Genomic DNA, 57,060 nt, shown 5'->3' on the forward strand with positions numbered 1-57,060 from the left:
GTGGGTCAGAAACTTGTCGAGTGTCAGCGGATAATCCTGCATCGAACCGTGAATCATGGACAATCGGCGCCCTTCGTCAGGACCGGCGAGACGATTCCGGTGTTCCAGTTCCACGGCTGGTTGCCTGCGGCGCGGCGGCGGCACATCGCCGCCTCGTGCAGCGCGAACATGCCGGGCATCAATCGCGCCCCCACGCGCGGCACGTCGGCGAACGCCATAAAGGCCGCATCCTTGCCATAGGGTCGCCATGCCGCCTGCCCATCAGCGACCGGCTGACCGGTTTTGGCGAAAGACACCCAATAGTCGCCCATCGCCGCCGCCAGACGCCGCTCGGGCAGGCTGTCAGGAATTTTCGGCCAATAGGGCGGCGTCTCGCTCGCTGTGCCGAACACATAGGGAATCTCTGCCGCATGAAAGCCGTGCAGCCCGTTTTCGTCGGCTGCGGGGTAGCCATGGTCGAACCGATAGAAATAGGCAGGCTGCCCGATCGCACGCTGCTTGAGCGCGAGGCGTTCGGCGGTCCAGCCGTAGAGCGCGTCGCGCGGGGTCGCGAGGATCGCCTCCCCCAGATCGCGCGCCGGATACAGCTTCAGCCATGCCTCGGCGAGATCGCCATAGCGTTCGCGGATCGTCGCCTCATAGACGCTGGCATTCGCCGGAACCGGCGGCGCCAGGATACGCAGCGAGCGGATTTCGCCGATATTGAAGCCTGCGATCATCGGCACCGGCGCCTGCTCGCCGCGATCGAAGGTATCGACCAGCTGGCGCGGCAATATCTTGCCGTCGACCGTGCCCCATGGCCCATACCCTGCTTTAAGCGCGCCATCGGACAGTGTCGTCGCGTCGATCGCGCGCAACGCCGCGACATCCTTCGCGCCCAGCGTGGCCGCGACTTTCAAACCCGTTGCTTCGGCGGCCGGCTCTCCGTGGCGGGCGTCCTTCAGCGAGGGGGTCGAGATCATATAGGCGCTCTGCGCGATCGCCTTGTGGAACAGCCCGCGCGCCTTCGGCGACGCCATCAGATACATCACGCTGAGCGCGCCCGCGGACTCGCCCGCGATCGTGACATTGCCGGCATCGCCGCCGAACGCGCCGATGTTCGCCTTCACCCATTCGAGCGCCGCGATCTGGTCGAGCAGGCCATAATTGCCCGAGACGCCGTCGGGCGATTCCGCACTCAGCCCCGGATGCGCCATATAGCCGAGCACGCCCAGCCGGTAGTTGATCGACACGACGATGGCGCCGCGCGCCGCGAGCTTCGTGCCATCGTACATCGCCTCATGGCTATAACCGTTCAGCAAGGCGCCGCCGTGGATCCACACGATCACGGGCGCGTCCTTCGCCTTTTCGGGCGCCCAGATGTTGAGTGTCAGGCAGTCCTCGGACATTTTCGCGGGCGGATTGGTATAGATGCTGATGCCGGCCAGGCGTGGCTGGATGCAGGCGGGGCCGAAGCTCTGCGCCTTGCGGACGCCCTCCTGCTTCGGGAGGGCTACCGGCGGCTTCCAGCGCAACTCGCCAACCGGCGGCTGCGCATAGGGGATTCCCTTGAATATCGCGACTCCCCGCACGCTCTTCCCCTCGACCGAGCCCGCCGGCGCATCGACCACCTGCGCTGCGGCCGTACCGACGCAGGCGAGCGACGCCGCGAGAGCGAAAATCGAGCGCATCATGCGGCCTCCTCGTTACGGATTACGCGCGCGAGGCCAAGAAACAGCCCGATCGCGACGATATAGAATGGCGTGAGCGTATAGAGCGCCGATTGCAGCCCATGCGCATCGCCGCCTGCCTGGAACCAGTCGCTGGCAAAACCGACCCACGTCGGCCCCAGTCCCAGCCCGATGAAATTCATGACGAGCAGCAGCAGGGCACCCGCAAGGACCCGCTGGTTGGGTTTCACCTCTTCCTGCACCAGCGCGACCGAGGCCGAGAGGTAGAAATAGTTGAACACCATCACGACCGAGAGCAACGCGAGCGCCAGCGGCCAGCCCGGCGCCGACACGAAGGCGAGGTAAAAGGGCATCGCGACCGCGAGCGAGAGCGCCGGCGCGATGGCATAGCCGGTGCGCGATTTGCGGGTCATCCGGTCGATAACGCGGCCCGAGACGATCATTCCGCCACCCATACCGATCAGCAGAACCAGCGCGTACCAGATCGCCACTTCGCCGAGCACCATCCCCTTTTCCCGCATCAGGAACAGCACCGCGAAATTGCCGAGGCCATAGGTTACGAACTGCGTCGCACCGCCGCCCAGCGCCGCGAGCATCAGGACGCGGTTCGACACGAACATCCGGACCGTGGGCCAGAAAGCGGCCTTCTCGACCGTGTCTGCCGGACCATCGGCATCGGTTGCGCCGCGCTTTGGTTCGCGCACCATCAGCCACACGACCAATGCGGTGACGATGCCGATCGCACCCACGGCGATAAAGGGAATGCGCCAGCCGAAACGCTCGGCGATCGCGGCACCGAAGGCGACGCCCGCTGCCGCGCCGATCGCCGGGCCGAGATTGAAGATGCCGAGCGCCGCGGCGCGTTTGCCCGGCGGATAGGTATCGGTGATGATCGCATAGGAGGGCGGCACGCCGCCCGCCTCGCCGAAACCGACGACCATGCGCGCGATGACCAGCTGCGTATAGTTCGCTGCCATTCCGCAGGCGACGGTCGCGCCGCTCCAGATCGCGCAGGCAAGCGACAGCACCCCGACGCGGCTCGTCCGGTCGGCTAACCAGCCGACGGGAATCGCGATGAAGCAATAGAACATCGCGAAATACAGCCCGCTAATCAGCCCGAGCTGGCCATCGCTGATCTGCAGCGCATCCTGGATGGGCTTGGCCAGGATCGACAGCAGCTGCCGGTCGAGGAAGTTCAGCACATAGACGAAACAGAGCATCCCAAGGACGAACGGGGGATTATTCCCCGGCCGGGTGGACGCTCCGGCCGGGGAAAAGGTGGCATCCGTGCCCGCCACCGATCAGAGCCCGTAACCGAGGCGGATGCCGAAGGTCCGCGGCCGCATCGTGCCGAAACGGCTGTTCAGAAAGGCTTCGGGATGGATGTAGGTGATCGAATGGTCGTCGAAGAGATTCTCGACATAGAATTGCGCCGACAACTCGCCCTTCTTGAGACCGAGGCTGAGGTTGACGTTGCTATAGGCGTCGGTCTTGCCGAAGGTCGACAGCGGCACGGTCGGGCGTCCCGGTGTGTTCGGGAAGCTGCTGTTATATGCGCCGATATGCTGGGCATTGACCGCGAGCATCGCGTCGATGTCGCTCGCAAGCTTGAAGCTGTACGACATATAGGCCGATCCCTGGATGCGCGGCGCCGACAGGCGATGGCCGAGCACCGCGCCCGAGATCGCGGCCTCGGTCGCGGTGAGCTTGGTGATTTTGGAGTCGTTATAGGCGCCGTTGACGCCGATCGCCCATCCCGTCGCGGGGATCACGCCGATCTCGAACTCGAAGCCCTGGCTGCGCGCCGCGCCAATGTTGGTCGCGAACTGCACCGAGTCCGATACGCGGTTCGCCTGCGCCTGGATGTTGCTCCAGTCGATCAGGTAGAAAGCGGTGTTGATCGACACGCGGCCGCCGAGCCAGCGCCCCTTTGCGCCGACCTCATAGCTTTTGAGACTATCGGACGTCGCGCCGAACGGAATGACGATGTCGTTGGCATCGACAACGCTCGGTCGTCCCGCAAATGCGTTCACGATCGGTGCGCGAAAACCGGTCGAGAAGGTCGCATAGGTCGTGATGCTCTCGCTCGGCTTGAACGTCGCGCTGGCCTTCCACGACGGCTTCGACCCCTTCGCTTTCAAGCCTTCGACCGCAGCGTAGGGCGTCAGCGTGGTGAACGCGACATTCGAAAATCCGCCCAGTGCCACCTGCAGATAGTTCAGGTTGAAGAACCCCGGCGCCGTCGCGAGATAACCCCCCGCCTCGGTAAAGCCCTGCGCCGACGTCTCGCCATAGCGCATGCCGCCCGTAAGCCAGAATTTGTCCGAGAAGCGATAGGTCAGTTCGCCGAAGCCCGCGAGTTCCTCGCTAATCGAGTGGGTATATTGCTTCTGATAATATTTGTCGGGCAACCCCGTATAGTTTCGAGCCGCGAGGAAGGCGGGGTTCGAACGATAGAAATAATCGACGTCGCGGCGACGGTCCAGATAGAAGCCGCCCAGCACGAAGTGGAAGGGGCCATCGAGCGTCGAGGCCAGCCGCGTTTCCTGCACGAACACCTTGTCATAGCCATCGGCGTCCAGCCCGAAGGCGATCGGCGCGCCCGGGAACGAACCCGGCGGAAAGGTGCCGGCCAGATCGACATAAAAGCGCTGGTCGAAATCCGAATAGGTCGACGAACTCGTCAGCTTCGCGAAGTCGAACTCGTAGTCGATCGTCGCATTGGCGATCATCTGCTTGCCCGTGAAGCGGTCGGGCTCGTCCGAAATGCGTTTGTTGCGCCCCAGAGACGGGCTGGTCAGCGAGCTGTCCTTCGGATTGCTATATTCATAGGAGCCGAGCAGTTTGATCGACAACCGGTCGGTCGGCTGCCACTTCAGCGTGACGCGCCCGCCATAATCGACCAGCGTATTCGAATTGTGGACCCCGGTCCCGACGTTGTCGAGATAGCCTTCCTCGTGCCGGTAGAAGCCGACCGCGCGCACCGCGAGGCGGTCGTTGACGAGCGGCACGTTGATCATCGCATTATAGCGCTGACGTACCGAATCCGACCCGGTCAGGCCGAAGTCGACGAGCCCCGATGCATCGAAATCATTGAGGTCGGGGCTTTTCTGCAGGATGCGCATCGCACCCGACAGCGACCCCGATCCGAACAGCGTCCCCTGCGGCCCGCGCAGGAACTCGACGCGCTCGACGTCGAACAAATTGGGATCGACGACGGTCGTGTTGCCGATCGTCGAAACCGGAAGTTCGTCGATATAGATGGCGACCGAGCTTTGCAGGTTGGCGTTATAGCCGTTGGTCGCGATGCCGCGCGCGGTAAAATTGTTGAAGTTGGCGGTCGGCTTGTTGAGTACGACGCCCGGCGTCTCGCGCCCGATGCCTTCGTAACCGACGATGCCCTTCTCGGTCAGCTCTTCCTGCGAAAAGGCCGAGATGCTGAGCGGGACGTCCTGGATGCGCTCTTCACGGCGCGTCGCGGTGACGATGATATCGCTGCCGTGCGGCTCCTCGCTGCGCTGCGTGGTATCGGCGGCCTCCTGTGCGGCGGCGTCCGCCGGCATCGCGACCACCGCGCCCGCGCAAACGGACGCCAACAAAAATGCCCTCATCATGCCTCTCCCATATCGGCCGATCGTGCGTCGGCATGCAGCACAGGTGACAGCAATTTCTGCACGAGTCAACATTCACTCTCACGTGTGTGAATAAGTTTCGGATGACCGTACCGAGCCTCGGCGACCGGCGCTGGCCCAAGAGCGGCAAGCCGAACGAACATTGCGACGCTTTGCGCGGTGAAAGCCAAACTAGGCTTGACGATGCCATCTCAACCAATCAAGTTGAATTACCGGCCTGATCCCGACCGGCGTCATTCGGGATTCGCGGCTTTTGACCGGGAAGCAGCTTGCTCCGCGTAAACAACGGCTAAAGCGCGCGATGCTCAGGCGACAGCGCCAGGCGTCGTGTTCCCCTCAGATGATGAGGTGAGACGATGCACATTACCCCGCCGAGATAGACCCAAATCCTGACGGCGAGCCACTTCCAACGGGGGCGTTCGCCGATATCCCTTCTCTGGCAGCCCGGCTGCCGGCCCCGGCATCGCTTCCCTGCGATCGCCGATCCCTTTCGTGCGCCGCATCGGCGCGCGCCCATTCGACACCCCATTCGACACAAGGATTTCCGCCATGACCGTCCAGACGCTCGAACACAGCAACGCCACCGCGCTTTTCGACATCACGCCGCTTCAGCCGAGCCTCGGTGCGTTGATCAGCGGCATCGACCTTGCGCAGCCGCTCGACCGGCCCACCTATGATGCGCTTCGCGCGACCCTGCTGGAATATCGCGTCATCTTTTTCCGCGACCAGAATCTGACCCGCGAACAGCATATCGCCCTCGGCGCCGCTTTCGGTGACCTGGAGGAGCATCCGGTCTTTTCGCTCCCGGACTATCCCCAGATCCTGCCGCTGATTTCGGAAGAGCTGAAGGAGCGCCTGCCCGGCGGCTATCGCCAGACGAGCGATGGCAACTGGCACGCCGACACCACCTTCCGCGCAGACCCGTCGGCTGCGTCTATCCTGATCCAGCGCGTGTCGCCCTCGCTCGGTGGCGACACCGTGTTCGCCAATGCCGTCGCCGCCTATGAAACCCTCGATGACGAGACCAAGGCAAAGATCGACGGGCTGACCGCGATCCACGACACGCGCACCTTCCTGCAATTCCTCGATACCGACGAAAAGCGCGAGGCCCTGCAAAAGACCTTCCCGCCGGTCGAGCATCCGGTGGTGCGGATCCATCCCGAAACCGGCGAGAAGGTACTCTATGTCAACTCGGTCTTCACGCGCCGGATCGTCGGCCTTCCCGAGGCCGAGAGCGACGCGCTGCTCGCCAGGCTGTTCAATCAGGTGAAGCGCCCCGAATTCCACGTACGCTGGAGCTGGAAGCCCGGCTCTATCGCCTTCTGGGACAATCGCGCGACCCAGCACTACGCCGTCCCTGACTATAGCGAAGCGCGCCATATGGAGCGTGTGACGATCGTCGGCGACCGCCCCGTCGGCCCCAAGGCCTGATCCTGCGAACCGAACAGGGCAAAAGACATGAAACTCCCCCTCGTCGCGCTCCGCACGCTTGTTGCCGGTGCGCTCCTTTCGCTCGCAGCTTGTGGCGGCGCAGGCAGCGGTGCCGACGGCACCACGCTCAAGATCGGCGACCAGCTTCATGCGCTCAAATCCTCGCTCGACGTGGCAGGCGAAGGCACACCCTCCGATTACAAGATCGAGTGGGCCAACTTCGTCGGCGGGCCGCCGATCATCGCGGCGCAGACGGGCGGCTCGCTCGATGTCGGCTGGATGGCCGAGACCCCGCTGATCTTCGCCCAGGCCGCCGGCAGTCCGGTCAAGGTCGTCGCGGTCAGCAAGACCATCGACGGCGGCGGATCGCCCTATGCGCTGGTGGTAAAACCCGACTCCCCGATCCGCAGTATTGCCGACCTCAAGGGCAAGTCGGTGTCCTTCATGAAGGGGACCGTCCTCCACTATTTCGTGGCGCGGCTGCTCGAGGAACAGCGCCTGTCGCTGAAGGACATCAAACAGGTTCAGGCGACCGGTTTCGGCACCGGCCTGCTCGACAAGGGCTCGGCCGACGCGATCACGATCGGTGAGCCCTATCTGACGCAGGCGCTCGATGCCGGAAAAGTGCGCGTTCTCGCGAGCGGGACGCCGCCGAATACGCCCGGCTTCTTCTATCTCGTCGCCTCCGACGCAGCGCTCGCCGATCCGGCGAAGGCCAGGGCGATCGGCGATCTGGTCCAGCGGGCCGCGCGCGCAACGCGCTGGCAGCGCGAGCATCCCGCCGAGGCGGCCCCGGCACTGGCCAAACGCTATAACGTCGACGGCAAGACGGCCGAGAAAATCCTGAAGCGGGCGCCCGCCGCCTATGCCCCGATCAGCGACGCGATTATCGCGGCGCATCAGGACGAGGCCGACCTGTTCTTCCGCGAGGGGCTGATCCGCAAGAAGCTCGACGCGCGGCAGATTTTCGACACGCGCTATGACAGTCTCATCGCGGCGCAGGAAGCGACGAAGGCGGCGGCGAAGTGACCGCGCCCGTTGCCCTTCCCCGCCGCGCCGATCCGGGCCGCCTCGTACAGCCGGTCGTGCGGCAGACGGCCAAGAACCAGGAACGCCTCTCCTTTCTCCGCCGTGCCACCGGGCCTCTGATCCTCGTTGCCGCCTGGGCAATCGCGACCAGCGCCGGGTGGATCGATCCGTCGATCCTCCCCTCGCCCTCAGGCCTCGTTCAGGGGTGGCAACAGCTCTGGACCGAACAGGCGCTCGCGCAGCAAGTCGCGACATCGCTCACCCGCGCGCTCGTCGGCGGCGCGGTAGGGATCATCTTCGGGCTCGTGCTCGGAACGATCGCGGGGCTGTCGAAACTCGGCGAGGAATTGTTCGACGCGCTGCTCCAGATGCTGCGCACCATCCCCTTCCTCGCCCTCGTACCGTTGTTCATCGTCTGGTTCGGGATCGGCGAGGCGCCCAAACTGCTGCTGATCGCGCTTGCGACGATGTTTCCGATGTATCTCAACACTTATGCCGGCGTGCGCAATGTCGACCGCAAGGTGATCGAGGCGATGCGCAGCTTCGGCCTGTCGGGGCGGCGGCTGATCACCGAGGTCGTCCTGCCGCTCGCGCTGCCGCAGATATTCACGGGGCTGCGGTTCGCGCTCGGTGTGTCGGTGCTGGTGCTCATCGCGGCCGAGCAGATCAATACCTCGGCAGGGCTCGGCTATCTGCTCAACAGCGCGCAAATGTATCAGCAGGTCGACGTGATCCTGATCTGCATCGGCATCTACGCCGTTCTCGGCCTTGCTGCCGACCTGATCGTCCGCCGTCTCGAGAAAATCTTCATGCCGTGGCGCGCCAGCGTCGCCGTCCGATAGGAGGCCACCCATGTCCGTCATTTCCTATAATTTCGCTGCGGTGCAGGAGACCCCGGAACCCGATTTCTCGCACCATCCTGTCGCGGTCGAAGTTGCCGGAGTCACGCGCGGCTTCACCGGCAATATCGTACTCGATGCGCTCGATCTGACCATCCGCGCAGGCGAGTTCGTCGCGCTGCTCGGCGCTTCGGGCAGCGGCAAGACGACGCTGCTGCGCATCCTCGCCGGCCTTGACGCGCCCGACGGGGGTGAGGCCTGGGTGCCGGCGGCGCGCACCGTCGTCTTTCAGGAACCGCGGCTCGTCCAGTCGAAGAAGGTGTGGAAGAATGTCGTCATCGGCTTGGGCGGCGCGGCGGCGTCGCGATCGCGCGCCGAGGCAGCGCTGGCCGAGGTCAATCTTGCGCACCGTGCCGATGCATGGCCCGCGACGCTGTCGGGCGGCGAGGCGCAGCGCGCTGCGCTCGCGCGGGCCCTGGTGCGCGAGCCGAAATTGCTGCTCCTCGACGAACCCTTTGCGGCGCTCGACGCGCTGACCCGGCTCAAGATGCAGCGGCTGATCGGCGACCTTTGTCAGGCGCACGGTCCCGCGACCCTGCTGGTGACGCACGATGTCGAGGAAGCGATCCTGCTCGCCGACCGCATCCTCGTGTTGAAGGAGGGACGCATCGCCTTTGACCGCCGCGTTCGCCTGCCGCACCCACGCCGTGCCGGCGGCAGCGAGTTCGGCGCGCTGCGCGATACGCTACTCACCGAACTGGGCGTGCCGCAGGACGAGTGAGCAGCGCGCCGATTACGGGGTCGGGATACCGGCTTCTTCGGGCGGAAGCGGACGGCGCTTTGCGGCCGACACCGCACTGCCGCCCGCTGCAAGCATGATGAGCAGGATCGCCAGCGCCTGCACCGCAGTCAGCCGTTCGCCGAGCAGCACGAATCCGATGACCGCGCCGATCGCTGGCGAAGCACTGAGCAGCAAGCTGAACACATGCGCGGGCAGCCGCCGCATCGCCGCCATCTCGAGCGTGTAAGGTATTGCACTCGATAGCAGCGCAATGCCCAGCCCTGCCGCGAGGATCCACGGCGTGAAGAGCAATGTTCCCGCCGACGCAAAGCCGACCGGCAGTGCGATTGCCGCCCCGATCACGAGGCCCAGCGCGACCGCATCCTGCCCCAGCGCCGCCGACACATGCTTTCCGCAGAGGATATAAAGCGCCCAGCAGACTGCGGCGCCCAGCGCGAACAGCACGCCTACCGGATCGATGGGACTATCCGAATGGATCGGCAGCAACAGTACAAGCCCCGCAGCCGCCACGCCAAGAAAGAGGAAATCGCGGCGCGTCCGCGACCCCATCACCGCGACCGCGAGCGGCCCCAGGACTTCGATCCCGATCGCAATCCCGATCGGAATGCGCGCGATCGCCTGATAAAAGCTGATGTTCATCACGCCCAGCACCGCACCATAGCCGAGAAGCACAGGCAGCAATTCGCGCGGTACCCGGCGCTGCCAAGGCCGGACGACGGCGCACAGGATGGCGGCGGCGATCGCAACGCGCAGCGCGGTAATCCCATAGGCTCCGATCACCGGAAACAGCAGCTTGGAGAGGCCCGCGCCCGAGTTCATCGAGATGAGCGAGCCCCATGCGGCGGCCGCACCGCGCAGCGTATCGTTGGTCCGGGAGAATGTCTGAGCCTGTATCATGTCCGGCGATATAGGCCGGACCTGCCGGGTTTTGCGCTCGAAGAATGCGTCCTTCGTGCGTTTTTTCCTCGCGGACCGGCGATCAGGGGACGATTACACTCGTATCAGCCTTCACCCGGTCGAGCGCGAGCAGCGAACGGAAGCTTTCGACCCGGTCGTTATCGACGAACAACCGGCGGGTCAGCACTTCATAGGCCGGCATGTCGGAGGTGACGATCACCAGCACGAAGCTGATCCCGCCGGTGACATAATAGCATTGCTGGATTTCGGGCGTGTCCAGAAACAGCGCCTTCGCCGCGGCCACGGTCGCGGCATGTTCGTCGGTCAGACGCACCTCGACCACCGACGTGATCGTCAGCGCCAGCGCGGCGGGATCGACGAGCGCCACTTGCCCGCGGATGATTCCGGCCTCCTCCATCGCGGCGATCCGCCGCTGCACCGCCGCCGCCGAAAGGTTCACCGCCTCGGCGATTTGGCGCTGCGGCAGCCCCGCGTCGCGCTGCACGATGCGCAGGATCGCCTTGTCGAAGGAATCGAGCGAACGACGGGAGCTGGTGGCGGGACGCGACATGGCGCGACTATTCGCCGCGTCGGCCGAAGGGATCAAGCGCCCTTCGCATCGGTAGTGCCCGCGATAGCCGCCCAGTCGAGATCGAAGCGCGCGAGATATTTGCGCAACCGGTCGGCATCGTTGGTCGATTTCCTGACTTCGCGCGACGCCGCGAACAAGGTCCGCCCGGCGGCCGACAGGCTGCCGCTGCGGCGACAGACATCGACCACATAAGCGAGTTGTATGCGGTCGAAGGGATCGACGCTTGCCAGCATATCGGCCGCGAGCAGACCATCGAGGATATCGCCGCCCCTCGACCCGCCCGACCAGAGAGAACGGAGCCGCGACGCTTCAAACGCAACCGCATCGCTGTCGATACGGCCGGCGGGGCTCAAGGTCGCCATGCGCGTCACGCTGGCGGCGAGATCGCGGAAATTACCGCGCCATTCGGCGTCAGGACTTTCGGCGAAGCGCAGATAGCGTTCGCGCGCTTCCTTGTTGAAGGTCACGCGCGTTCCTTCGCGCTCGGCAAAACGCTCAAGCTCGAAATCGAGATTGGGGGCAATGTCCTCGCGGCGCTGAGCGAGGCCCGGCAGGCTGAAGGTCCAGAGATTGAGGCGAGCGAAGAGATCCTCACGAAACCGCCCTGCCGCGACCTCGCCCATCAGATCGCGGTTGGTACCGGCGATGAGTTGGAAGTCGCTCGCCGCCTCCTTGTCGGCACCGACCGGCAGGAAGCGCCCATCCTCGATCGCGCGCAGGATCATCGCCTGCTCGTCCAGCCCGAGTTCGCCGATCTCGTCGAGAAACAGCAGCCCCTTGTCGGCGGCACGGAGCAGGCCGGGACGATCCTGAATCGCGCCGGTGAACGCCCCCTTGTGGTGACCGAACAGCGCCGACATCGCGCTGTCGCCCTTCAGCGTCGCGCAGTTCACCTCGACAAAGGCGCCGCCGATCTGGTGGCGCAGCTTTTTGAGCTCATAGATCTTGCGAGCAAGCTGGCTCTTGCCCGCCCCCGTCGGCCCCATCAGCAGGATCGGCGCGCGGCTGCGCACCGCCACCTGCTCGATCTCGTCGATCATCCGGTTGAAGGCGGCGTTGCGCGTTTCGATCCCGCTTTTCAGGAAGCTGGCGCTCTCGGCACTCGCCTCGGCAAAGCGCGTCGCGATGCTGTCGTAGCGCGAGAGGTCGAGGTCGATGGCATTCCACGTCCCCACCGGCTGCGGCGCGCCGCGCTGCGGCTGTGTCTGAAGCAGGCGGCCGGGCAGATAGCGCGCCTCGGTCAGCAGGAAGAGGCAGATCTGCGCGACATGCGTCCCGGTGGTGATGTGGACGAGATAATCCTGCGCATCGGGATCGAACGGAAAGTCGCGCGCGAAGTCGAGCAGCTTCCCGTAGACTTCCTCGAAGTCCCATGCGTCGTCGAAATCGAGGACATGCGGCACGACTTCGGTCTCGGGCGAGACGTCACGGATATCGTCCATGACATATTCGGCGAGGCGACGGTGATAGCTGCCGTGGAGAAGGATGAAGCGGTCGACGCGCAGATCCTCCTGCATGCAGATACTGACCGTCGGGCGCCACTTGTTCCAGCGCGACGGGCCGAATTTCGACGCATCCAGCGTCGAGCCGAGGAATCCTATGACTGTGAGAGGCTTCATGGCGAAGTTTATAAAATTTTATAATCTACGCTACAACAGGATATAATTTTTTCACCGAGGAGAGCCGAGACCCGGACTTCTCGAAGATTTTTTCCGTTTTAAATCATTTATATACTAGAAATCCAGCCGACTGATCGCCAGTTGGCACGCCTCCTGCTTTGCTATGGGTGTCGGGTATCACGTCACCCGGCATGCGGGACGGAGGGGCGACCGGACTCGGCCGGTCGCCCCAAAGGTCCGCGCACGAGATATTCGGGAAGCTCGCCATTGCGGCGCACTTGCCGCAAGGAAGCGAAGGGAGGTCCGCCATGACCCAGACGACCTATGAAGTGATGAATGTCGAGGGCGGACGCCCGGTCAAAATGTGGACGCGCGGCGTCCCCGTCGAGGATATGGCGCGCGCGCAGCTGACCAAGGCGGCGAAAATGCCGTTCGTGTTCAAGCATGTCGCCGCGATGCCCGACGTCCATGTCGGCATCGGCGCCACGGTCGGATCGGTGATCCCGACCAAGGGCGCGGTAATCCCCGCGGCGGTCGGCGTCGACATCGGCTGCGGCATGATGGCGGCGCGCACGACGCTGATGGCGCACGACCTGCCCGACACGCTGGAGGGTATCCGCAGCGCGATCGAGGCAGCGGTTCCGCACGGCCGGTCGGTCGGGCGCGGCCAGCGCGACCATGGTTCGTGGGGCGATCCCCCGCAGGCCATCGTCGATGCCTGGGCGACGCTCGCCGAGCGTTTCGGACGCATCGTCGCCAAACATCCGCGGCTGAAGAACACCAATAACCTGACGCATCTGGGGACGCTCGGAACGGGAAACCATTTCATCGAGCTGTGCCTCGATACCGAGGCGCGGGTGTGGGTAATGCTGCATTCGGGATCGCGCGGGGTCGGCAATGCGATCGGCACCTACTTCATCGAACTGGCGAAGAAGGACATGCGCAAATACTTCATCAACCTGCCCGATGAAGACCTCGCCTATTTCCCGGAAGGGACCGACCATTTCGACGATTATGTCGAGGCGGTGGGCTGGGCGCAGGACTTTGCCGCGCTGAACCGGCGCATGATGATGACGAACGTCATCGCCGCGCTCCGCCTCCAGATCGCCAAGCCCTTCGAGGCCGAAGCCGAAGCTGTGAATTGCCATCACAATTATGTGACGCGCGAGAATCACTTCGGCGAGAATGTGCTCGTTACCCGCAAGGGGGCGGTGCGCGCGGCGAAAGGAACGATGGGGATCATCCCGGGTTCGATGGGCGCGAAATCGTTCATCGTGCGCGGGCTGGGCAACACCGAGTCTTTCGATAGCTGCAGCCATGGCGCGGGCCGCGTCATGAGCCGCACCGCGGCGAAAAAGCTCGTCACCCTCGACGAGCATATCGCCGACACCGCGGGCGTCGAATGCCGCAAGGACGAAGGCGTCATCGACGAAACGCCGAAGGCGTACAAGCCGATCGAGGCGGTGATGGCGGCGCAAGCCGACCTCGTCGAGATCGTCCATACGCTGAAGCAGGTGGTGTGCGTGAAGGGATGACCCCCTTCACGCCGCCATCGGGGGGACAGGATGGACGAGCGGGTCGCAGAATGGCGGCAGGAAGGCCGGATTTTCGTCTGGCGCTATCCGAAACGCAACAAGCACGCGGGCGAATGGCATTTCACCGGTAATCCGGCGGGGTGCCGTTCGATATGCGACCTCATCGACCGGATGGCGGGCGGCAAGGTTTGTCATAGGACGATGCGGCTCGGGCAGGTGACCCCGGCGATCTCCTCGGTTCCCAACTATGGAGAACCCAAGTCGGATCGCTTCACGACGATACGGATCGCCTTCGAGCCTGACGCCGGCGAACTGACGATGGAGGAGGACGGCGAGCGGCTGATCCTGACCTTCGGGAACAAGCGGCTTCGCAGCCTGCTAGCGGCTTTTGCAGAAGTGGAAGTCGGGATCGGCGATTTCGGCATAGCAACGTCCGACGATCGCAAGGAAAAGGGCTGGTGGTTCTGGTGGATGCCTTGGTCCGCCGGACATTATGAACAGTAGTTGGAAAAAGATGAGCATCGCACCCGCCGTTCGGCAAGAAATCGAAACCCGTCTGTCCGCCGTCGAGGCGGATGATGGCGTGCGCCTGCTGCTCGCGATCGAATCGGGGTCGCGCGCGTGGGGATTCCCCTCCCCCGACAGCGATTATGACGTGCGCTTCCTCTATGCCCGGCCGCGCCGCGACTATCTGGCGCTGAGCCCGGTGCGTGATGTGATCGAGCGCCCGATCGTCGACGAGATCGATCTGAACGGCTGGGATATCCATAAGGCGCTCGAACTGATGCTGCGCAACAATTCGGTGCTGTCCGAGTGGATCGAATCGCCGATCCACTATCGCGGCGCCGACCCGGTGATCGCGCGGATGGCCGAACTCATCGATCGCCATTTCGACCCCAACGGCTTTGCGCTGCACTATGCGAAGCTCGGGCGCACGTCGGTAGCGCGCTGGCTGCAGGACGAAAGCAATGTCGCGGTGAAGCGCTATTTCTATGCGCTGCGCCCGGCGCTGGCGATCCGCGTGTTGCGGCTCGATCCGTCACGCCGGCCACCGATGCAATTGCAGCAGTTGATGGTGGAGGCGGCGCTGGCGCCATCGGTCCGCGAAGAAATCGAACGGCTGGTGGCGATGAAGGCGGAAACGCGTGAAGCGGGACCGATTGCACGTGTTCCCGAAATCGACGCGCTGATCGCCGATGAACTGGCGCGTGCGGGCGAGGTGCCGGCGCGTTCATCGAGCGAGGCGTTTGCCGCCGAGGCGAATGACCTGTTTCTGGAATTGGTAGAAGACGAACAATGATCATCATCGACGGATCCGAAGGCGAAGGCGGCGGACAGGTGCTGCGCTATGCGTGTGCGCTGGCGCTGCTGACCGGTCAGCCTTTCAAGATCGAGAATATCCGCGGCGGTCGCGAGAAGCCGGGGCTCATGCGCCAGCATGTGACCGCGATCGAGGCCGCGTGCGTGATCGGGGGCGCCGAATGCAGCGGGCTGGCGGTCGGGTCGAACAGCATATCGTTCCGCCCCGGCCGGATCACGCCCGGCAGCTATCATTTCGCAGTCGGCACCGCGGGCAGCACGGGGCTGGTCCTCCAGACGGTTCTCGTGCCGCTGATGATGGCCGACGCCCCGTCGCATCTGGTGATCGAGGGCGGCACGCACGCGATGGCAGCGCCGCCGTTCGAATTTATCGAGCGCACGCTGCTGCCCGTCATCAACCGGATGGGGCCGACCGTATCGGCGCGGCTGGTCCGCCACGGCTTTTATCCGCGCGGCGGCGGGCGGATCGAGATCGATATCGTGCCGGCGCCGCTGCGTCCTGTCGAGTGCATCGAGCGCGGCGCGGCGGGACCGGTGCAGGCGACCGCGATCGTCGCGGGCGTGCCGTTCGACATTGCGGACCGCGAACTGACGGCGGCACGGAAGGTTCTTGTCGACTGGCCGGCTGAGGCGTTCGCGCCGCGCCAGCTTCCCGCCGATCAGGGACCGGGCAACGCATTGCTGATCGAGGCGCGCTTCGACCATGTGACCGAGGTCATGTCGGCGTTCGGCAAGCTCGGCGTTCCCGCCGAACGTCTGGCGACGACCGCCGCAAAGCGTCTGGCAGGCTATGTGGCGTCGGGCGCCTTTGCCGGCCCCTATCTGCAGGACCAGTTGCTGTTGCCGTTGGCGCTGGCACGCGGTGGCGTCTTTACCGCGGTCAAGATCAGCGAGCATAGCCGGACGGCGATGAGCCTGATCGAGCGGTTCACGGGCACCCGGTTCCGCACGTCGACGAATGGCGACAGCAATCTGGTCGAGGTGATCGCCTAGAGTCTTGACCCTAGTCGTCGCCCTTATGGCCGGTACGGGATCGCATCGGGCGCGACGACACCGACGTCGCGCGCGTAGCGATCCCACGCCGCCGCGAAGGCATCGCGGCGCGCCGGCTCGGCGAGCGACAGGTCGCGCGTTTCGCCGGGGTCGCTTGCGAGGTTGAACAGGCGCCAGACGCCATCGCCGATGTCGGTCAGCTTCCAGTCGCCCTGGCGCCAGGCGCGCGAGCCGAACAGTTCGCCGCCGACGCCGTCCTCCGCGCCATAGACGCGGGCGGCGGGATCGCGCAGCCACGACGCCCACGACCGGCCGGTGACCGGCCGCACCGCCCTGCCCCCCACCTCGGTCGCCCGCACATTGCCGCCGCCAAGCTCGACGAGCGTCGGCGCGATATCGGCGACCGAGAGGAACTGGCGCTCGGCGCTGGCGCGGCGCGGAATGCCCGCGCCGCTGATGAAGGCGACGGTGCGCGTGCCCCCCTCGCTCTGATAGCCCTTGGTCAGCCACGACGGCGCCGTCGCCGCCTGCGCCCAGCCGGCGCCATAGGTGACATAGGACGACGCCGTGCCGCGATTTGCGAAGCTGTTATCGGCATCCTTCAGATAACGGCCGAGCATCTCGGCGCCCGTCGTCTCGGCATCGAGCGCCTCGGCGCCATTGTCGGCGAGGAAGATGATCACCGTATTGTCGAGCTCGCCCGATGCGCGCAGCGCCTCGACCACGCGGCCGACATTCTGGTCAAGCCGGTCGACCATCGCGGCATAGATTTCCATGTTGCGCGCGGCGGTCCGCTGTTGCTCCGCCGTCAGCGAATCCCAGCTGCCGTCGCGATTGCGCGGCGTGTGCGGGGCGGCATCGGCGGACAGGATGCCCAGCTCGCGCTGACGGGCGAGGCGTTGCTGGCGTAGCACCTCGAAACCCGCGTCATAGCGCCCCTTGTACCGCGCGATATCATCGGCATGCGCCTGCAACGGCCAGTGCGGCGCGGTGAAAGCGAGATAGGCGAAGAAGGGCTGGCTCGCCCGCTTCCCCGGCCGCTCGCCAAGGAAGGCGATCAACCGGCTCGCGAAATAGTCGCTCGAATAGAAACCGGCCGGGAGTTTCGTCAGTGCTTTGCCCTGTTCGGTGTAGGTCGCGGTGGTGCCGACGTCGGTGCCGAAATGATTATGCCCGCCCTGAAGCAATGCGAAGCTGCGCTGGAAACCCCGCGCGTGCGGGTCTTGTTCGGGAGTCAGGCCGAGGTGCCATTTGCCCGAGAACAATGTGCGATAGCCACCGTCCGACAGGCGCTCGGCCAGCGTCGCGACATCGCGGCGCAAGTAGCCTTCATAACCGGGCTGGCCCTTCTGGTTGGGACGGATCAGCTCGGCCATCGTGCCGAGCCCGGCAAGGTGATTGTCGGTTCCCGACATCAGCATCGAGCGCGTCGGCGAGCAGGTCGGCGCGGTGTGGAAGCCCGCGAGCCGGATGCCGGCGAGCGCGAGGCGGTCGAGATTGGGAGTGCGGATCTCGCCACCGAAAGCGCCGAGATCCGAATAGCCCAGATCGTCCGCCACGATGACCAGAAAATTCGGGCGGCGCTCCTTCGCCTGCACCGGCGCGGCAACAACGACAAGAGCGAGCAACAGTGACGCGAGGCGTTTCATCCGGATACCCCTGAACAAGGAAGGGCGGCGCGCCGCGGGCGAATGAAACCCGGGCACGCCGCAGTCTGGACCGGCGCAGTCGCAGAAGGGAGGAGAGTCGGTAACGCCGGCCTGTTTCGATCAGGCGGGCTCGTACTGAACCGCCTTTTCCTGTCGCACGGTGCGGCTCTGACGTCCGTCGATCGCGACCGGCACCTCGCCGTGGATCGTCGCGCGGCGCAGCGTGCGGCGCTGGAGCCCGAAGTCGGCGGTTGCGCGGTGCTGGGTGGCCTGATTGTCCCAGATCGCGACGTCACCTTGCTTCCAGCGCCAGCGCACGACATTTTCGGGCTTGGTGATATGCTCCTGCAGCGTCTGGAACAGCCGCGCGCTGTCGACCTGGTTCAGCCCGACGAACTGCTTGACGAAATGGCCGAGGAGCAGGCTGCGCTGACCGCTCACCGGATGGACGCGGACGACTGGATGCTCGGTCTCGTACACGGTCGAGGCAAAGACATTGCGATGCTCCCTGATCCGCTTCGCCGCGCTTTCGGCGTCGGGCGCGGACTGCAGGATCGACGCATAGTCATAGAGATTCGTGTGCGTGGCCCAGAGGGTGTTGACGAGCTGGCGGAGCGCCTCGGGCAGGCCCTCATAGGCGGTTTCGCCATTCGCCCACTGCGTATCGCCGCCGGCTTCGGGAATGGTGATCGCGCGCAGGATCGATGCCTTGGGATAGGCATCGACGAAGGTGACGTCGGTATGCCAGCTCGACGCAGCATAGCCTTCCTTGCTGTCGAGCTCGAGCAGGTAGCGCGAGCCTTCGGCGACCGGCACCGTCGGATGCGCGACCGGATCGCCGAGCAGCGCGGCGAAATCCTCATGCTCGGCGTCGGCCAGATGCTGCTGGTCGCGGAAGAAGAGCACCTTGTGCCGGACCAGCGCGGCCTGGATCGCCTGTACCGTTGCCGCGGGCAGATCGCCCGAAAGCTGAACGCCGTTCACGATGGCGCCGATCGTGCCGGTCACCGGGGTGACGTCGAGGTCGATGCTCTTGTCACGGGCGTTGGCGTAGCTGTTGTGAAGATCCGTCATTGTCAGTCTCCTAAAGGGGTTGGACGGCGGGGGTATCCGGCGGCAGCCCGATCCGGCTGGCGGCGAATTTCGGGAATTTCGGCAGGCATCACAATTTGGTCCTGAGGGTCAGGCCGACGGTTCGCGGTTCACCGATCAGCGCCGTGACGAGGCCGGTCACACCGGGCGACAATGTCTGGAAATAATTCTTGTCGAACAGGTTGCGCGCCCAGACCGACAGGTCGAGCAGGCCATCGTCGGTCCGGAACCCGATACGCGCGTTCGCGATGCTGTAAGCGGGAACGTCGGCATAGGCGCTGTCGCTCGACGAGGTATTGAAGGTCGAGCGATGCGAATAATCGGCGTGAAGATATGCCGACAGGTCGCGGCCACCGAGATTGCCGAGCGGGGCCGAAACGTCGCCGCCGAGCGTGTAGGTGAATTTCGGAACGCCGGGGAGCTGCTTGCCGGTCAGATCCTGGATCGAACCGAGGTTGAGCCGCTCGGGCGCCTGCGGCGCATTCGGATAGTCGCTGTAGGTCGTGTCGGCATAGGCAACCGAGGCATAGAAACTTGCGCGGCTGCTCGGCGCGAAGCTGAGGTCGCCTTCGACACCGCGCGAGCGCACGCCGGGGATGTTCGCGATATACTGGCGGACATTGACCGTGTTCGGCACCTGTTCGGTGATCGCGGTCTGATAGTCGCTGATCTCGGTCCAGTAGCCCGCAACATTCAGCGTGACCTTGCGGTCGAACCACTGCGACTTGATGCCCAGTTCGTAGCTGTCGACCTTTTCGGGCGCGACATTGGGATCGATCCCGGCTGGCAGGTTCGTGAGGTTGAGGCCGCCCGACTTGTTGCCGCGCGAGTAGGTCGCATAGGCAAGCGCGTCATCCGAAAATTGCCACGAGAGCGTCGCAAGCCCGGAAAGGCTGTTGTCGGTGAAGGCCGTCGAATAGCTGACCAGCGGGTTGAACTGGTTGCGGATCGCCAGTGCGGCCGCCGCGGTCGCCGCCGGGAGCGTCGACAGGTCGATACCCGCGACATGATATTGGTTGAACGAGCCGTCCTTCTTCTCGTGCGTGAAGCGGAGGCCCGCCGTCAGCGTCAGCCGGTCGGCGAATTTCCAGTCGAGCTGGCCGAACAGGGCGTAGCTGCGCGTCCGCGGATCGGAGGTCGAATTGGCCTCGAACCCGTTGAGCGCGGCATTGCTGACGGCAGCCGGAACGGTCGGCAGATTCCACAGGCCCGCCGCAGGACCATAGGCCGTGGCGCCATAACCGCGAATAATCTGCCAGAAATAATAGGCGCCGACGACATAGTCGATCGGCCCCTCGGTATCCGAGGCGAGCCGCAATTCCTGGCTGAACTGGCGCTGGCGGTTCGCCTGCTGTGCCTTGGTGATGACCGGTAGTGATGTGGAATCGCCGTCGTTCGCGGGATTCCAGTCCCACCAGCGGTAGGCGGTGATCGAGGTCAGCTTTGCCGGGCCGACGTCCCAGTCGACTTGCCCCGACACGCCATAGCCGTCCATGTTCGACTGATAATGGCCGTCGGCCTCACCCAGCCGGGCGAAAGGGTTGATCGTCGGAAAGGTGTAGCCCGGGAAGCGCGCGGCGCGCTGGGCGAAGTTGTTCGCGATCGTCGCGCCATTGTCATAGGTGCCGAAATAGTTGGCAAAGACGTTGAGGACATGGTTCTGCTTCTGGCGCGAAAAGTCGCCGATGATCCTGACCTCGAGATCGGCGCCCGGCGTGAACAGCAGTTGCCCGCGCACGCTCCAGTTCGAATAATCCTGTGCGCGCTCGTTCTGGGTGGTGTTGTAGAGAAAACCCCGCCGCTCGGTCACCGAGCCGCTGAGGCGCACGGCGAGCAGATTGTCGATCAGGCCGCCCGATGCCGAACCGCGAAGCTGGTAATAGCCATAGTCACCGACGCTCGCCTCGCCCGAAAACTCGGGGTCGAAGCTGGGTCTGCGCGACGTAATGTTGATCGCACCGGAGGTGGTGTTCTTTCCGAACAATGTCCCCTGCGGTCCGCGCAGCACCTCGATCTGTTGCAGGTCGACAAGGTCGAACTGGGTCTGGCCGACACGGCCGTAGTAGACATTGTCGATATAGAAGCCGACGCCGTTCTCGAGCCCGTCGTTGGTCAGCGCGACATTGCTGCCGAGCCCGCGGATGTTGATATTGGTGTTGCGCGGATTGAAGCTGAACACCTGCAGGCTCGGGACAATCTGCTGGATCTGGGTCAGCGTGTAATTGCCGGTCTTTTCGAGCGTTTCGGCACCCACGACCGACAGTGCGATCGGCACGTCCTGTGCGCTTTCATCGCGGCGCCGCGCCGATACGATGATTTCGGAGCCGTCATATTCGGCCGCGGCATCGACCGCCGCCTCGGCAGCGCCGGCATCAGCCGTCGCTGCCTCGGCCGCAAAGGCGGGCGCCGCCGGGACAAGCAGCGCCGCACCGAGCAGGAACTTCAAACGCTGTTCGGGAGAGAATTTTGCGGTCATTACGATATTTCCCCGGGCGGCAGTCCCGCCCCCTTTTTGATGTGATGAATGGTGGCGCGGGGCGCCGCGCCGGATCGGGCGGCCGCCAGCTCCGCCCCCCACAGCGCACGGGCGGCGCTGCGCAGGGACGCAGGATAGCGGGCCAGATCCGACAGGTCGGATTGGGTCAGCAAGGGCATGAATCACCTGTCGCCGGCGCACGCATGCGCCGGACGCAAAGCCGCACGGCGTCCTAACGAAAGGGAGGCGCGGCCACGATGAAAGGATTTGCCGAGGCCGGGTCCGGGCGCGGTCGGTCCGCTACCCGAAGCACGGCGTCATCGGCGCTCGTCTAGAAACTGGTGCTACACATATGCATCGCAATACCCCTTCTGGGGGGAACGCAATGCCTGGCGCTGTCGCCCGAGCATCACGCGCTTTAGCCGTTGGTTACGCGGAGCAAGCTGCTTCCCGGTCAAAAGCCGCGGGTCGGAAAAAGGAGCGGGAGAGCCCGTCACCCGTCCCGACCAGTTCCGGATGACAATCTCAACTTAAAAGATAGATATTGCCTTCGTCAATGCGAAGGCTGGCTTTTTGCGATGAAGAATTTCTTTCAGGCGCCGAGCCGAAGCTGCCGATCGGGTCGGCGATGACGCGAAACCGTCCCTGTCATCCGATCCTGCTTTTCGCCCCGATGCGAATTCCCTATAAAGTCAAAGCCTCCAGCCGGAGTGCCGCGCACAAGCATGGAATGGGACGCATGTCGATCGGACGCTGGCGGCTCGCCGCCCTTTTCGGATTGTTCGCGCTGGCGCCCCTTGCCGCACGCGCCGAACCCGGCCCCGCTACCGCAAAGCCCGAGATTGTCGTCACGGCCGCGCCCAAACCGCAGAAGCGCAGCGGCTGGAAACAGGCCGAAACAGAGCATGTCGTGGTGCAGAGCAACGGCAGCGAGCCCGAGCTGGTTCGCGTGACCGAGACTCTGGAGCGACTGCACGCGCTGATGACGCGCCTCTATGGCTCCACCGAGCCCGCATCGGGCGTCCCGAAATTGCACGTCCTCTTGCTCGACGACGATACGGCTCTGCGCGGGCTGAAACCCCGGTTCGGCGAAGGTCCCTTTGCCGACGCGTTCGCCGATCAGCGCTATTATGATCCCCGCGCCGACGGCACGATGCTGGCGGTCGTCCGCCGCGACCAGATCATCGACCTCGACACCGCGATTGCGCGCAACCGCTTTTGCGATGAGCTCGCCGCCGACGACAAATTCTGCATGGGAAAGACCGATCCCAACGCCGTCCCGATCGGCCGGTCGTGGGAGGCGGTGCTCTATTCGGCCTTTGCGCAGCATTTCATCCTCGCGAATGTCCCCGCCGCCTATCCGCGCTGGTATCTCGACGGCGTCGGCGCGCTCTTCTCGACGATCAAGGTGCGCAAGAATGGCGCGCTCGACTATGCGCAGCCGCCGGACCGCTACAAGCTGGTGTTCCGGTCCTTCGGCGACATCAATGCGCGCGCGGTGCTGACGGGAACCTACCTCGACGCGCCGTCGCGCACGATGCGCTGGACGCCCTATCACGCTTGGCTGATTACCCACTATTTCGTATTTTCCGATGCTCGCCCTGCGGTTCGCGACTCGTTCGACCGCTATATGGCGGCGATTGGCCGGGGCGCCACACAGGCCGAAGCGGCTCAAGCTTTCGGCGATCTCGGCCGGCTGAACCGCGACATTGCCGGCTATGCATCGCGGAAGATCTATTTCGCTCGTGCCGATATCCCCGAAGCGATCCCCGCGCCGCCAGTCGTGACGCTGCTGTCACCCGCCGGCGAGGCGGTGATCGAGGCGCAACTGCGTCTGGGCGATTTGCCGCCAGTGCTGGCGAATGCGGGCGAGACCATCCCCGCACCATGGATCGACGGGCTCCGCAGCAGGCTGGCCGGCCTGCCCTTCGACGCCGACGCGGCGCTGGTTGCGGTCGAGGCCGAATGCCGCAGTGCGGAGCCCGACGCATGCCTCGCCGACGCGAGCCGGGTTCTGGAGCAGGTGCCGCAAAATGCGCGGGCGCTCGCATGGCAAGGCGTCGCTTTGGTCGGAAAGGCACTGGCCGGTCCGCCGGGCGAGCGCGCAGCAGCGCTTGGCAAGGCACGTCAGACGCTGACGCGCGCGATCGAGGGGGATCCGGACGATGCGGTTGCCGTCACCGGATATTTCCAGAGCTTCGTACGGGCAGGCGAACCGGCGCCGGAAACCGCGATGGCCGGGCTGGCCCGGATCGCCGCGCGCGCCCCGGCGGCGCCCGGGCCGCGGCTGCTGATGGGCGGCGAATTGCTTCGGGAAGGCAAAGCCGACCTTGCGCAGCGGCTTTTGCGACCGGTGCTTTACGGCGCCTATGATTCACCCGAGAAGACGGCTGCCCGCGCCCTGTTTCCGGCGAGCCCTTTGCCAGCGACGCCGCAGGCGGGGCAATAGGCGGTCAGGCGAGCTGGGCGGTCTTCGCCGTCGCGGCAGCGTAGGCGTGCTTCATCCGGGCGAAGGTCATCACCTGTCCGGTCATGATATCGAGCTGCGACGCAATGCCCAGATCGGTCAACACGCCGTCGGGATCGAACAGCGTCTGGCTGCTGTTCGCGGTGATCGCCATCGGGGTCGGCCAGCCGCGCAGCGCATGGGTGATCGAGCGCAGCGTCGCGAGCGTGCTGCCCGCGGCCTGCCATCCCCCCGCGACCGCGATCAGCCCGACGGCGCGGCCATCGAAATAGGGCTGCGCGTCGGTGACAAGATCCTGCGCATAATCGAGGACATTCTTGACCACGCCGGACACGGTGCCGTGATAGGCGGGCGAGGCGATGATGATGCCGTCCGCCGCGCGGAGCGCCGACGTCAGCGCTTCGGCGCGCGGATCGCGTTCGCTGCGATGCGGTGCGTACATCGGCAGGTCGATCGCTTCGCCCGCGAACAACCGCGTTTCGGCGCCATCGGTTTCGCAGCGCGCGAGCGTTTCGCGGAGCAGCCGCTCGGCCGAACCACCCGGTGTCGCATTACCGCCGATGGCGACGATCAGGGGACGCTTGCCGCTCATTGCCATGCTCCTCAGTTGAAGGTGACCTGACTGCCGCCGCGCAGGAAGGCGATCGCGTTGCGGCGCAGATGATTGGTGCCGGGATTGAGGATCGGCTCGGGCGAATATTGCGCGAGATAGACGCGGCGCATGTTCGGGGTCGAATTCGATCCGGTGGCATGGAGCGCAAGGCTGGAGAAAGCCACGATGCTGCCCGCCGGAACCTCGAGCGTCACGCCTTCGCTGTCGCCGGTGTAGCCGACGAGGTCGTTGCTGCCGGGCTGGCGGATGTGCGGAACGATGCCGTTCCGTGTTTCGGGTGCTTGCGAGAAAGGCAGGATGCGGACGGTGCCGTTGGCGACCGTGGTATCGTCGAGCGTGCACCAGCAGGTCAGGTACGGCTTGTGATCGGCGGGTCCGCCGTTGCCGACGACATAGCCCGAATCCTGATGCCAGCTGAACGGCATGCCTTCGCTCGCGCCCTTCACGACATATTGGTCATAGAAGAAATAGGCATCGTCGCCCAGCGTCGCGCGGCAGACATCGGCCATCGTCTCGCTGAACAGCATATCACGCAGATCGGGCTGACGGCGCTGGCATTCGCCGGCGAAATAGCGCTTGCCCTTGTGGCTGATGCCGTCGACCTCGACGCCGAGGCTGTCGAGACGGGCGTCCTCGCGTTCGATGACGCGGCCGCATTCTTCGCGAAGCAGGTCGAGCAGCGGGCCTTCGAGAATGCGTTCGAACACCGCATAGCCTTCGGTCGCGAATTGGTCGCGCTGCGCCGAATAATCCATTTCACTCTCCCGTATCTTTTCGATGGCCAAGCCTATCGCAAAGATCATCCATCGCATCCAATCGAATTGCATCCTTCGATCATACATCTATACTATGGATGATGCGGATGAGACAGGTCGAGGCGTTTCGCGCCGTCATGATGAGCGGGGGCATCACGGCCGCCGCGTCGATGCTCAACATCAGCCAGCCGTCGGTGAGCCGGCTGATCGCCGACATGGAGCGCGCGGTGGGCTTTCGCCTGTTCGACCGGCGCGGCGCGCGCGTGCATCCGACCGCGCAGGCCCAGGCGCTGTATGAAGCTGTGCGGCGAAGCTATGCGGGTCTCGACCTGCTCGATCAGGCGGCGCGGCGTATTCGCGCTCATCCGGTGGGAACGGTCCGGATCGCGGCGCTGGCCGCTATCGCGATGGCGATATTGCCCGCCGTGATCGCGCGCTTTCGCATCCTCTATCCCGACATCAAGATCATCGTGGAGTCCCTGGGGCAGCGCGCGATCGAGGAACGCGTGTTCCTGGGTCAGGCGGACCTTGGCATCGGCGTCGATATGCAGGGCCGCGAAGGCATAAGGTCGACGCCGCTCGCGCGCGCCGAATATGTGTGCATCCTGCCCGCCAACCACCCGCTGGCCGAGCGCGATCGGCTGGCGATCGCCGATCTGGCGGGCGAGGAGTTCGTCGGCCCGATGCACGAGGCCGATGCGCTGTGGAACGGGATCGACGCGGCGCTGGAGGATTCGGGCATCAGCGTGTCGCGGCGGCTGGAGACCCAGCATTCGCAAATATTATATGCGTTCGTCGAAGCCGGACTGGGGGTGACGATCGCCGAGCCGTTCAGCGCGCCGCGCTTCCACCGGCTGGGTGTCGCGGTGCGGCCAATATCGCCGCCGGTCTATCTGGATTTCGCGCTGCTGGAGCCCGACATCGGCCCGACGCCCGAGATCGTGGCATGGCTTAACACCGATGTGCAGCGCGAAACGGCGGCGTGTCTGGCGCATGTGCAGCAGGTGGTTTCGTCGAAATAGCCGGCCTGCGGATGTCGGCCTTGGAGCGGGAAGCGGACATCACCTCCCGCTGAGGCGCGCCTCTTCGATCTCGCCAGCCATCAGCTGTGCTATCTCAAGCTGGAATGCCGCCAAGTCCGGATAATTCGTTTGAAATGAAGTTTTGACGCAGTCGGTCGGGTCATCCTGATCTACTATTTCAACGCGGACTTTCAGGCCTCCGCGTGGATCGGCCGGGGCAATTTCAACTCCTAGAACCTTCTCATACTCGCCGTTTTCGCTGTAACCCCAATGCTCGGTAAGAGGAGCGTTGGGGTCAATTGGATACGCCGAGAGCTTTTCGCCAAACTCCTTTACATCTTGCCACTGAACCCAAAAACCGCCGACTCCCGAACGACTTTCGGTGACCACGCGCATCTCCAGCCAACCGAAGTCGTCAAGAACATGGGTGGGAGTGCCGTCATATCGGTATCGAAATGTCAAAAAGCTCATAAGACGACTGTGGCTTGGAATTGGAACGTCCGCAATCGGTCGCTAGCGGCCATTCGCCCAAGTCATAGCATTTGGACATAACAGACCGACATTTCTCGATTAGACTGCAATGATTTTGACGCGCATCCCTAGGTCGGCTGGTCGGCAATGGCGCCTTTCAGCCGATTCGTGGCTGTGAGCGACATAAGTTCGCGGCCGATGTCGAAGCGGACGAACGATCCGTCACGACAAGGGAAGGGTTGCTGATGACAAGGCCGACGCGCAAGCCAGAGCATTTCGCCTGCTTCCTGCGCTGTCCTGCAAGCCATAGTATTCGGACATGGCATCACGACATTTCTCTATTGGACCACAAAAATAATTGCGCGCATTGGGTCGGCCCGTAATTGTCAATTGAAATGATTGACATATCGATTCAGCGGCGTATCAAAGGGAGGATCTGAACATGGTTTCGTCGAAAGCCAAAGCGTATCTGGCGATCACCACGGCCCTGGGGATGGCGATGCTCGCCGTTCCGGCCCACGCGCAGGAGGCCGAAACCAAGGAAGCCTTTGCCTCCACCGACATCATCGTCACCGCGCAGAAGCGCGAACAGAACCTGCAGGACGTGCCGGTCGCGATCTCGGTCGTATCGGGCGACATGCTGGAACGGTCGAACGTCAATTCGGCCGAGCAGCTGTTCCAGCGCGTCCCCACCCTGACCTTCCGCAAGGGCAACACCAACAAGGACTCCGCTCTCTCGATCCGCGGTGTCGGCACGATCAGCTTCTCGTCGGGCGTCGAGCCGTCGGTGTCGACGGTGATCGACGGCGTCGTCTATGCACGCACCGGCCAGCAGACGTCCGACTTTCTCGACGTCGAGCGCATCGAGGTGCTGCGCGGCCCGCAGGGCAGCCTGTTTGGCAAGAATGCCAGCGCCGGCGTGATCAACATCGTGACCCGCGAGCCCGGCAACGAGCTGGGCGGCTATGTCGACGCCGCCTGGTATGAGGGCAATGAATATCGCATCCGCGGCAGCGTCGGCGGCCCGCTTGGCGAGGGCATCAAAGCGTCGCTCACCGGTTTCTGGTCGCAGTTCGACGGCAACGGCCGCAACGTGTTCAACAACCACAAGGTCAATGGCTACGAGCATTGGGGCGTGCGCGGCAAGCTGATCGCCGAGCCGACCGACGCGCTGAAGATCACGCTGATCGCCGATTATTCGAAGGGCAGCGACAATGGCTATGCCGACAGCATCGGCACGGTCTTTTCGTCGGCGTTCAACAATGCGGTGTTCATCCCCAGCCTCGCGCCGCTGACGCTCGACGGCAAGAACAAGGACATCGACAACGACCTCGATCCGTACACCAAGGACAAGAACAGCGGCATTTCGGGCCAGTTCGACCTCGATCTGGGCGGCGCAACGCTGACCTCGATCACCGCCTATCGCCACTGGTATAATTTCCAGCAGCGCGACGGCGATTTCCGTTCGGATGCGCCCTCCTATGTCAACACCGGCACCGCGTCGGGCGACGTGCGCTCGCACGACCGCGGCGACCTGAAGTTCGACCAGTTCACGCAGGAACTGCGCATCGCATCGTCGAACCCGCAATTCTTCGAATATGTCGCGGGCCTCTATTTCTACAAGACCAAGGAAGTCGACTTCTTCAACCGCACTGTGACCGCGTGCACCGCCTCGACGCTGCCGACCGTGGGCGGACTGACGCCGTGCGCGGCAGGATCGTCGACCTATACGACCAACGAAGGCAATGCCGACTTCACGACCAAGCTCACCAGCTATTCGGCGTTTGGGCAGGGAACGTTCAACTTCACCGACGCGTTCCGCGGCATCCTGGGCCTGCGCCATACCAACGACAAGGTCAGCTATGACTTTGCGCGCCGATCGACGCAGGCAACCGCCTTTTCGGGCGTGAACCCGGCCTTCGCTTCGTCGGGGTCGATCAAGGACAACGGCTGGTCGGGCAATGCCGGCCTGCAATATGACGTGAGCGACGATGTCATGGCCTATGGCATGTACACGCGCGGCTACAAGGGACCGGCGCTCAACGTCTTCTTCAACATGCAGGCGCGTGACACCGGCCGGATCGATCCCGAAAAGTCGAACGCCTATGAGGCCGGCCTCAAGACGCGGTTGTTCGACCGCCGCCTGACGCTGAACCTCGCGGCCTTTTATGCCAAGTACGACAATTACCAGGCGAACTTCCTCGATATCGTCGCGGGCCAGGTCGTCACCCGCCTGACCAATGCGGGTTCGGTCTCGACGCGCGGCATCGAAGTGGACTTCAACGCGGCGGTCACCGACAATTTCTCGCTGTCGGGCGGCTTCAACTACACCGACGCGCACATCAACAAGTTCATCTGCCCCACCGGCGCCGCGGTGACCTGTGCCGACGCGATCAACGGCAAGCCGCTGCCGTTCGCGCCGAAATACAAGGGGACGGTGACGGTCGACTGGCGACTGCCGCTGGGCCTCGACGGGTTCAACGTCGATCTGAACAGCTCGCTCGTTTACCAGAGCCGCACCCAGTTCGACATCAACCAGAACCCCAATGCCTTCCAGAGCCCCTATGCGATCTGGGATGCCGGGGTCACGCTGCGCACCGCCGACGACAAATATGCGCTTTCGCTGCTGGTCAAGAATATCACCGACAAGCAGTTCGTGATCCAGCGTATCCCGAACGGCACGTCGTTCATGCGCCAGATCACCCCGCGCGATGCCGAACGCTATGTCGGCGTCACGGGCCGCATGAACTTCTGACGAACCCCCTGCCCCGCCGCGTCAGTCCACGATGCGGCGGGGACTCCCGCTTCCTCCCTGTCGCGCAGCGATGGGGAGGTGGCAGCGGCGTTGGCCGCTGACGGAGGGGCTTGAACGCAAACGTCGTCGCCGCTCCACCACCGCTTCGCGGCGGTCCCCCTCCCCATCGCTTCGCGACAGGGAGGATCGTGTGAAGGCTTGGAAAGGATCCTCCCCATGGCGCTTGATGCGCTCGACACCGGCTTTGCGCTCCGCCTCGGCGGACAGATGATCCTTTCGCATCGCGAAGGCGCACCCTGTTTCTTTGTCGGGCGCGGCGAGGCGCATGTGCATTCGAAGCTCGGGCATTTCGATGTTTCGCAAGATGTTATCGAGCGGATCGCGCTGGGGCATGTCGAGGTCGATGGCGACGTGCTGCGTTTCGCCGAAAGTGCGGGTGCTCCGTGGTTGCTCGAGGCCAGGCTGTCAGGTGACAGCGACGATGCGGCGATCGCGCTGAAAGCGCTCGACACGACGCTCAACCGGCTGTGGCTGCGCGTGCCCGCCGAGGCGGGCGAGCATGTGTGGGGGGGCGGCGAGCAATTTTCCTATTTCGATCTGCGCGGGCGGCATTTTCCCTTGTGGTCGAGCGAGCCGGGGGTCGGGCGCGATCCGTCTTCGGAACTGTTCCGGCAAGTCGAGGCGCACCGCAAGGGCGGAGGCGGCAGCACGACGCACACCAATTATCCGCAGCCGACTTTCGTGAGTTCGCGGCGCTATGCGCTGCATGTCGACAGCTTTGCCTATTCCGCGTTCGATTTCCGCAATGCGGACTATCACGAGATCGAGGTGTGGGAAATTCCCGCGAAGATCGAGCTGTGGGCACGGCCGCATTTTACCGGGCTGGTGTCGGCGCTGTCGGATCGTTTCGGGCGCCAGCCGCCGCTGCCCGAATGGCTGCTGAAGGGCGCGGTGATCGGCCTGAAAGACGGCGACAACAGCTTTGCGCGATTGAAAGCCTATGAAGACGCCGGGGTCGCGGTGTCGGGGCTGTGGTGCGAGGACTGGGTGGGCCTGCGCATCACCAGCTTCGGCAACCGGCTGTTCTGGGACTGGCAGTGGAATGCCGAGCGCTACCCCGAACTGCCCGCGCGGATTGCGGAATTGCGCGAACGCGGGATCCGCTTTCTGGGTTATGTGAATCCCTATCTGGCGGTCGATGGCCCGCTCTATGCCGAAGCGGCGGCGCAGGGCTTCATGGTGATGCATCCCGACAAGGACGAGCCCTATATCATTGACTTCGGCGAGTTTGATTGCGGGCATGTCGATTTCACCAACCCGGCGGCGGCGGCGTGGTTCGCCGACACGATCATCGGCGAGAAGATGATCGATTTCGGGCTGTCGGGATGGATGGCCGATTTCGGCGAGTATCTGCCCGTCGACGTCCGGCTGGCGAATGGCGAGAGCGGGATGACCGCGCACAACCGCTGGCCGGCGTTGTGGGGCGAAGTCAATGCGAAGGGCATCGCCGGGCGCGGGCAAACGGGCGAGATGATGGTGTTCATGCGTTCCGGCGCCGCCGGAGTGCAGGGCCATTGCCCGATGCTGTGGGCGGGCGACCAGGCGGTCGATTTCTCGCGCCACGACGGGATCGGCACGGTGATCTGCGCCGCGCTGTCGGCCGGGATGCTCGGCAACGCGCATCATCACAGCGACTGTGGCGGCTATACCAGCCTGTTCGACACGGTGCGCGACGCCGAGCTGGCGATGCGCTGGGCCGAGATGTCGGCGTTCACGTCGATGATCCGCACGCATGAGGGCAACCGCCCGCGGCAGAATGTGCAATATGACGATGATCCCGAAATGCTCGCGCATTTTGCGAAGATGACGCGGATTTATGCACATCTGGCGCCCTATCTGCGGCGGCTTTCGAAGGAGGCTTCGGAGACGGGGCTGCCGGTGCAGCGCCCGCTGTTCCTGCATTTCGAGGACGACGCGGAGACTTATGCGATCCAGACGTCTTATCTGCTCGGGCCCGATCTGCTCGTTGCGCCGGTGATCGCGGCGGGGAAAAGCGAGTGGACTACTTATCTGCCTGCCGGGGCCGATTGGGTGCATGTGTGGTCGGGACAGAGCTATGCGGGCGGTAGCGATGTGACCGTCGCGGCGCCGTTCGGACAGCCGCCGGTTTTCTATCGCACGGGATCGGCCGATGCGATGCTGTTCGACGGGATCGTGTCGGCCTGAGCGACCTCCTTCAGCACCGCAACGAAGGCGGCAACCAGCGCGCTGCGGCTGCGGTTGCGGAGGAGGTGGATTGCGTCGCGGGTGACTTCGGACGGCGGGAGCGCGATCATGTGCAGGCCGCTACGCAATGCGAGCCGCTGCGGCACGACAGTGATTGCGCGGCCGCTGCGCGCCATGTCGAGGCAAGCGGCTGTGGAATCGAGCTCGTAATCGGGGAACTGCCCTGCAGCGAACCGCGCGCGAACCGCGCGCGGAAGGTTGCTGCCCGGCGCGGGGCGCGGGAGCGCCCAAGGGAAATCGGCGCTGTCGCCCTGCCCCTTCGCGAGCAGATGATCGGGGGCGCAGACGAGCACAAGAGGGTCGGGCGGGAGCGGGATGCAGAGCACTTCGTCGGCGTGGCCCGAGGAGGCGAATTTGGCGCGGTTGCAGACGACAAGGTCGAGGCGGCGGTCGACGAGGGTTTCGAGCAATTGTTCCGACGGGCCGCCGGTGACGGTGACGCGGACGCCGGGGTGCGTTTCGGCAAAGCGCGCGATCGCGTCGGTCAGCAGGGGTTGCAACGGATAGGGACCGCTGCCGACCGCGACGGTGCCGCTGCTCGGCTGACCGAGACCCCGCGCCTCCTGTTCGAGGTTCGCCGAGGCGGCGATGACATCGCGGGCGGAGCGGATCAGCCGATCGGCGTCGCTCGTCGGGCGGACATAATGGGTGGTGCGGTCGAACAGCGTGGCGCCGAACTCCTCCTCGAGCTTCTGGATCGATCGCGTCAGCGCCGACTGCGTCAGGCCGAGTTCGTCGGCGGCGCGCGCGTAACTGGCGAGGCGGTAGAGCGTGTCGAAATGGCGGAGGCGGCGGAGGTTCATGGCGCACACCATATCATTCCCATAATGCAATACCAATGCCGCTGTGATGCGCTTAGCGTGAACGCATGAGCAGCACCCAACTCGACGCGCGGCGGCGCGCGCAGGTCTTTGCCGAGTTGGAAGCGCGGACGTTCGATCTGGCGGTGATCGGCGGCGGGATTACCGGCGCGGGGATCGCGCGCGACGCGGCGATGCGCGGGCTGTCGGTCGCGCTGGTCGAGGCGCGCGACTATGCGAGCGGGACGAGCAGCCGAAGCTCGAAGATGATCCACGGCGGGCTGCGCTATCTGGCTCAGGGCGATATCGCGCTGGTCAAGGAGGCGGCGTCGGAGCGGCAGATATTGCGGCGGATCGCGCCGCACCTGACGCGGCTGTCGCCCTTCCTGATCCCGACGACGAACATGGCGATGACCGCGAAACTGCGGACGGGCCTCTGGACCTTCGAGAAATTGGGCGGCGTGCCCGAGGCCGAGAAGCATGAGGTGATCGGGCTGGCCGAGTTGCAGGCCCGCGAGCCGCTGATGCGGACGGAAAAGCTCAATGGCGCGGTGCTCTATCCCGAATTTCTGACCGACGATGCGCGGCTGGTGCTCGCCAATATCCGCAGCGCGCAGGGCGCGGGGGCGGTTGTCGTGAGCCATGCGGCGGCGTCGGAGCTGACGGGCGACGGACTGGTTGCGACATCGACGCTGGACGACGGGCTCGGCGCCCGGATCAAGGCGAAGCTGATCGTCAACGCGGCGGGCGCGTGGGTCGATGCAGTGCGCGGGTTGGAAACTGGCGAAGGCGATGTTCGCATGTCGCTGAGCCGCGGTATCCATCTGGTGCTGCCGCGCGCGCGGCTGCCGATCCATTCGACGATCATCATTCGGGCGCCCGACAAACGCAGCATCTTTGCAGTGCCGCGCGGGGCCTTCTCCTACATCGGCACGACCGACGTATTTCATGATGGCGCGGATTATTGGCCCGCGCCGACACGCGAGGACATCGACTATCTGCTGCGCGCGACCGAAGCGGCGCTGAGCATCGATCCGATCAGGGATAGCGAGATCGTGTCGCTCTGGTCGGGGGTCCGGCCGCTGATTGCGCAGCCGGGGAAGAAGGCGAACGAAGTCTCACGCAAGGATGAGATATGGACCTCGCCCGGCGGGCTGGTGTCGATCGCGGGGGGCAAGCTCAGCGCCTATCGCGCGATGGCCGAGCGTGTCGTCGATCTGGTGGTCGAGCGGCTGGGCGCGACCGCGCAGCCCTGTTCGACCGCCGAAGTCCCGCTGCCCGGCGGGTCGCGCGAGGTTCAGCTGGCGGGACTCGATCCGCTGGCGGCCGAGCGGCTGGCGGGGCTGTACGGCGACGAGGCGAACGAGATCGTGATCACGGGGGGTGATGTGACTGCCGAGGCGACGCGCGCGGTGACGCATGAAGGCGCATCGACGCTGGAGGATTATTGGGTGCGGCGGAGTGCGCGTGCCTGGTTCGACGACGGTGCGGGCCTCACCGCGCTCGCCCCCGCCGCCAATGCGATGGGCGCACTGCTTGGCTGGGATGACGCCATGAAGGCATCGCAAATCGCGCATTGCAGCCAGATCAACGATGAGAGCCGCAGGCTTTTGGGAGAGTGAGATGAGTTCGATTGCCGAAGCCCTGTCCAGCGCCATCGGCGCCGACCGCGTCGCGAGCGATGCCGATGCGCTCAACGCGCGGCGTTACGACCAGTGGGCGGTCAAGCATCTGCGCGACTGGCGCGGCGAAGCGGTGGCTGCGCCGGGCTGCGTCGTGCGGCCGCAGTCGGTCGAGGATGTGCAGAAAGCAGTGAAGCTTGCGGCCGAGAAGCGCGTGCCGCTGATCCCCTTTGGCCTCGGCAGCGGGGTGTGCGGTGGGATCGAGCCGACGCCCGATGCCATCCTGCTCGACATGAGTTCGATGAACCGGGTGCGCTATATCGATAGCGACGACCTGCTCGCGAGCTTCGATGCGGGGCTCAACGGCATGGAGGCCGAGGAGGCGGTCGCGGCGCATGGGCTGACGATCGGCCACTGGCCGCAATCGATCGCGATCAGCAGCGTCGGCGGCTGGGTCGCGACGCGCGCGTCGGGCCAATTTTCGACCGCTTATGGCAATATCGAGGACATCATCCATTCGATCGAGGCCGTGCTGCCGAACGGCGAGCTGGTGACGCTGGGCAAGGCGGTGCGCGCCGCGGCGGGGCCGGATCTGCGGCATTTGCTGATGGGCGCCGAGGGAACGATGGGGGTGATCACCGGGGTGACCTTCTCGCTGCGCGCGAAGGCGCCGCACCGCGATTACAGCATCTTTTATGCCGACGACATGCGCGCGGGGTTCGAGGCGCAGCGGCAGATTGTGCGCGCCGACTGGCGTCCGCCGGTGATGCGCCAATATGACGGGCGCGAGGTGCGGCGGCTGTTCCGCGATTATGAGCGCGATGGCAAGGCGATGCTGCTGATGGTCCATGAGGGACCGCAGGCGCGCGTCGATGCCGAACTGGCGGCGATGCACGAGATCTGCGGCGCGGCTGGGCTGGAAGCGGGCGATCCGCTGGCCGCGAAGCAATGGATTGAAAAGCGCAACCATGTGCCGAGCTGGCGCGACATGTTCGAACGGGGCTATGTCGCCGACACGGTCGAGATTTCGGGGCGCTGGAGCGAGATAGGCGCGATCTATGACGACAGCATTGCGGCGCTGAATGCGATCCCCGGCGTGATCAACGCATCGGCGCATAGCAGTCACGTCTACCGCTCGGGGATCAACCTCTATTTCAGCTTCGCCGCGACCTTCGAGGACAGCGCGAAGATGGAACCCGCCTATTTCGCCGGCTGGCGCGCGATCATGGAAGCGACCGCGAAACATGGCGGCGGGGTCGCGCATCATCATGGCGCGGGGCGGCTGCGCAAACCCTATTTGCACCATGACCTTGGCGAGAGCGGCGTTGCGCTGTTGCGGCGGTTGAATAATTGTCTCGATCCGGAAGGGATCATGAACCCGGGCAATCTGATACCCGATGCGTAGGTCGGAATCTTATAAGCCCCTCCCCTTCAGGGGAGGGGTTGGGGGTGGGGTCCATCGGCCTTGCTCAAGGTTTCGAGACCCCACCCCGACCCCTCCCCTGAAGGGGAGGGGCTTTAAGTGACGCACGGCCACCTCCTCCTCGCACTCGATGCGGGCACGACGGGCGCGCGCGCGATGCTGGTCGATCCGGCCGGTACGGTGCTGGGCGTCGACAAGAGGCCGATCGCGAGCCACTTCCCCGGCCCCGGGCTGGTCGAGCAGGATGCCGGCGAAGTCTGGACCATATGCCGCGCGGTGATCGACGGCGCGCTCGCCGCGGCGGGGCGTAGCATCGCCGATGTCGCCGCGATCGGGGTGACGACGCAGCGCGCGAGCATCGTTCTGTGGGACCGCGCCACCGGCGAGCCGGTCGCACCGATGCTGGTGTGGAGCGACCTGCGCGGGATGGAGGAATATAAAAAGCTGCGCGCGGCGGGGTTCACCGGCTGGCCGCAGGTGCCGTCGGCGAAGCTGCCCGCGGCGATCGCTATGTCGGGGCGCGATCCGGCGACGCTGCAATGGGGGACGCTCGATAGCTGGCTGGTCTACAAGCTGAGCGGCGCGCATGTCACCGATGCGTCGGCGGCGTGGCTGACGGGCTATTATGATTATGCGAACGGCGCGGGCTGGGATGCGGCGTTGCTGACGCACCAGCGCCTGCCCGCGACCATGTTTCCGGCGCAGGTCGAAAGCTGGGGCGCGATTGCCGAGAGCGATCCGGCGGCGCTTGGCGCGCGCGTTCCCATCACCGCGCTGATCGCCGATCAGGAGGCCGCGATGGTCGCGCATGGCGCGCTGGGACGCGGCGACTGGAAGGCGACCTATGGCACGTCGGGGGTGCTGATGGCGGGAACCGGCGAGACGCCCGAGACGATCCACAGCAGCATGCCCGCCGAGGCGCTGGCATTCGCGGGCGGCAAGCCGCGTTTTTGCGTCGAGGGCATGGTGATCACGACCGGGTCGATGATCGAGTGGCTGTGCGGCGGGCTGGGCCTGTTTGCATCGCCTGCAGCGTTGGAAGCGGCGGCGGCTTCGGTGAATGATGCGGGGAATGTCGTGGTGCGGCCGTCGCTTGCCGGCATGGGGGCGCCGCATGGCAAGTTCGAGGCGCGTGGGCTGATCGCGGGGCTGAGCTTTGCCGACGGGCCAGCGCAAGTGGCGCGCGCGGCGTTGCAGGGCATCGCGTTCCGCTTTCGCGAGATTGCCGATGTGATTGCGGCGGCGCTGCCGGTGCCCGAGGCGCTGCCGGTAGCGGGCGGGTTGTCGGCGAGCGATACGCTGATGCAGTTGCAGGCCGACGCATTGCAACGGCCGGTGCGACGCCACGCGGTGCGCGAAGCGAGTGCCTATGGCGCGGCGCTTGCAGCGGGCATGGGCGCGGGACTGTTCGGCGAGAGCGATTTGAAGCGGCTCGCAAGGTATGATGCCGAGTTTCTGCCGAAGGTTTCGCGCGACGAGGCCGATGCCGCGTTTGCGCGCTGGCGCGATGCGGTGGCGGTGTGAAAACACCGTCGGGATCATATCAAGCCCCTCCCCTTCAGGGGAGGGGCTATTACGCAGTTCCGGCGACCTCGCGCCACACCCCCCGCACGATATCGCGCATGCGCTGCGCCTCGTCCCAGCGGTTCGTCAGCTCGCTGCCGTCGGGCGCGGTAATAGCGTACGGAGGAGGCCCGAGCTCGCACATGAAGGTCAGCGCGTCACCTTCGCGCGCCTGCTCGAGCCACAGCTCAAAGCCGCGGCGCCACCAGGCGACATGCTGGTCGAGCCAGCCCCGATGCTGAGGGGCGCCCAGCGCGACCTGCACCTGATGCGTCGTCGAGACGCGGCCGTGGAAATTGTGGCTGCCTTGCAGGATCGTCTCGATCGCCGCGAGCTGATCGGGGCGGAGCGGCAGCTCCATTTCGCCCGCCACCGGATAGTGCGAGAGGTCGGCGGTGAGCGGCAGGTCGGGGCGCTCTTCGAGCAATTGCAGCGTGAAGAGCAGGTCGTTGGTGAGGCGGCCGCGGTGCGTTTCGAACCAGACGGGGAGCGGCGCATCCTTTGCCGCTGCGATCAGGCTGTCGATCAGGCGCAGCGCGGCGCGGAAGTCGGCGGTCGGGCCGGCGATCTGGACGTTGAGGTGATGCGCGCCGAGGCGCTCTGCCTCAACGATCCAGTGGCGGAGCTGGTCGGCGTCGTGAACGAGCACCTGTCCTTCCCATGCGAGGCCGAGCGGGTTCATCACACGCGCGACGCCGTCGGTGCGCGCGGTGCGCGCGAGGTTGACGCCAACGCCGTCGAAGCCTGCGGCGGCGACTTCGCCAAGCGCCTCGTCGAGGCGGTTTTCGATGTCGAAACCGGGGCATTTGTCGAGGCCCCAGACCGATTGAAGAACGAGCAATTCGGGCAATGGCTTCCCTTTCAGACAACGCTGTCATATCGTGCCGGGTGCGGGAGTCAATTGGCCTCGCTCAAACGTCACCCCGGACTTGATCCGGGGCCTGCCTTTCTTCTTCGGCAAGAGAAGGCGGGTCCCGGGTCAAGCCCGGGATGACGAAGAAAAATAAGATTGTGAGAGGATTGAGATGACAGCCGAAGCCCCCGCCCTACCCGCCATCGCGCCAGTGTCGAAGGCATACCGCCGCTATGCGCTGACGGTATTGCTGGTCATCTATATCCTGAACTTTCTCGACCGGCAGATCGTCGCGATCCTCGCCGAGCCGATCAAGAACGAGCTGCATCTGGCCGACTGGCAGCTCGGGGTGATGACGGGTCTCGCCTTCGCGCTTTTCTATACCGTGCTGGGCATCCCGATCGCGCGCTATGCCGAAACGGGGCATCGGCCGCGGATCATCGCGGTGTCGGCAGGGCTGTGGAGCCTGTTCACAATCGCGTGCGGCCATGCGCAGACCTTTGCCCAGCTCGTGCTGTGCCGGATCGGCGTCGGGATCGGCGAGGCGGGATGCACGCCGCCGGCGCATTCGCTGATCACCGATTATACGCCGAAGGAGAAGCGCGCCTCGGCCCTCGCCTTCTATGCCCTTGGCACGCCCCTCGGCGGATTGCTCGGGCTCGCGCTCGGCGGGCTGATCGCCGATGCCTATGGCTGGCGGACGGCATTTCTTTTTGCGGGCGCACCGGGGCTGCTGATGGCGCTCGTCGCGTGGACGACGCTTAAGGAGCCGCGGCGACAGATGAATGCCGACCTTGCTGCGATCAGGGCCGCGCGCCCCGACCTGAAGACCGCGATGGCCGAGATCAGCGGCAAGCGGACCTTCTGGCTGATCGCCTTCGCCGCCGCGATCAAGGCGTTCATCGGCTATGGCGCTGCGGCGTTTCTGGCGCCCTTCTTCTTTCGCAACCATGCGGTCGAGCTGACCGCGATTGCGGATGATTTCGGACTGGGTCTGACAGGATTTCTGGGCGTGGCGCTGGGGATCGTGCTGGGGCTGACTGGCGCGGTGGGGACATGGACGGGCGGCTATCTGGCCGACAGGTTCGGCGCGCGCGACTTGCGCTATTATGTGGCGATCCCGGCGGTTTCGACGCTGCTGGGCATTCCCTTCTACATCGCCGGACTGCTTTCGGATTCGGCGGTGTTTGCGTTGATCATGTTCGCCTTTCCGCCGGTGCTGAACACCATGTGGTATGGGCCGGGCTATGCCGCAGTGCAGGGGCTGGTCAGGCCGCAGACACGCGCGACCGCGTCGGCGGTGCTGCTGTTCATCATCAACCTGATCGGGCTGGGGCTGGGACCGGTGGCCGTTGGGCTGGTCAGCGATTTCCTCGCGGGCCCATTCGGGCTAGGGCCGGCGAACGGCGTGCGCTGGTCGTTGATGATTTTCATCCTCTTCGGCGCGCTCGCTTCGGCGCTGTTCTGGATGGCGCGCAGTTCGATCCGTGAGGAGATGGTCAGTTGAGTATCGCCAGCATTGCCCTGCCCCGCATATTCCGTATCGGCGGCGGCGCGTCGAAGCAACTGGCCGAAGTGCTGGCGTCGCTGGGACTGTCGCGGCCGTTGATCGTAACCGACGGCTGGCTGGTAAGCAGCGGGCGCGTGGCCGAACTGGTCGACGGGCTGACGGCGGCGGGGATCGCGTCGCGCGTGTTCGCCGATACGGTGCCCGACCCGACGGTGGCCTCAGTCGATGCAGGGGTCGCCTTCCTGAACGACGGCGATCATGACTGCGTCGTCGGCTTTGGCGGCGGCAGCCCGCTCGACAGCGCAAAGGCGATCGCGCTGCTCGGTATGCACGGCGGCGCGATGGCCGATTACAAGGCACCGCATGTGCAGGACGCGCCCGGGCTGCCGGTGATCGCGATCCCGACAACCGCGGGCACCGGGTCGGAGGCGACGCGCTTCACGATCATCACCGACGAGACGACCGACGAGAAGATGCTGTGCCCGGGGCTCGCCTACCTCCCGATCGCGGCGCTCGTCGATTATGAGCTGACCTTTACCAAGCCCAAAAGGCTGACCGCCGACACGGGGATCGATTCGCTGGTCCATGCGATCGAGGCCTATGTGTCGAAGCGCGCGAACCCGTTCAGCGACGGCATGGCGCTGCTCGCGATGCGCGCGCTGGCGCCGAATTTGCGGCGCGTGTGCAGCGACCCGACGGATGCCGCGGCGCGCGAGGCGATGATGCTGGGGGCGACGCAGGCCGGGATCGCCTTCTCGAACAGCTCGGTCGCGCTGGTCCACGGGATGAGCCGGCCGATCGGCGCGCATTTCCATGTCCCGCACGGGCTGTCGAACGCGATGCTGTTGCCCGCGGTGACCGCCTGGTCGGCGCCCGCGGCGCTTCATCGTTACGCCGATTGCGCGCGGGCGATGGGGGTGGCGGACGTGACGGAGGGCGATCAGTCGGCCGTGGCGCGGCTGCTCGACGAACTGGCGGCGCTCAACCGCGAGCTCGAGGTGCCGGGGCCGGCCGCATGGGGTATCGACGCGGCGCGCTGGGACGCGCTGGTGCCGACAATGTGCGCGCAGGCGGCGGCGTCGGGATCGCCCGCGAACAACCCGCGCGTACCCGATGCCGAGGAGATGGCGGAACTTTATGCGCAGGTCTGGGCGGGGTGAAGCTATCGCTGTCGAGCTAGTTCGATTGCCGCGACGATAAGGTCCGCATCAACGTCGGCACCAAAGGTGTTCACGCTGAACGGCCCCTCGTCTGGAACCCCGACGTCGAAAAGAACGTCGCCGTTGGCAGCAATCACTTCCAGGCGGATACCGTCGTAACTGACATCGCTGGCCCAGCGGCATCGCATGCCACGATCTTCAAAAAGCTGCGCTTCCATATCCCAATTATGCCGCGATTTGAAAACCGGACAAGATCAAAGCCTTCGTTCATCCCTCCGCAAGCCGCGCCCTGCATAAGCGCGCTCGCCCCGTCTCCTTCTCTCCTACGTCTCAAACGTGGAGGCGGGGCATCCTTCACACCATCGTCATCCCGGGCTTGATCCGGGATCCATGACGTCGCGGGAGGCGCTTGCCTGCGTGGACCCCGGATCAAGTCCGGGGTGACGAGGTGGGTGCCTGTTCGACAGGTTAGAGTATCAGCGGCCCGTGCGTCATTTTCGGCAGCACATGGCGCGCAAACAGGTCCGCTTCGGCGGCGTGCGGGTAACCTGAGAGGATGAACGCCTCGATGCCCATGTCCTGATAGCGGTTCAGCTTTGCCAGCACCTGATCGGGATCGCCGACGATCGCGGCGCCGCAGCCCGAGCGGGCGCGGCCGACGCCGGTCCAGAGATTGTCCTCGACATAGCCGTCGTCCGACGCGGCTTCGCGCAAGGCGACCTGCGCGTTCACGCCGAACGACTGCGAATCGAGTGACTTGGCCTTGATCTCGGCGCCCTTTGCGGCGTCGAGTTTCGAGAGCAGGCGGTCGGCGGCGGTGCGCGCCTCGCTTTCGGTGTCGCGCACGATCATATGCGCGCGGTATCCGAATTTGAGCGTGCGGCCATAGGCGGCGGCGCGCGCGGTCATGTCGGCGATGATCTCCTTCACCACCTCTTCGCGGTCGGGCCACATAAGGAAAACATCGCAGCCCTTGGCGGCGGCGTCGCGCGCGGCCGGCGACAGGCCGCCGAAATAAAGCGGCGGCGCCTTGCCCGAAACGGTGCCGACGCGCGCCGGGGCGACCTGCAGCTTCCAGAACTCGCCATCATGGTCGAGCGCCTCGCCATTGAGCAGGGTCTTCAGGATATGCATCGCCTCGACCGTGCGGCGATAGCGCGGTTCGGACTCCATCGTCTCGCCCGGCATGTCGGACGAGATGATGTTGACCGTCAGGCGGCCGCCGAGGATCTGGTCGATCGTCGCGATCTGGCGCGCGAGCTGCGGCGGCCAGCTTTCACCGATGCGCACCGCCATCAGCAGGCGGATGCGCTTCACCATCGTCGCGATCGCGGCGGCGAAGGCCGTGGTGTCGATGCCGAGCGCATAGCCCGACGGGAGCAGGATATTGTCGAAGCCGAGGCTGTCGGCCTGCATCACGATGTCGCGGCAGTGCTCCCAGCTCGACTTGAGCATCGGGTCGGGGACACCCAGAAATTCATAGTCGTCGTCGCAGAGCGCCGAAAACCAGCTAACCTCGCACGTGCGGTCGGTCATGGCAGATTCTCCCCCATCGATGTTTGCAGAACCGCATACCATTCGGCGCGCGTCCAGCGCGGGGCAAAGGCTTGCGGAATTTCCCCGATGCGTTCGACATTCTGCGTGCCGACGATCGGGATCGGGCGCGCGGGATGCGCCATCACCCAGCTATAGGTCGCGGCGGCGCGCGAGACGCCGTACTCGGCGGCCTTCGCGTCGAGCAGTCCGGCGACTGCGCGCGTGCGCTCGTCGGCCGGATCGCCGAGCCGGCCGCCGCCGAGCGGCGACCAGGCGAGGAAGCTCATCCCCTCCGCCATCGACTGGTCGAAGATGCCGTCGAACAGCGGGTTCAGGTGAAGCGGCGAAAATTCGCTCTGATGGCTGACCACCGGAACGGACAGGAATTTGGCGAGTGCCGACGTTTGCAAGGGCGTGAAGTTCGAGACGCCGATCGCGCCGATCTTGCCCGCGCGATGCGCCTCCTCGAGCGTGCGCGCAATTTCCTGCGGGTGGGTGAGGAGGTCGGGACGGTGGATCTGCCACAGTTCGACATGGTCGGTGCGCAGGCGTTTCAGCGAGATGTCGATCGCCGAGGTCAGATAGGCGGGGCTGCTGTCATAGGGCACGCCGAGGATGATCCCGCCCTTGGTGGCGAGAATCATCCGGTCGCGAAGGCCGGGCGCTTCGGCGAACACATCGCCCAGCAGCGCTTCGGCCGAGCCGAAACCGCCGGGCGTGTCGCAGCCGTAGATGTCGGCGGTGTCGAACAGCGTAACACCGGCCTCGAACGCGGCATCGACGCGCGCGCGCGCCGTGGCGACATCGGCGCCGGCGAAGCGCCACATGCCCCAGGCGATGGGCGAAACCTCGTGACCGGCGATGGTCACATTGGCGGGAGCGGGTAGAAAATCTGACATCGCTGTCATATACTCCATAAGTCAGAACGAGTGAAGCGGCTTTCGTATGCGGCGTTCGTCAGTGTGCGAGGATCGGACCAGTCTCGCCGTCTTCCTCCTCGTCGACCGCGACGATGCGCGGCAGGATGAGGTGGATCGCGGCAAGTGCGACGAGATAGGTGACGGCGCAGACGAGCATCATCGGCAGATAGCCACGCCCCGTGTCGAGCGACCAGCCGGCGAACTCGATCATTGCCATGCCCGACAGATTGCCAGCGAAGGCGCCGATCCCGATCGCCGACCCGACGATGCGCGCCGGAAAGACGTCGGTGGTGAGCCCGAAAAGATTGGTCGAAAATCCCTGATGCGCGAAGAGCGCGAGGCCGAGGATCATCGCCGCGACCCACGCGCTGTCGACGCCGACGAGCAAGGGCACCGGCAGGATGAGTAGCGCGTAGATGAGCATCGTCGTCTTGCGCGCGGCGTTCACGGTCCAGCCGCGGCGGCCCATCAGATACGACGGCAGGTAGCCCCCGGTGATGCCGCCGAGCGCGGCCATGAAATAGACGAAGGCGACCGGAAGCCCGAGCGTTCCCTGCGTCAGCCCGAAAACGCGGTGAAACAGGTCGGGCATGAAGAAGAGCAGGAACCACCACACCTGATCGGTCAGCGCCTTGCCGAGGATCACCGCCCACTGGCGGCGATCGCGGAGCAGGCTGCTCCACGGGATGGCCGGCGCTGCGGCGTCGCGGGCCGCATTGGGCTGTTCGGGAATGCGCACCATCAGCCACACGACCACCCAGACGAGACCAAGCCCGCCGGCGATCAGGAAAGTCGCCTGCCAGCCCCACATCATCGCCATCAGGGGGATGAGCAAGGGCGTCAGGATTGCGCCGACATTGGGTGCGATGCCGCCAAGGCCGAGAACGAAGCTGCGCTCTTTCGCGTTAAAGTAAGTGGCGGCGGTCTTCACCGCTGCGGGGGTTCCGATCGACTCCGCCGCACCGAGAACCGCGCGCGAGGTAACGAAGCCCGCGACGGTGGTTGCAAAGGCATGCGCCATCCCCGCAAGGCTCCAGATGCCGACACCGATCGCGAAGCCCCGGCGCAGACCCACCTTGTCGATGAACCAGCCGGTGCCGAGGAAAGCCAGCGCAGCGGCGAACTGGAAGGCGGAAGCCATGTGGCTGTAATCGCGGTCGGTCCAGTCGAACTCGGCCTGCAACGTCGGCTTCAACAGCGCGAGGATCTGGCGGTCGACATAGTTGAGGACGATCGCGACGAAGACGAGCCCCACCACCAGCCAGCGGCGTTTATCGGCGATTTGCGCCAAGATCGTCTCTCCCCGAATCTGTCGTTGGCCGATAAGATAACGTTGTCATACCGAAAAGGACAAGGCTTTTCTTCATTACCTGTCCCGGTTGAGATCAGCTTTTCGGCGGCGCCGTCGATCCGCGCACGATCAGTTCGTGGGGTAATTGCCGGCGCTCGATCGTCTCGCCGAATTCCAGCAGCAGGTCGGCTGCGGCATAGCCGAGATCGCGGATCGGCTGGCGGATCGTCGTCAGCGACGGCCAGACGACCTGCGCGAGATCGGTGTCGTCGAAACCCGCGACCGAGAGCTGGTCAGGGACCGATACGCCCAAGCGATGCGCCGCGGCGAGAACGCCAGCCGCCATTTCGTCGCTGCTCGCGAAGATCGCCGTCGGCGGCTCGTCGAGGGCGAGCAGCGCCTCGGCCGCTGCCGCGCCCGACTGGAAAGCGAATTGGCCCGGATGGACGAGCGCGGCATCGAAGCCGATCCCCGCGCGCTGCAACGCCTGCCGATAGCCGGTCAGACGCTGGCCGCTGGCGAAATAATTGGCATGGCCAGTGACCAGCGCGATGCGGCGGTGACCGAGCGAGATCAGATAAGCGGTCATGTCGTCGGCCGCCTGGACGTTGTCGATATAAACCGCTGACGTCGCGGTCAAATCGGTCCCCGGCTGGACGCGGACGACCGGAATCTTGCGGTGAAACAGCTCCGCGAGCGCGGTGCCGACGTCGGTCACCGGCGGGGTCATGATGATGCCGTCGAGCTGCGCCTGATCGATCAGCGCGCCGATATCGTCGATCAGGCCGGGCGAGTTCACATCGCACGGCTGGATGATCATGCGGAAGTTTGCCTCACGGCAACGCTGTCCGACCCCGGCCTGCATGTTGAAGATATAATAGGGGCTGGGGTTGTCGTGGATCAGCCCGATCTGGAACGAGCGCTTGCCCGCGAGTGTGCGCGCGGCGAGGCTCGGGTGATAGTTGAGGCGCGCGACCGCCTCCTCGACCTTTTGCCGCATGTCGTCGCTGACATAGCGTTCCTTGTTGAGGACGCGCGACACGGTCTTGATCGACACGCCCGCGACGCGCGAGACATCCTTGATCGTCGCCCGGGTCATGCGCGCATACGCTCCGCCCCGTTCCGGCAAAATGACATCGCTGGCTCCCCGTTTTGACTATCGCTGTCTGCTTAAGCGTCTCGTCGTCGCTTCCGCAAGAGAAGCCTTGCGTAGCCGCGCCGCTTGGCGATATGACGCGACACTATGACAACGCTGGACAGAGAAGTCGGAACCTCGATGCGCCACGCGCATTGGAACAATCTGCCGAGCGGCGGCGACCTGTTCGGCGAATTGCATCTGGCGCAGGCCAGGGCGGGCAGCGCGCCGAAGGGCAGCCTTTTCCCCGGCCTTGCCGCGTGCGCGGCGGGGTCGGCGGCGGCGGCGTGGCTGTCCGACCATTATGGCTTTCCGATCATCCTGCTCGGCCTGCTCGTCGGGCTGTCGCTCAACTTCATCTCGGCGAACGAGGCGACGCACCGCGGGCTCGACTTCGCATCGCGCACCTTTCTGCGGCTCGGGATCGTCGTGCTGGGGCTGCAGGTGACCTTCGCGCAGATCGCGGTTCTCGGCCCGATACCCTTTGCGGCGCTGATCGTGGTGATGGGGCTGACGATGGCGGCGGGACTGCTCGGCGCGCGGATCGCGGGACAGTCGCCTTACGCAGGACTACTTGCCGGCGGCGCGACGGCGATCTGCGGCGCAAGCGCGGCGCTCGCGCTTTATGGCGTCATCGGTCAGAAGCGATTGCCGCAGGCACAATTCGCGCTGACACTGGTTGGTATCTCGCTCGCCAGCGCGCTCGCGATGACGCTCTACCCGCTGCTGGCGGGCGAGATGGGGCTCGGCGACAAGCAGGCAGGATTCCTGATCGGCGCGTCGATCCACGACGTCGCGCAGGCGATCGGCGGCGGCTATGCCTTTTCCGACACCGCGGGTGCGGGCGCGACGATCGTCAAGCTGGCGCGCGTCGCGCTGCTCGCCCCCGTCGTAGCGCTCGTCAGCCTGGTCCTGCGGCCCGAGGAAGGCAGCGATACGCGGCTATGGCGCCGCCTCGTCCTGCCCTGGTTCATCGTCGCGTTTCTGGCGGTGGTGACGCTCAACAGCGTCGTTGCGGTGCCCGATATCGCGCGCGGCTGGGCTCTCACGGGATCGAAGGCGATGCTTTTGCTTGCGGTGACCGCGACCGCGATGCGCACGCGGCTCGACCTGCTGCTCGAAATGGGGTGGCGCGCGACCGTCCCGGTCCTGCTCGCCTCGATCACCAGCTTTGCGATCTCGCTGCTTTTCGCGCTGACCCTGATTTAGCCCAGATCCTGATCTGGCTCGCACAAAGAAAAGCCGGCCCGCAGGGGTGCAGGCCGGCTCCTCCGGACGGATGGGGAATGCGGCCGATCAGTGGGCCTTCTTTTCGTCCTTCTTGGCGGCGTGCGTCGCGGTCTTCTTGGCCGGCGCCTTCTTGGTGGCGGTCTTCGCCGGCTGGCTAGTCGGCGCGGTAGCGGCGAACGCCGATCCACTCACGATGGCGAGCGACAGGGCACCGGCGGCGGCGAGTTTGGCAAAGTTACGCATGGGTTCTCTCCTTTAAAACAGATCCGCCGCATCGGTGCGAGCGAAGCCAGGGCGAGCCGGTCCAGCCAGGGTCAGGGGGATGGAGCGGACCGGCTCAACCCGACGAGACCGGGATAGGCCAGCGCCCCTGCCCGGGCGATGACGGGCGCATTACCTTTTGGTCATTTTCGCAAAGCCCGGCGACGGAGAGATGGTGCATCGCGATCGGTGAAGATGAGCACCGGCAGCCGAAACGGGGTGGGAAGCGGACGTCGCCTAAGATATGGTGCCTCTATGCCCCGTTTCACAAATGACGACCGGCCTAGCGACGAAGAAGTCGATGCGGCGGCGCGAGAGTTGCACTGGTGGGGTGAGCAGCATGGTTGGTGGCCAGGAAGCGTCACGACCTATGACGCGCTAGATCCAATCGGCAAAGAAGAGTTTGACGCTATTGTGGAGCGTATCCTTATGTCCGCCGCAGCCGCTCGTCGAAACGCCTAGACGGTCCGCAATCGGTCGTAATCCGATCCTCAATTCACCATCCGCTCATAGCCCTCCCAATAGGGCGCGCGCAGATCCTTGCGGAGGATCTTGCCCGATGCATTGCGCGGGAGGGCCTCGATCACATCGACGCTGCGCGGCGCCTTGAACGCGGCGATGCGGTCGCGCGCCCAGGCGATGATGTCGGCTTCCTCGATGCTGGTGCCCGGCTTGGCGACCACGACGGCCTTCACCGTCTCGCCCCATTTCTTGTCCGGGATGCCGATCACCGCGACCTCCTGCACGGCGGGATGGCCGAAGATCGCGCTCTCGACCTCGGCCGGATAGACATTCTCACCGCCGGTGATGATCATATCCTTCATCCGGTCGTGGATGAAGAGATAGCCGTCGGCATCGAGATAGCCGGCGTCACCGGTATGGATCCAGCCCTCGCCGGTCATCGTCTTTGCGGTCGCCTCGGGCAGGTTCCAATATCCGAGCATATTGTTCGACGAGCGCGTGACGACTTCGCCCACTTCGCCGGTCGGGACGCTCTGACCATCGGGGCCCAGAATGACGATCTCGACGCCCGGCAGCGCCTTGCCTGCCGAACGCATGCGCGCATTGCCCTCGGGATCATGATCCTCGGGCGGCAGCATGCAGATCGTGCCGGTCGTCTCGGTCATGCCATAGGCCTGGATGAAGTCGGCGCCGAACATCTTGATGCACTGGCGCAGCAGTTCGAGCGGGATCGGCGCGGCACCATAGAGAATATATTTGAGCCGGCTGTAATCGACGCTCGCGCAGCGCGGATGGAGCAACAGCATCTGCAGCGCGGCCGGCACGATGAAGAAACGCGTCACGCCATGATGCTCGACCGCATCGAAGACCCCGTCGGGGTTGAATTCGGCAAGGATCACGCCGGGCAGCCCTGCGGCCAGCGCCATAATGCCAAGCCCTGTACCGCCGATATGCGCGCAGGGCATAGCGACGAGGACCGCTTCGTCATCGTCCCACTTGGTATAGGGCATATCGGCTTCGTTCGAATGCTTGCGCAGCGCGAAGAGGTTGCGGTTCGACAGCACCGCGCCCTTGGGGTTGCCCGTCGTGCCCGAAGTATAGAGCTGGAGCACCGCGTCATCGTGACCCGAAGGGGTGAAGGCCGCACGCCGGGTGCTGTCGATAAGCGCGCGCGTCTCTGCCGCGTTCACGATACGCGGGCCATGCTCCAGCCTGCCGGCAAGCTGCTCTGCCGCACCCTCGAAGCCCGGGCCGGTGAAGACGATCTTCGCGCGCGTGTCGTTGACGATATACGCCCATTCGGTCGGCGACAGGCGCCAGCCGATCGGCGCCATCACGACGCCGACGCGCGCCGCGCCGAAGAAGAGCGTGAAATAGAGATCGCTGTTCTTGCCGATCCACGCGATGCGATCGCCCTTTTCCAGCCCTGCGGCGAGCAAGGCGGTCGCAACGCGCGCGGTGCGCTCTTCCAGATCGGCATAGGTGAAAAGCCGGTCCTCCTCGCGCATAGCGAGCCTGTCAGGCCGGTCTTCCGCCCAGTGCGTGATGAATTCGTCGAACGTAAACAGGTCCGAAACGTTGCGGGCCATCGCATCTCTCTCCATCGAATCAGGTTGCTTTTCGCAATCGATGAGCAAGCTAACGAATGGGTGGGCGACGTAAAGCGCGCATATGTGACAGGTTGCGCGCTAAAGCTTCCGAAACAGCAGCATCAGATTGTTCGCGGGCATCGCGCGGCGATCGACGAAGGCGAAGCCGGCATCGGCCGCAACGCCTTGCACTGCCGCGATATCCCTGAGGCCCCACGCGGGATTGCGCGCGCGCAAACTGGCGTCGAACGCGAGATTGCTTTCCGTCGTCGGAACGTCCGCCTCCACATAGGGGCCATAAAGGATCAGCGGTGCGCCCGGCGCGAGCAACCGCGCGGCGCCCGCAAACAGCCCCAGCGTCGCGGCCCACGGGCTGATATGGACCATGTTGATGCACAGCAGGGCGTCGGCCGCCTGGACCGGCCATTCGGCCGCCGATGCGTCAAGCATCAGTGGCGGACGGACGTTGCCAAGCCTAGCGTCCGCGCTCCATGCCGCGATCGACGTCAGCGCATCGGCGTCGGGATCGCTCGGCTGCCAGTCCAGCGCCGGAAAGGCGGTCGCGAAATGGACCGCATGTTCGCCCGACCCGCTCGCGACCTCCACGATTGTGCCCTTCGCCGGCAGCCATTCGGTGAGCACCCCGGCAATGGCATCGCGGTTGCGGAGCGTCGCGGGCGCATGGCGCTTGTCCGCAAAGCCCCCGTCGCCGGGTATCCACAGCGTCGTCATGGCCGCTTCGCGCGCGCCTCGGCAAGCATCCGCCGCGCGCGGATGAATATCTCGACCCGCTGGAAGGCGACGAAGCCGAGCGCGAAGGCCATCAATATGTCGGTCGCCGCCATCAGCCCGGCGTGTCCCGGCCCCGCCATCTCGATCGCCATCGCGCGCGAGGCGCTGCGGATCACGATCAATGCGACGATGAAGAGGAGCGCGGCGGGCGATACCGTCTGGCTTAGCTCGTGCGTTTCGGGATCGACCGCGACGCGCATCAGCCTGCCGCGCCACCAGCCCAGTCCCGCGCCGACGCCGAGCGCGACCACGCACCAGAGCCAGGTCATCCCGTGCGGCGGCGCGTTCCAGAAGACGAAGCCGACGACGGCGGCATAGAGCGTCGGCAGAATCCACAATCGCTCGAGCCGCAATCGGCGGGCTTTGCCGACCGAGCGCAGTCGGAAGAACAGCACGGTCAGGATGATCATCCCGGGAATGGCATATTGGGCGGTCGCGGTCATTCAGTCCTCATAATGCCTTGGCGGCCGCACGGGCGCGGCGCTCGCGGACGATCAGCCACAGCAGCAGGCCGACCGGTCCCGCCATAAGCGTCAGAAACAGGAAGGGAAGCTGGATGATGCGGCCAAAGCCCTTGTTATCGGCGTCGCGCGCGATCCACAGGCCGATGAACAGGTCGAACGCCAGATAGTGAATCCAGCCGAGCGTCGCGCCGCCGGGCGCCGCGAACAGCTTCATCACTCCCGCAAGCGAAGTGAAGTCTCCGCCGGAGCCGCCGGGGTCGATGCCGCCGCTCATGAAGCCCACGATCAGCACAGTATAAGCAAGGCAGAGCAGAAACACGCCCGCGTACATCACCGCCGACATGACCTTGGGACCGCGCGGCGCGAAGGCGAGCAGCAGCCAGAAGGCGATCGCCCAATAATTGGCGATCAGGAAAATAACGTCCCAGCCCATATGCATTGCCTCCCCGTTTTCTCTAGATCAATCCCCCGAGCCCGAAGAGCAGGATGCCACCGAATAGCGCGATCAGGCCCGTGGTCAGGATCAGCATCGTCATCCGCGCGGCGGGAAGCCGGAGCGTCGCGAGGAATGCGGCGGCAAGGCCGAGCCCGAACGCGATCAGCGGGGCATAGAGGAATGCCCAGTCATAGCTGAACTCGCGCCGCACGCCGACCAGCTCCCACTGCTCGACCACCAGCCCGTAGACGGTGATCGCCGCCAGCCATACCGCGACGAAAACGACCGCGAACAGCGCCCCGCCGGCCAGGCAGCCGGCACCGGTGCGTTTCGCGGCCGGATCCGCTTCGTCCGTCAATCCGCCTCGGCCTCGTTCCACGCCAGCACCGGCTTGCGTGCGGCAAGCGTTTCATCGAGCCGCGCTCGCGGTGCGAAATGCGGCGCGGTTTTAAGCGCCGGGTCACCATTCTTCGCGCGCAGGGCAATGCTGCGCAGCGCGCCGATGAACTGGTCGAGCACCGCCTTGCTCTCGGTCTCGGTCGGCTCGACGAGCATCGCACCATGGACAACGAGCGGGAAATAGACCGTCATCGGATGGAAGCCTTCGTCGATCAGCCCCTTGGCGACGTCGAGCGTCGAGAAGCCTTCGGCAAGGCCTTTGTCGCTGAACAGCGCCTCGTGCATGCACGGTCCCGACGCTCCGAACGGCGCGTCGAGCACGTCATCAAGATTACGCAGGATATAGTTGGCGTTGAGCACCGCATCCTCGGCGACCTGCTTCAGCCCGTCGGCGCCGTGGCTGAGGATATAGGTCAGCGCGCGGGTGAACATGCCCATCTGGCCGTGGAAGGCGGTCATACGTCCGAAGGTTTCGGGGTGCTCCTCGGCCGCGTTCTCTTCCTCGATCAGCTTGAAGCTGCCGTCGGCATAGCGTGCCGCGAACGGCAGTGGACCATAGGGCGCGAGCGCCTCCGACAGCACGACCGGACCCGAACCGGGGCCGCCGCCGCCATGCGGGGTCGAAAAGGTCTTGTGCAGGTTGATGTGCATCGCATCGACGCCAAGGTCGCCGGGGCGCACGCGGCCGACGATGGCGTTGAAGTTCGCACCGTCGCAATAGACATAGCCACCCGCCGCATGAACGGCGTCCGAGATCGCCTTCATATCGCGTTCGAACAGGCCGCAGGTGTTCGGGTTGGTGATCATCACCCCGGCGACATCGGGGCCAAGCCGTGCCTTCAGCGCCTCCAGATCGACGCGGCCTTCGGCGGTCGCGGGAATATCCTCGACCGTGAAGCCCGCGAACGCCGCCGTCGCAGGGTTGGTGCCGTGCGCGCTTTCGGGAACCAGCAGAACGCGCCGATCCTCGCCGCGCGCTTCGAGCGCCGCCTTGATGCAGAGAATACCGCAAAGTTCGCCATGCGCGCCCGCCTTGGGCGACATCGCGACGCCATGCATGCCGGTGAGCTTGATCAGCCAGACCGCAAGCTCGTTGATCACAGCGAGTGCGCCCTGCACCGTTTCCTGCGGCTGGAGCGGGTGGATGTCGGCAAAGCCCGGCATCCGCGCGACTTTTTCGTTGAGGCGCGGATTATGCTTCATCGTGCAGCTGCCGAGCGGGAACAGGCCGAGGTCGATGGCATAATTCTGGCGCGACAGACGCGTATAATGGCGCACCGTTTCGGACTCGCTGAGCCCCGGCAGGCCGATCGGCGCCGAACGCGCGAGGGCGCCGAGGTCGTTGGCAGGCAGGTCTTCGTCGAAATCGACGCCGGTCGTTTCCTCCGAGCCGATTTCGAAGATTAGCGGCTCTTCGAGCATCAGCGCGCGGTTGCCGGTGAAGGTCACATTGTCGTCGGCACCGCCGGCGTTCATTTCGGGGCGCCAGCCGGCGCGGTTGAGCGCGGTCATGCCAGCACCTCCTTCAGCGCCGCGGCGAAGGCGGCAATATCCTCTTTCGTCACCGTCTCGGTCACCGCCACGATGAGGCCGTTCGCAAGGCCGTCATTCCCCGGATAGAGGCGGCCGAGCGATACGCCGCCGAGCACGCCCTTGTCGGCGAGCTGGTGGACGACGGGACGCGCGGCGACCGGCAGCACCAGCGTGAATTCGTTGAAGAAGCCGCTGTTCAACACCGACACGCCGGGCACTTTGGCCAATTCGGCCGCAGCAGCCCTGGCGCGGCCATGGTTGATGCCCGCAAGCTGGCGAAGCCCCGCTTCGCCGAGCAAGGTCATGTGAATGCTGAAAGCCAGCGCGCAAAGGCCCGAGTTCGTACAGATATTGCTCGTCGCCTTCTCGCGGCGGATATGCTGCTCGCGCGTCGAGAGCGTCAGAACGAAGCCGCGCTTGCCGTTCGCGTCGACCGTCTCGCCGCACAGGCGCCCCGGCATCTGGCGGACATATTTCGACTTGCAGCCGAACAGACCCAGATAAGGCCCGCCAAACTGGAGTCCGACGCCGATCGACTGGCCTTCGCCCACGACGATGTCGGCGCCCATCTCGCCCGGCGCCTTTATCGCGCCGAGCGCCACGGGTTCGGTGACGACCGCAATCAGCAGCGCCCCCGCGGCCTGGCAGGCAGCCGCCAGCGCGGTCATATCGTCGATCCGGCCGAGGATGTCGGGATATTGGACAACGACGCAGCTCGTCTCCTTGTCGATGGTGCCGGCAAGGGCCGTCCAGTCGGTTCCAGCCTCGAGGGCCGGGTCACCATCGACCAGCTCGTCACCGGTATATTTCGCCATCGTCCGCGCAACGCTGCGATAATGCGGGTGGAGGCCGGTCGAGAGCAAAGCCTTGTTCCGCCGCGTCACGCGCCGGGCCATCACGATCGCTTCCCAGCAGGCGGTCGAGCCGTCGTACATCGACGCATTCGCGACGTCGGTGCCGAACAGGCGCGCGACCTGCGACTGAAATTCGAACAGCATCTGCAGCGTGCCCTGCGCGATTTCGGGCTGATAGGGCGTGTAGGCGGTCAGGAATTCGCCGCGCTGGGTCAGATGATCGACGCTCGCCGGCACATGATGCCGATAGGCGCCGGCGCCGAGGAAGAAGGGGCCGTCGCCCGCGGCCATATTCTGCCGCGCGAGCGCTGCCATATGACGCTCGACCGCGAGTTCGCTCGCATGATCCGGCAGACCGGGGATCGTGCCGTCGAGGCGCGCTTCGGCGGGCACGTCGACGAAGAGATCGTCGATCGACGCGGCCCCGACCGCAGCGAGCATCGCCGTCCGGTCGTCATTGGTGAGGGGGAGATAACGCATGAACTACTCCGGAGAAGAAGCGGAATTAATAGAAAAAAGTTCGGCAAGATCGGGAAGCGAACCGTGGAAGATCGCTGGACCGCTGTGCGTGGTGCGAACCCATGGCGCGAGCCAGATGCGAAAGCCCGCATCGCGCACACGGCGGCAAAAGGCGTAGTCGTCGGACAGCAATTCACGGCTGTCGGGATCGATCATCGGCAGGAACAGGCTTGGCTCGATCTCGTCGACCCCGTGCGCCTTGCGCTCGCCCGGATCGGTCCGGAAGGCGAGTTCGGGATGCGTGTCGCGCAGCCCTTCCAGCACGTCGCGGCGGATCATCATCATGCCCGTTCCGGCGCGCGTGAGCTCGACGAGATCAGTCAGCGCGAAGCGCTGTCCCTGATGCAGGAAATGCAGCGCGAACTCGCCGCCGAAGCGCGCAAGCTCGCCCGGATCATCCTTTGCCAAGCCACGCTCGACGGCGCGCGCGACGTTGGGCCAGTTGACCATCCGGCGCGGACAGGCGGCGCCCAGCACCGCGCAATCGCCCTCCCCGCGCATCGCGTGCAGCATCGAAAACACGTCTTCGGCCGCAAAGTCGATGTCGGCATCGACGAACAGCAGGTGCGTGCAATCGCTCGCGAGGAAGATCGCCGAAAGCAGGTCGCGCGCGCGGGTGATCGACGCCTGATAGAGGATGAACTCGAACCGTACCGACACCCCCGCCGCCTGCGCCTTCAGCGCAAGGTCGAGCGCAGCGCGGACATAGCTGCCCTGCGCCCCGTCATAGATGGGCGTCGCCACCATCAGGCGGCAATTGGCGAGCGCGGCGTCGGGCGTCGTCACATCAACTCCCTCCTCCCGTGCGGGAGGGACCAGGATCAAAGATCGTCGCAGAACGCCTTGTACGCCTGCGCGTTCATCAGGCCGTCCAGCTGGCTCTTGTCGGCGAGCGTCATGCGGAAGAACCAGCCCTCACCCTCGGGATCGCTGTTGACGAGCGCGGGGTCTTCCTCGAGCTGGGCATTGCCTTCGGTCACGACGCCATCGACCGGCGCGTAGACGTCGCTTGCGGCCTTCACCGATTCGACGACCGCGGCGTCGCCGCCAGCGCTGAGGTCGGCGCCGGTGTCGGGAACCTCGACGAAGACGATGTCGCCGAGCTGGCTCTGCGCGAAGTCGGTGATGCCGACGGTCGCGACGTCACCATCGACGTCGATCCATTCATGTTCTTCGGTGTAGTAACGCGGCATCGGTCAGCCTCCCTGTTTGCGCACATAGCGGTGTGGAACGAACGGCATCGCGGCAACGGTGCAATGCACCCGCTTGCCGCGGACTTCGGCGGCGATCGCGGTGCCGGGCACGGCGTGATCGCGCGGAACATATCCCATGGCGATCGGAGCGCCGACGCTGGGCGCGAAACCGCCCGATGTCACGACGCCGATTTCCTCGTCGCCGTCGAACAGCTTGGCGCCCTCGCGCACCGGCAGCTTGCCGTCGACGAGCAGGCCGACGCGCTTGCGCGGCGGGCCGTCTTCGAGGTGGCCGAGAATCCTTGCCGCACCGGGGAAACCATGGTCTTCGCGGCGACGCTTGCTTATCGCGAACGCCAGATCGCCTTCGACCGGATCGATGTCTTCGTTGAGGTCGTGGCCGTAGAGCGGAAGCCCGGCCTCGAGACGCAGGCTATCGCGCGCGCCAAGGCCGATGGGCTTCACCTCCTCCATCGCACAGAGCGCGTCGGCGAACGCCACCAGCGCTTCGTTCGGAAGCGAGATTTCAAAGCCATCCTCGCCGGTATAGCCCGAGCGGCTGAGGCCGATCGCATGGCCGTTCCAGCTTGCGCGGGCCGCCTGCATGAAGACCAGCCCGGCCGCTTCCGGCACGAGCCGCGCCAGCGCGTCGACCGCCTTCGGCCCCTGGAGCGCGAGCAGTCCGTAATCCTCGTTATGATTGAGGTTGATATCGTCGGGCAGGCTTTCGCGAAGATGCCCGATATCCTCCCATTTCACGGCGCCGTTCACGACGATGCCCAACTGATCACCCTCATTGGTGATCATCAGGTCGTCGAGGATCCCGCCATCGTCGGCGAGCAGCAGCGAATAGCGCATGCGGCCGGGTTTCAGCGCCGAGATGTCGCCGGGGACGAGCGCTTCGAGCGCTTCGGCGACACCCTCGCCGGAAAGCGCGAGCTGGCCCATGTGACTGACGTCGAAGAGGCCGGCATTTTCGCGGACCCACAGATGCTCGGCCATGATGCCTTCATACTGGATCGGCATCCAGTAGCCGGCGAATTCGACCATACGCCCGCCCTTGTCGCGGTGCCAGGCGTCGAGCGGCAGCGTCGCGGTCGGAACCGCTTCCTCGCCGGTAAATTCACTTTCGGTCATGTCAGTCTCCCGCGGTTGACATGGCGAACGCACGGCCGAACGCCGCGGTTTCCACCATGCCCCCTCTGTCACGGGAACCTGAGAGTTTTCCCCCGTCGGCCGAGCCCGGCGCCGGGGTTACCCCTTCGGTGGTTCCGATCCTCACCCAATCGGGACGGCCGGAACGCTTTCCAGAGTGTCCGTTCCAGCCTGCGCGGTCCGTTGACCTGAGAGTTTCCGGGGCGGTTGCTCCTTCGGTGGTGGGTGCCGGTTGCCCGTCCCACGCTCTCCCGCGCGGCCGGTCGAATCCCTTGCGGAACCCGACAGACGCCCGAGCCTTGGCGTCCGCCCCGGCAGGAGTCAATCGGCGAGCGCGCGGATCGCGTCGTTTTCGTGGATATGCACGCCGGGCGCCATATTCCCGATCAGCCGGACGATCGCCTGCGCGACCGTT

General features: G+C 65.1%; 50 protein-coding genes and 2 riboswitches (2 of these 52 cut by a window edge). Of the genes, 18 read left to right on the plus strand and 32 right to left on the minus strand.

Annotated elements, in window-relative coordinates:
- The 4 genes from ACQY80_RS02180 to ACQY80_RS02195 all read right to left on the minus strand — a co-directional run.
- On the minus strand, positions 1-57 hold the 5' portion of the coding sequence (locus ACQY80_RS02180; RefSeq protein WP_428683195.1) for an AMP-binding protein. 1,530 nt of this gene lie to the left of the window's left edge; 57 of the gene's 1,587 nt are visible here — the first part of the coding sequence; it begins with the start codon at positions 55-57; its stop codon lies off the left edge, out of view.
- Positions 54-1,673, minus strand: a complete 1,620-nt coding sequence (locus ACQY80_RS02185) for a carboxylesterase/lipase family protein (RefSeq protein WP_428683197.1) — start codon at positions 1,671-1,673, stop codon at positions 54-56. The genes ACQY80_RS02180 and ACQY80_RS02185 overlap by 4 nt, the downstream gene beginning before the upstream one ends.
- Positions 1,670-2,890, minus strand: coding sequence for a spinster family MFS transporter (locus tag ACQY80_RS02190; RefSeq protein ID WP_428683199.1), 1,221 nt, complete (start codon positions 2,888-2,890; stop codon positions 1,670-1,672). Before ACQY80_RS02190 ends, ACQY80_RS02185 begins: the two co-directional genes overlap by 4 nt.
- Positions 2,891-2,971: 81 nt before the next feature.
- Positions 2,972-5,284, minus strand: coding sequence for a TonB-dependent receptor (locus ACQY80_RS02195; protein WP_428683201.1), 2,313 nt, complete (start codon positions 5,282-5,284; stop codon positions 2,972-2,974).
- 567 nt (positions 5,285-5,851) lie between these two features.
- Between ACQY80_RS02195 and ACQY80_RS02200 the strand changes: the two genes are divergently transcribed.
- The 4 genes from ACQY80_RS02200 to ACQY80_RS02215 are packed head-to-tail and all read left to right on the plus strand — an operon-like array spanning position 5,852 to position 9,382.
- Positions 5,852-6,733 carry a TauD/TfdA dioxygenase family protein gene (locus ACQY80_RS02200; protein WP_428683203.1) on the plus strand — a complete coding sequence of 294 codons (882 nt, stop codon included), beginning with the start codon at positions 5,852-5,854 and terminating at the stop codon, positions 6,731-6,733.
- Between the two features lie 27 nt (positions 6,734-6,760).
- Positions 6,761-7,762, plus strand: a complete 1,002-nt coding sequence (locus ACQY80_RS02205; RefSeq protein ID WP_428683205.1) for an aliphatic sulfonate ABC transporter substrate-binding protein — start codon at positions 6,761-6,763, stop codon at positions 7,760-7,762.
- A complete protein-coding gene (locus ACQY80_RS02210) occupies positions 7,759-8,604 on the plus strand; it encodes an ABC transporter permease (RefSeq protein WP_428683207.1) in 846 nt (281 codons plus the stop codon). The genes ACQY80_RS02205 and ACQY80_RS02210 overlap by 4 nt, the downstream gene beginning before the upstream one ends.
- 10 nt (positions 8,605-8,614) lie before the next feature.
- Entirely contained in the window at positions 8,615-9,382 is a 768-nt protein-coding gene (locus tag ACQY80_RS02215) for an ABC transporter ATP-binding protein (RefSeq protein WP_428683209.1), read from the plus strand.
- Between the two features lie 12 nt (positions 9,383-9,394).
- Here ACQY80_RS02215 and ACQY80_RS02220 read toward each other — a convergent pair whose 3' ends face one another.
- The 3 genes from ACQY80_RS02220 to rtcR all read right to left on the minus strand — a co-directional run bounded on the left by ACQY80_RS02220 (position 9,395) and on the right by rtcR (position 12,511).
- Positions 9,395-10,300 carry an EamA family transporter gene (locus ACQY80_RS02220; protein ID WP_428683211.1) on the minus strand — a complete coding sequence of 302 codons (906 nt, stop codon included), beginning with the start codon at positions 10,298-10,300 and terminating at the stop codon, positions 9,395-9,397.
- An 82-nt stretch (positions 10,301-10,382) separates the two neighbouring features.
- Positions 10,383-10,871, minus strand: coding sequence for an Lrp/AsnC family transcriptional regulator (locus ACQY80_RS02225; protein WP_428683213.1), 489 nt, complete (start codon positions 10,869-10,871; stop codon positions 10,383-10,385).
- Between the two features lie 32 nt (positions 10,872-10,903).
- A complete protein-coding gene (gene rtcR, locus ACQY80_RS02230; protein ID WP_428683215.1) occupies positions 10,904-12,511 on the minus strand; it encodes an RNA repair transcriptional activator RtcR in 1,608 nt (535 codons plus the stop codon).
- Positions 12,512-12,819: 308 nt separating this feature from the next.
- Between rtcR and ACQY80_RS02235 the strand changes: the two genes are divergently transcribed.
- From ACQY80_RS02235 to rtcA, 4 genes are read left to right on the plus strand one after another with little or no spacing between them, the layout of a single operon-like run.
- A complete protein-coding gene (locus ACQY80_RS02235; protein ID WP_428683217.1) occupies positions 12,820-14,046 on the plus strand; it encodes an RtcB family protein in 1,227 nt (408 codons plus the stop codon).
- 30 nt (positions 14,047-14,076) lie between these two features.
- A complete protein-coding gene (locus ACQY80_RS02240; RefSeq protein WP_428683219.1) occupies positions 14,077-14,550 on the plus strand; it encodes a hypothetical protein in 474 nt (157 codons plus the stop codon).
- A gap of 10 nt (positions 14,551-14,560) precedes the next feature.
- Entirely contained in the window at positions 14,561-15,346 is a 786-nt protein-coding gene (locus tag ACQY80_RS02245; RefSeq protein WP_428683221.1) for a nucleotidyltransferase domain-containing protein, read from the plus strand.
- The gene (rtcA, locus tag ACQY80_RS02250) at positions 15,343-16,359 is read left to right on the plus strand and encodes an RNA 3'-terminal phosphate cyclase (RefSeq protein ID WP_428683223.1); all 1,017 of its coding nucleotides are present in this window, start codon (positions 15,343-15,345) and stop codon (positions 16,357-16,359) included. Before ACQY80_RS02245 ends, rtcA begins: the two co-directional genes overlap by 4 nt.
- 23 nt (positions 16,360-16,382) lie before the next feature.
- Here the strand turns inward: rtcA and ACQY80_RS02255 are convergent, their stop codons facing one another.
- The 3 genes from ACQY80_RS02255 to ACQY80_RS02265 all read right to left on the minus strand — a co-directional run bounded on the left by ACQY80_RS02255 (position 16,383) and on the right by ACQY80_RS02265 (position 21,576).
- Positions 16,383-18,008 carry an arylsulfatase gene (locus ACQY80_RS02255; RefSeq protein WP_428683224.1) on the minus strand — a complete coding sequence of 542 codons (1,626 nt, stop codon included), beginning with the start codon at positions 18,006-18,008 and terminating at the stop codon, positions 16,383-16,385.
- A gap of 120 nt (positions 18,009-18,128) precedes the next feature.
- A complete protein-coding gene (locus ACQY80_RS02260) occupies positions 18,129-19,082 on the minus strand; it encodes a TauD/TfdA dioxygenase family protein (protein WP_428683226.1) in 954 nt (317 codons plus the stop codon).
- 88 nt (positions 19,083-19,170) lie between these two features.
- Positions 19,171-21,576: a TonB-dependent receptor gene (locus ACQY80_RS02265; RefSeq protein ID WP_428683228.1), complete on the minus strand. Its 2,406-nt coding sequence runs from the start codon at positions 21,574-21,576 to the stop codon at positions 19,171-19,173.
- A gap of 739 nt (positions 21,577-22,315) precedes the next feature.
- On the opposite strand from ACQY80_RS02265, the gene ACQY80_RS02270 reads away from it, so the two are divergent.
- Positions 22,316-24,025 carry a hypothetical protein gene (locus tag ACQY80_RS02270; RefSeq protein ID WP_428683230.1) on the plus strand — a complete coding sequence of 570 codons (1,710 nt, stop codon included), beginning with the start codon at positions 22,316-22,318 and terminating at the stop codon, positions 24,023-24,025.
- A 4-nt stretch (positions 24,026-24,029) separates the two neighbouring features.
- Here the strand turns inward: ACQY80_RS02270 and ACQY80_RS02275 are convergent, their stop codons facing one another.
- Entirely contained in the window at positions 24,030-24,635 is a 606-nt protein-coding gene (locus ACQY80_RS02275; RefSeq protein WP_428683232.1) for an NADPH-dependent FMN reductase, read from the minus strand.
- A gap of 11 nt (positions 24,636-24,646) precedes the next feature.
- Positions 24,647-25,411, minus strand: coding sequence for a phytanoyl-CoA dioxygenase family protein (locus tag ACQY80_RS02280; RefSeq protein ID WP_428683234.1), 765 nt, complete (start codon positions 25,409-25,411; stop codon positions 24,647-24,649).
- Between the two features lie 107 nt (positions 25,412-25,518).
- On the opposite strand from ACQY80_RS02280, the gene ACQY80_RS02285 reads away from it, so the two are divergent.
- Complete coding sequence (locus ACQY80_RS02285; protein ID WP_428683236.1) at positions 25,519-26,433, plus strand: LysR substrate-binding domain-containing protein; 915 nt, start codon at positions 25,519-25,521, stop codon at positions 26,431-26,433.
- Between the two features lie 39 nt (positions 26,434-26,472).
- Here ACQY80_RS02285 and ACQY80_RS02290 read toward each other — a convergent pair whose 3' ends face one another.
- The gene (locus tag ACQY80_RS02290) at positions 26,473-26,904 is read right to left on the minus strand and encodes a hypothetical protein (protein WP_428683238.1); all 432 of its coding nucleotides are present in this window, start codon (positions 26,902-26,904) and stop codon (positions 26,473-26,475) included.
- Between the two features lie 442 nt (positions 26,905-27,346).
- Here ACQY80_RS02290 and ACQY80_RS02295 point away from each other — a divergent pair, with 442 nt between their 5' ends.
- On the plus strand, positions 27,347-29,659 hold the full coding sequence (locus ACQY80_RS02295) for a TonB-dependent receptor (protein ID WP_428683240.1): 2,313 nt from the start codon (positions 27,347-27,349) through the stop codon (positions 29,657-29,659).
- A 216-nt stretch (positions 29,660-29,875) separates the two neighbouring features.
- On the plus strand, positions 29,876-31,885 hold the full coding sequence (locus tag ACQY80_RS02300) for an alpha-glucosidase (protein ID WP_428683242.1): 2,010 nt from the start codon (positions 29,876-29,878) through the stop codon (positions 31,883-31,885).
- Here ACQY80_RS02300 and ACQY80_RS02305 read toward each other — a convergent pair.
- The gene (locus ACQY80_RS02305) at positions 31,831-32,748 is read right to left on the minus strand and encodes a LysR family transcriptional regulator (protein ID WP_428683244.1); all 918 of its coding nucleotides are present in this window, start codon (positions 32,746-32,748) and stop codon (positions 31,831-31,833) included. The two genes, ACQY80_RS02300 and ACQY80_RS02305, sit on opposite strands and share 55 nt — an antisense overlap.
- Before the next feature lie 65 nt (positions 32,749-32,813).
- Here ACQY80_RS02305 and ACQY80_RS02310 point away from each other — a divergent pair, with 65 nt between their 5' ends.
- The 3 genes from ACQY80_RS02310 (at position 32,814) to ACQY80_RS02320 (ending at position 37,314) form a co-directional block, all read left to right on the plus strand.
- Positions 32,814-34,367 (plus strand): glycerol-3-phosphate dehydrogenase/oxidase, encoded by a 1,554-nt coding sequence (locus tag ACQY80_RS02310; RefSeq protein WP_428683246.1) that lies wholly within the window; start codon positions 32,814-32,816, stop codon positions 34,365-34,367.
- A gap of 1 nt (position 34,368) precedes the next feature.
- Positions 34,369-35,772, plus strand: a complete 1,404-nt coding sequence (locus ACQY80_RS02315; protein ID WP_428683248.1) for an FAD-binding oxidoreductase — start codon at positions 34,369-34,371, stop codon at positions 35,770-35,772.
- Positions 35,773-35,889: 117 nt separating this feature from the next.
- The gene (locus ACQY80_RS02320) at positions 35,890-37,314 is read left to right on the plus strand and encodes an FGGY family carbohydrate kinase (protein ID WP_428683250.1); all 1,425 of its coding nucleotides are present in this window, start codon (positions 35,890-35,892) and stop codon (positions 37,312-37,314) included.
- Between the two features lie 49 nt (positions 37,315-37,363).
- Here the strand turns inward: ACQY80_RS02320 and ACQY80_RS02325 are convergent, their stop codons facing one another.
- Positions 37,364-38,203, minus strand: a complete 840-nt coding sequence (locus tag ACQY80_RS02325) for a sugar phosphate isomerase/epimerase family protein (RefSeq protein ID WP_428683252.1) — start codon at positions 38,201-38,203, stop codon at positions 37,364-37,366.
- A gap of 175 nt (positions 38,204-38,378) precedes the next feature.
- On the opposite strand from ACQY80_RS02325, the gene ACQY80_RS02330 reads away from it, so the two are divergent.
- Together ACQY80_RS02330 and ACQY80_RS02335 are read left to right on the plus strand one after the other, a co-directional pair.
- Complete coding sequence (locus tag ACQY80_RS02330; protein WP_428683254.1) at positions 38,379-39,713, plus strand: spinster family MFS transporter; 1,335 nt, start codon at positions 38,379-38,381, stop codon at positions 39,711-39,713.
- A complete protein-coding gene (locus ACQY80_RS02335; RefSeq protein WP_428683256.1) occupies positions 39,710-40,876 on the plus strand; it encodes an iron-containing alcohol dehydrogenase in 1,167 nt (388 codons plus the stop codon). The genes ACQY80_RS02330 and ACQY80_RS02335 overlap by 4 nt, the downstream gene beginning before the upstream one ends.
- Before the next feature lie 2 nt (positions 40,877-40,878).
- Here the strand turns inward: ACQY80_RS02335 and ACQY80_RS02340 are convergent, their stop codons facing one another.
- The 5 genes from ACQY80_RS02340 to ACQY80_RS02360 form a co-directional block, all read right to left on the minus strand.
- Positions 40,879-41,094, minus strand: a complete 216-nt coding sequence (locus ACQY80_RS02340) for a hypothetical protein (RefSeq protein ID WP_428683258.1) — start codon at positions 41,092-41,094, stop codon at positions 40,879-40,881.
- A gap of 250 nt (positions 41,095-41,344) precedes the next feature.
- Positions 41,345-42,412: an LLM class flavin-dependent oxidoreductase gene (locus tag ACQY80_RS02345; RefSeq protein ID WP_428683260.1), complete on the minus strand. Its 1,068-nt coding sequence runs from the start codon at positions 42,410-42,412 to the stop codon at positions 41,345-41,347.
- Positions 42,409-43,311, minus strand: coding sequence for an aldo/keto reductase (locus tag ACQY80_RS02350; RefSeq protein ID WP_428685718.1), 903 nt, complete (start codon positions 43,309-43,311; stop codon positions 42,409-42,411). Before ACQY80_RS02350 ends, ACQY80_RS02345 begins: the two co-directional genes overlap by 4 nt.
- Before the next feature lie 58 nt (positions 43,312-43,369).
- Complete coding sequence (locus tag ACQY80_RS02355; protein WP_428683262.1) at positions 43,370-44,623, minus strand: MFS transporter; 1,254 nt, start codon at positions 44,621-44,623, stop codon at positions 43,370-43,372.
- A gap of 94 nt (positions 44,624-44,717) precedes the next feature.
- Positions 44,718-45,722: a LacI family DNA-binding transcriptional regulator gene (locus tag ACQY80_RS02360; RefSeq protein WP_428683264.1), complete on the minus strand. Its 1,005-nt coding sequence runs from the start codon at positions 45,720-45,722 to the stop codon at positions 44,718-44,720.
- A 144-nt stretch (positions 45,723-45,866) separates the two neighbouring features.
- Here ACQY80_RS02360 and ACQY80_RS02365 point away from each other — a divergent pair, with 144 nt between their 5' ends.
- Positions 45,867-46,967, plus strand: coding sequence for a YeiH family protein (locus ACQY80_RS02365; protein ID WP_428683266.1), 1,101 nt, complete (start codon positions 45,867-45,869; stop codon positions 46,965-46,967).
- A gap of 87 nt (positions 46,968-47,054) precedes the next feature.
- Here ACQY80_RS02365 and ACQY80_RS02370 read toward each other — a convergent pair whose 3' ends face one another.
- The 12 genes from ACQY80_RS02370 to ACQY80_RS02425 form a co-directional block, all read right to left on the minus strand.
- Positions 47,055-47,231: a hypothetical protein gene (locus tag ACQY80_RS02370; RefSeq protein WP_428683268.1), complete on the minus strand. Its 177-nt coding sequence runs from the start codon at positions 47,229-47,231 to the stop codon at positions 47,055-47,057.
- A 509-nt stretch (positions 47,232-47,740) separates the two neighbouring features.
- Positions 47,741-49,300, minus strand: a complete 1,560-nt coding sequence (locus tag ACQY80_RS02375) for a fatty acid--CoA ligase (protein ID WP_428683270.1) — start codon at positions 49,298-49,300, stop codon at positions 47,741-47,743.
- Between the two features lie 99 nt (positions 49,301-49,399).
- Entirely contained in the window at positions 49,400-50,032 is a 633-nt protein-coding gene (locus tag ACQY80_RS02380) for a DUF938 domain-containing protein (RefSeq protein WP_428683272.1), read from the minus strand.
- A complete protein-coding gene (locus ACQY80_RS02385; RefSeq protein WP_428683274.1) occupies positions 50,029-50,535 on the minus strand; it encodes a CcdC protein domain-containing protein in 507 nt (168 codons plus the stop codon). The genes ACQY80_RS02380 and ACQY80_RS02385 overlap by 4 nt, the downstream gene beginning before the upstream one ends.
- Positions 50,536-50,542: 7 nt before the next feature.
- Positions 50,543-50,989: an ABA4-like family protein gene (locus tag ACQY80_RS02390; protein ID WP_428683276.1), complete on the minus strand. Its 447-nt coding sequence runs from the start codon at positions 50,987-50,989 to the stop codon at positions 50,543-50,545.
- Positions 50,990-51,011: 22 nt separating this feature from the next.
- Positions 51,012-51,350 carry a hypothetical protein gene (locus tag ACQY80_RS02395; RefSeq protein WP_428683278.1) on the minus strand — a complete coding sequence of 113 codons (339 nt, stop codon included), beginning with the start codon at positions 51,348-51,350 and terminating at the stop codon, positions 51,012-51,014.
- On the minus strand, positions 51,347-52,903 hold the full coding sequence (gene gcvPB / locus ACQY80_RS02400) for an aminomethyl-transferring glycine dehydrogenase subunit GcvPB (protein ID WP_428683280.1): 1,557 nt from the start codon (positions 52,901-52,903) through the stop codon (positions 51,347-51,349). The genes ACQY80_RS02395 and gcvPB overlap by 4 nt, the downstream gene beginning before the upstream one ends.
- A complete protein-coding gene (gcvPA, locus tag ACQY80_RS02405) occupies positions 52,900-54,258 on the minus strand; it encodes an aminomethyl-transferring glycine dehydrogenase subunit GcvPA (protein WP_428683282.1) in 1,359 nt (452 codons plus the stop codon). Before gcvPA ends, gcvPB begins: the two co-directional genes overlap by 4 nt.
- Before the next feature lie 3 nt (positions 54,259-54,261).
- Positions 54,262-55,083 (minus strand): glycosyltransferase family 2 protein, encoded by an 822-nt coding sequence (locus tag ACQY80_RS02410; RefSeq protein WP_428683284.1) that lies wholly within the window; start codon positions 55,081-55,083, stop codon positions 54,262-54,264.
- A 35-nt stretch (positions 55,084-55,118) separates the two neighbouring features.
- The gene (gene gcvH / locus ACQY80_RS02415; RefSeq protein WP_428683286.1) at positions 55,119-55,490 is read right to left on the minus strand and encodes a glycine cleavage system protein GcvH; all 372 of its coding nucleotides are present in this window, start codon (positions 55,488-55,490) and stop codon (positions 55,119-55,121) included.
- A gap of 3 nt (positions 55,491-55,493) precedes the next feature.
- Entirely contained in the window at positions 55,494-56,627 is a 1,134-nt protein-coding gene (gcvT, locus tag ACQY80_RS02420) for a glycine cleavage system aminomethyltransferase GcvT (RefSeq protein WP_428683288.1), read from the minus strand.
- A gap of 55 nt (positions 56,628-56,682) precedes the next feature.
- Positions 56,683-56,811, minus strand: a riboswitch (glycine riboswitch).
- A riboswitch (glycine riboswitch) is annotated at positions 56,812-56,909 on the minus strand.
- A 57-nt stretch (positions 56,910-56,966) separates the two neighbouring features.
- Positions 56,967-57,060 carry the end of an NAD-dependent dehydratase gene (locus ACQY80_RS02425; RefSeq protein ID WP_428683290.1) on the minus strand. The gene runs 566 nt beyond the window's last position, so the window shows 94 of its 660 coding nt (coding positions 567-660); the start codon falls outside the window, past its right edge; the stop codon is at positions 56,967-56,969.

Source organism: Sphingopyxis sp., assembly GCF_965279755.1.
Lineage (GTDB): Bacteria > Pseudomonadota > Alphaproteobacteria > Sphingomonadales > Sphingomonadaceae > Sphingopyxis.

Bases quoted from the DNA above. Each gene is read 5' to 3' on its own strand.
- ACQY80_RS02185 (WP_428683197.1), bottom strand. From the start codon at position 1,673: ATGATGCGCTCGATTTTCGCTCTCGCGGCGTCGCTCGCCTGCGTCGGT.
- ACQY80_RS02190 (WP_428683199.1), bottom strand. From the start codon at position 2,890: ATGCTCTGTTTCGTCTATGTGCTGAACTTCCTCGACCGGCAGCTGCTG.
- ACQY80_RS02195 (WP_428683201.1), bottom strand. From the start codon at position 5,284: ATGATGAGGGCATTTTTGTTGGCGTCCGTTTGCGCGGGCGCGGTGGTC.
- ACQY80_RS02200 (WP_428683203.1), top strand. From the start codon at position 5,852: ATGACCGTCCAGACGCTCGAACACAGCAACGCCACCGCGCTTTTCGAC.
- ACQY80_RS02205 (WP_428683205.1), top strand. From the start codon at position 6,761: ATGAAACTCCCCCTCGTCGCGCTCCGCACGCTTGTTGCCGGTGCGCTC.
- ACQY80_RS02215 (WP_428683209.1), top strand. From the start codon at position 8,615: ATGTCCGTCATTTCCTATAATTTCGCTGCGGTGCAGGAGACCCCGGAA.
- ACQY80_RS02220 (WP_428683211.1), bottom strand. From the start codon at position 10,300: ATGATACAGGCTCAGACATTCTCCCGGACCAACGATACGCTGCGCGGT.
- ACQY80_RS02225 (WP_428683213.1), bottom strand. From the start codon at position 10,871: ATGTCGCGTCCCGCCACCAGCTCCCGTCGTTCGCTCGATTCCTTCGAC.
- rtcR (WP_428683215.1), bottom strand. From the start codon at position 12,511: ATGAAGCCTCTCACAGTCATAGGATTCCTCGGCTCGACGCTGGATGCG.
- ACQY80_RS02235 (WP_428683217.1), top strand. From the start codon at position 12,820: ATGACCCAGACGACCTATGAAGTGATGAATGTCGAGGGCGGACGCCCG.
- ACQY80_RS02240 (WP_428683219.1), top strand. From the start codon at position 14,077: ATGGACGAGCGGGTCGCAGAATGGCGGCAGGAAGGCCGGATTTTCGTC.
- ACQY80_RS02245 (WP_428683221.1), top strand. From the start codon at position 14,561: ATGAGCATCGCACCCGCCGTTCGGCAAGAAATCGAAACCCGTCTGTCC.
- rtcA (WP_428683223.1), top strand. From the start codon at position 15,343: ATGATCATCATCGACGGATCCGAAGGCGAAGGCGGCGGACAGGTGCTG.
- ACQY80_RS02255 (WP_428683224.1), bottom strand. From the start codon at position 18,008: ATGAAACGCCTCGCGTCACTGTTGCTCGCTCTTGTCGTTGTTGCCGCG.
- ACQY80_RS02260 (WP_428683226.1), bottom strand. From the start codon at position 19,082: ATGACGGATCTTCACAACAGCTACGCCAACGCCCGTGACAAGAGCATC.
- ACQY80_RS02265 (WP_428683228.1), bottom strand. From the start codon at position 21,576: ATGACCGCAAAATTCTCTCCCGAACAGCGTTTGAAGTTCCTGCTCGGT.
- ACQY80_RS02270 (WP_428683230.1), top strand. From the start codon at position 22,316: ATGTCGATCGGACGCTGGCGGCTCGCCGCCCTTTTCGGATTGTTCGCG.
- ACQY80_RS02275 (WP_428683232.1), bottom strand. From the start codon at position 24,635: ATGAGCGGCAAGCGTCCCCTGATCGTCGCCATCGGCGGTAATGCGACA.
- ACQY80_RS02280 (WP_428683234.1), bottom strand. From the start codon at position 25,411: ATGGATTATTCGGCGCAGCGCGACCAATTCGCGACCGAAGGCTATGCG.
- ACQY80_RS02285 (WP_428683236.1), top strand. From the start codon at position 25,519: ATGAGACAGGTCGAGGCGTTTCGCGCCGTCATGATGAGCGGGGGCATC.
- ACQY80_RS02290 (WP_428683238.1), bottom strand. From the start codon at position 26,904: ATGAGCTTTTTGACATTTCGATACCGATATGACGGCACTCCCACCCAT.
- ACQY80_RS02295 (WP_428683240.1), top strand. From the start codon at position 27,347: ATGGTTTCGTCGAAAGCCAAAGCGTATCTGGCGATCACCACGGCCCTG.
- ACQY80_RS02300 (WP_428683242.1), top strand. From the start codon at position 29,876: ATGGCGCTTGATGCGCTCGACACCGGCTTTGCGCTCCGCCTCGGCGGA.
- ACQY80_RS02305 (WP_428683244.1), bottom strand. From the start codon at position 32,748: ATGAACCTCCGCCGCCTCCGCCATTTCGACACGCTCTACCGCCTCGCC.
- ACQY80_RS02310 (WP_428683246.1), top strand. From the start codon at position 32,814: ATGAGCAGCACCCAACTCGACGCGCGGCGGCGCGCGCAGGTCTTTGCC.
- ACQY80_RS02315 (WP_428683248.1), top strand. From the start codon at position 34,369: ATGAGTTCGATTGCCGAAGCCCTGTCCAGCGCCATCGGCGCCGACCGC.
- ACQY80_RS02330 (WP_428683254.1), top strand. From the start codon at position 38,379: ATGACAGCCGAAGCCCCCGCCCTACCCGCCATCGCGCCAGTGTCGAAG.
- ACQY80_RS02340 (WP_428683258.1), bottom strand. From the start codon at position 41,094: ATGGAAGCGCAGCTTTTTGAAGATCGTGGCATGCGATGCCGCTGGGCC.
- ACQY80_RS02345 (WP_428683260.1), bottom strand. From the start codon at position 42,412: ATGACCGACCGCACGTGCGAGGTTAGCTGGTTTTCGGCGCTCTGCGAC.
- ACQY80_RS02350 (WP_428685718.1), bottom strand. From the start codon at position 43,311: ATGTCAGATTTTCTACCCGCTCCCGCCAATGTGACCATCGCCGGTCAC.
- ACQY80_RS02360 (WP_428683264.1), bottom strand. From the start codon at position 45,722: ATGACCCGGGCGACGATCAAGGATGTCTCGCGCGTCGCGGGCGTGTCG.
- ACQY80_RS02365 (WP_428683266.1), top strand. From the start codon at position 45,867: ATGACAACGCTGGACAGAGAAGTCGGAACCTCGATGCGCCACGCGCAT.
- ACQY80_RS02370 (WP_428683268.1), bottom strand. From the start codon at position 47,231: ATGCGTAACTTTGCCAAACTCGCCGCCGCCGGTGCCCTGTCGCTCGCC.
- ACQY80_RS02375 (WP_428683270.1), bottom strand. From the start codon at position 49,300: ATGGCCCGCAACGTTTCGGACCTGTTTACGTTCGACGAATTCATCACG.
- ACQY80_RS02380 (WP_428683272.1), bottom strand. From the start codon at position 50,032: ATGACGACGCTGTGGATACCCGGCGACGGGGGCTTTGCGGACAAGCGC.
- ACQY80_RS02385 (WP_428683274.1), bottom strand. From the start codon at position 50,535: ATGACCGCGACCGCCCAATATGCCATTCCCGGGATGATCATCCTGACC.
- ACQY80_RS02390 (WP_428683276.1), bottom strand. From the start codon at position 50,989: ATGGGCTGGGACGTTATTTTCCTGATCGCCAATTATTGGGCGATCGCC.
- gcvPB (WP_428683280.1), bottom strand. From the start codon at position 52,903: ATGACCGCGCTCAACCGCGCCGGCTGGCGCCCCGAAATGAACGCCGGC.
- gcvPA (WP_428683282.1), bottom strand. From the start codon at position 54,258: ATGCGTTATCTCCCCCTCACCAATGACGACCGGACGGCGATGCTCGCT.
- gcvH (WP_428683286.1), bottom strand. From the start codon at position 55,490: ATGCCGCGTTACTACACCGAAGAACATGAATGGATCGACGTCGATGGT.
- gcvT (WP_428683288.1), bottom strand. From the start codon at position 56,627: ATGACCGAAAGTGAATTTACCGGCGAGGAAGCGGTTCCGACCGCGACG.